Annotated in this window: 52 protein-coding genes, 1 tRNA gene and 1 pseudogene (1 of these 54 only partly in view); 25 read left to right on the top strand and 29 right to left on the bottom strand. The window is 64.7% G+C overall.

Annotated elements, in window-relative coordinates; all coding sequences use genetic code 11:
• The 5 genes from ORS3428_RS01540 to ORS3428_RS01520 form a co-directional block, all read left to right on the top strand.
• Positions 1-937 (top strand): cobaltochelatase subunit CobN (locus tag ORS3428_RS01540; protein WP_172833636.1); only part of this gene is annotated, 937 nt, incomplete at its 5' end.
• On the top strand, positions 934-2412 hold the full coding sequence (gene cobG, locus ORS3428_RS01535) for a precorrin-3B synthase (protein ID WP_071094024.1): 1479 nt from the start codon (positions 934-936) through the stop codon (positions 2410-2412). The genes ORS3428_RS01540 and cobG, both read left to right, overlap by 4 nt.
• 2 nt (positions 2413-2414) lie before the next feature.
• Positions 2415-3047: a precorrin-8X methylmutase gene (locus ORS3428_RS01530; RefSeq protein ID WP_071094023.1), complete on the top strand. Its 633-nt coding sequence runs from the start codon at positions 2415-2417 to the stop codon at positions 3045-3047.
• Entirely contained in the window at positions 3044-3793 is a 750-nt protein-coding gene (locus ORS3428_RS01525; RefSeq protein WP_071094022.1) for a precorrin-2 C(20)-methyltransferase, read from the top strand. The genes ORS3428_RS01530 and ORS3428_RS01525 overlap by 4 nt, the downstream gene beginning before the upstream one ends.
• Complete coding sequence (locus tag ORS3428_RS01520; protein WP_071094021.1) at positions 3790-4554, top strand: precorrin-3B C(17)-methyltransferase; 765 nt, start codon at positions 3790-3792, stop codon at positions 4552-4554. The genes ORS3428_RS01525 and ORS3428_RS01520 overlap by 4 nt, the downstream gene beginning before the upstream one ends.
• Here the strand turns inward: ORS3428_RS01520 and ORS3428_RS01515 are convergent.
• The gene (locus tag ORS3428_RS01515; protein WP_071094020.1) at positions 4518-5282 is read right to left on the bottom strand and encodes a cobalt-precorrin-6A reductase; all 765 of its coding nucleotides are present in this window, start codon (positions 5280-5282) and stop codon (positions 4518-4520) included. The genes ORS3428_RS01520 and ORS3428_RS01515 overlap by 37 nt on opposite strands.
• Before the next feature lie 154 nt (positions 5283-5436).
• On the opposite strand from ORS3428_RS01515, the pseudogene cbiE reads away from it, so the two are divergent.
• The 7 genes and pseudogenes from cbiE to cobT all read left to right on the top strand — a co-directional run bounded on the left by cbiE (position 5437) and on the right by cobT (position 11737).
• Positions 5437-6666: pseudogene (gene cbiE / locus ORS3428_RS01510) on the top strand (precorrin-6y C5,15-methyltransferase (decarboxylating) subunit CbiE).
• Complete coding sequence (locus ORS3428_RS01505; protein WP_071094019.1) at positions 6663-7049, top strand: cobalamin biosynthesis protein; 387 nt, start codon at positions 6663-6665, stop codon at positions 7047-7049. Before cbiE ends, ORS3428_RS01505 begins: the two are co-directional and overlap by 4 nt.
• Positions 7046-7810: a precorrin-4 C(11)-methyltransferase gene (gene cobM, locus ORS3428_RS01500; protein ID WP_071094018.1), complete on the top strand. Its 765-nt coding sequence runs from the start codon at positions 7046-7048 to the stop codon at positions 7808-7810. The genes ORS3428_RS01505 and cobM overlap by 4 nt, the downstream gene beginning before the upstream one ends.
• Positions 7807-8622, top strand: a complete 816-nt coding sequence (gene cobA, locus ORS3428_RS01495) for a uroporphyrinogen-III C-methyltransferase (protein ID WP_071094017.1) — start codon at positions 7807-7809, stop codon at positions 8620-8622. Before cobM ends, cobA begins: the two co-directional genes overlap by 4 nt.
• Complete coding sequence (locus ORS3428_RS01490; protein ID WP_071094016.1) at positions 8619-9935, top strand: cobyrinate a,c-diamide synthase; 1317 nt, start codon at positions 8619-8621, stop codon at positions 9933-9935. Before cobA ends, ORS3428_RS01490 begins: the two co-directional genes overlap by 4 nt.
• Positions 9932-10702 (top strand): adenosylcobinamide-GDP ribazoletransferase, encoded by a 771-nt coding sequence (cobS, locus tag ORS3428_RS01485; RefSeq protein ID WP_071094015.1) that lies wholly within the window; start codon positions 9932-9934, stop codon positions 10700-10702. Before ORS3428_RS01490 ends, cobS begins: the two co-directional genes overlap by 4 nt.
• Before the next feature lie 24 nt (positions 10703-10726).
• Positions 10727-11737, top strand: a complete 1011-nt coding sequence (cobT, locus tag ORS3428_RS01480; RefSeq protein WP_071094014.1) for a nicotinate-nucleotide--dimethylbenzimidazole phosphoribosyltransferase — start codon at positions 10727-10729, stop codon at positions 11735-11737.
• A gap of 124 nt (positions 11738-11861) precedes the next feature.
• Here the strand turns inward: cobT and ORS3428_RS01475 are convergent.
• A tRNA-Lys gene (locus tag ORS3428_RS01475) sits at positions 11862-11937 on the bottom strand.
• Between the two features lie 104 nt (positions 11938-12041).
• Positions 12042-12944 carry a PhzF family phenazine biosynthesis protein gene (locus ORS3428_RS01470; protein ID WP_071094013.1) on the bottom strand — a complete coding sequence of 301 codons (903 nt, stop codon included), beginning with the start codon at positions 12942-12944 and terminating at the stop codon, positions 12042-12044.
• A gap of 134 nt (positions 12945-13078) precedes the next feature.
• Between ORS3428_RS01470 and ORS3428_RS01465 the strand changes: the two genes are divergently transcribed.
• From ORS3428_RS01465 to ORS3428_RS01455, 3 genes are read left to right on the top strand one after another with little or no spacing between them, the layout of a single operon-like run.
• Positions 13079-14365 carry an efflux RND transporter periplasmic adaptor subunit gene (locus ORS3428_RS01465; RefSeq protein WP_071094012.1) on the top strand — a complete coding sequence of 429 codons (1287 nt, stop codon included), beginning with the start codon at positions 13079-13081 and terminating at the stop codon, positions 14363-14365.
• 4 nt (positions 14366-14369) lie between these two features.
• Positions 14370-15074, top strand: coding sequence for an ABC transporter ATP-binding protein (locus ORS3428_RS01460; protein ID WP_071094011.1), 705 nt, complete (start codon positions 14370-14372; stop codon positions 15072-15074).
• Positions 15071-16288 carry an ABC transporter permease gene (locus ORS3428_RS01455; protein WP_071094010.1) on the top strand — a complete coding sequence of 406 codons (1218 nt, stop codon included), beginning with the start codon at positions 15071-15073 and terminating at the stop codon, positions 16286-16288. The genes ORS3428_RS01460 and ORS3428_RS01455 overlap by 4 nt, the downstream gene beginning before the upstream one ends.
• Positions 16289-16323: 35 nt before the next feature.
• Here the strand turns inward: ORS3428_RS01455 and ORS3428_RS01450 are convergent, their stop codons facing one another.
• Both ORS3428_RS01450 and ORS3428_RS01445 read right to left on the bottom strand, forming a co-directional pair.
• Positions 16324-17043 (bottom strand): hypothetical protein, encoded by a 720-nt coding sequence (locus tag ORS3428_RS01450; RefSeq protein ID WP_071094009.1) that lies wholly within the window; start codon positions 17041-17043, stop codon positions 16324-16326.
• 4 nt (positions 17044-17047) lie between these two features.
• Positions 17048-18160 carry an endonuclease/exonuclease/phosphatase family protein gene (locus ORS3428_RS01445; RefSeq protein ID WP_071094008.1) on the bottom strand — a complete coding sequence of 371 codons (1113 nt, stop codon included), beginning with the start codon at positions 18158-18160 and terminating at the stop codon, positions 17048-17050.
• Positions 18161-18326: 166 nt separating this feature from the next.
• Here ORS3428_RS01445 and ORS3428_RS01440 point away from each other — a divergent pair, with 166 nt between their 5' ends.
• Complete coding sequence (locus tag ORS3428_RS01440; protein WP_071094007.1) at positions 18327-18884, top strand: BA14K family protein; 558 nt, start codon at positions 18327-18329, stop codon at positions 18882-18884.
• Between the two features lie 144 nt (positions 18885-19028).
• On the opposite strand, the gene ORS3428_RS01435 is transcribed toward ORS3428_RS01440, so the two are convergent.
• From ORS3428_RS01435 to ORS3428_RS01425, 3 genes are all read right to left on the bottom strand, one after another.
• On the bottom strand, positions 19029-19301 hold the full coding sequence (locus ORS3428_RS01435; RefSeq protein ID WP_083354951.1) for a hypothetical protein: 273 nt from the start codon (positions 19299-19301) through the stop codon (positions 19029-19031).
• Positions 19302-19647: 346 nt separating this feature from the next.
• On the bottom strand, positions 19648-20667 hold the full coding sequence (gene ilvC / locus ORS3428_RS01430) for a ketol-acid reductoisomerase (RefSeq protein WP_071094006.1): 1020 nt from the start codon (positions 20665-20667) through the stop codon (positions 19648-19650).
• Between the two features lie 25 nt (positions 20668-20692).
• Positions 20693-21361: a TetR/AcrR family transcriptional regulator gene (locus ORS3428_RS01425; RefSeq protein ID WP_071094005.1), complete on the bottom strand. Its 669-nt coding sequence runs from the start codon at positions 21359-21361 to the stop codon at positions 20693-20695.
• A gap of 126 nt (positions 21362-21487) precedes the next feature.
• On the opposite strand from ORS3428_RS01425, the gene ORS3428_RS01420 reads away from it, so the two are divergent.
• On the top strand, positions 21488-21919 hold the full coding sequence (locus tag ORS3428_RS01420) for a DUF1772 domain-containing protein (protein WP_071094055.1): 432 nt from the start codon (positions 21488-21490) through the stop codon (positions 21917-21919).
• Between the two features lie 20 nt (positions 21920-21939).
• On the opposite strand, the gene ORS3428_RS01415 is transcribed toward ORS3428_RS01420, so the two are convergent.
• Positions 21940-22395, bottom strand: coding sequence for a MarR family winged helix-turn-helix transcriptional regulator (locus ORS3428_RS01415; RefSeq protein WP_071094004.1), 456 nt, complete (start codon positions 22393-22395; stop codon positions 21940-21942).
• A gap of 98 nt (positions 22396-22493) precedes the next feature.
• On the opposite strand from ORS3428_RS01415, the gene ORS3428_RS01410 reads away from it, so the two are divergent.
• Together ORS3428_RS01410 and ORS3428_RS01405 are read left to right on the top strand one after the other, a co-directional pair.
• A complete protein-coding gene (locus tag ORS3428_RS01410) occupies positions 22494-22799 on the top strand; it encodes a Rieske (2Fe-2S) protein (protein WP_071094003.1) in 306 nt (101 codons plus the stop codon).
• Between the two features lies 1 nt (position 22800).
• The gene (locus ORS3428_RS01405; protein ID WP_071094002.1) at positions 22801-23520 is read left to right on the top strand and encodes a glutathione S-transferase family protein; all 720 of its coding nucleotides are present in this window, start codon (positions 22801-22803) and stop codon (positions 23518-23520) included.
• A gap of 81 nt (positions 23521-23601) precedes the next feature.
• On the opposite strand, the gene ORS3428_RS01400 is transcribed toward ORS3428_RS01405, so the two are convergent.
• The 3 genes from ORS3428_RS01400 to ORS3428_RS01390 form a co-directional block, all read right to left on the bottom strand.
• Entirely contained in the window at positions 23602-25521 is a 1920-nt protein-coding gene (locus ORS3428_RS01400) for a potassium transporter Kup (RefSeq protein WP_071094001.1), read from the bottom strand.
• 148 nt (positions 25522-25669) lie between these two features.
• Positions 25670-27583, bottom strand: a complete 1914-nt coding sequence (locus ORS3428_RS01395) for a potassium transporter Kup (protein ID WP_071094000.1) — start codon at positions 27581-27583, stop codon at positions 25670-25672.
• A gap of 93 nt (positions 27584-27676) precedes the next feature.
• A complete protein-coding gene (locus tag ORS3428_RS01390) occupies positions 27677-28417 on the bottom strand; it encodes a pyridoxine 5'-phosphate synthase (protein WP_071093999.1) in 741 nt (246 codons plus the stop codon).
• A 230-nt stretch (positions 28418-28647) separates the two neighbouring features.
• On the opposite strand from ORS3428_RS01390, the gene ORS3428_RS01385 reads away from it, so the two are divergent.
• Positions 28648-29025 carry an STAS/SEC14 domain-containing protein gene (locus ORS3428_RS01385; protein WP_338011904.1) on the top strand — a complete coding sequence of 126 codons (378 nt, stop codon included), beginning with the start codon at positions 28648-28650 and terminating at the stop codon, positions 29023-29025.
• A gap of 1 nt (position 29026) precedes the next feature.
• Here ORS3428_RS01385 and ORS3428_RS01380 read toward each other — a convergent pair whose 3' ends face one another.
• From ORS3428_RS01380 to ORS3428_RS01340, 9 genes are all read right to left on the bottom strand, one after another.
• The gene (locus ORS3428_RS01380) at positions 29027-30154 is read right to left on the bottom strand and encodes an ATP-dependent DNA helicase (RefSeq protein WP_071093997.1); all 1128 of its coding nucleotides are present in this window, start codon (positions 30152-30154) and stop codon (positions 29027-29029) included.
• 140 nt (positions 30155-30294) lie between these two features.
• Entirely contained in the window at positions 30295-30645 is a 351-nt protein-coding gene (locus ORS3428_RS01375) for a nitrile hydratase accessory protein (RefSeq protein ID WP_071093996.1), read from the bottom strand.
• Positions 30632-31291 (bottom strand): nitrile hydratase subunit beta, encoded by a 660-nt coding sequence (gene nthB, locus ORS3428_RS01370; RefSeq protein WP_071093995.1) that lies wholly within the window; start codon positions 31289-31291, stop codon positions 30632-30634. Before nthB ends, ORS3428_RS01375 begins: the two co-directional genes overlap by 14 nt.
• 30 nt (positions 31292-31321) lie before the next feature.
• On the bottom strand, positions 31322-31927 hold the full coding sequence (nthA, locus tag ORS3428_RS01365; protein ID WP_071093994.1) for a nitrile hydratase subunit alpha: 606 nt from the start codon (positions 31925-31927) through the stop codon (positions 31322-31324).
• 64 nt (positions 31928-31991) lie between these two features.
• Positions 31992-35150 carry an efflux RND transporter permease subunit gene (locus tag ORS3428_RS01360; protein ID WP_071093993.1) on the bottom strand — a complete coding sequence of 1053 codons (3159 nt, stop codon included), beginning with the start codon at positions 35148-35150 and terminating at the stop codon, positions 31992-31994.
• Positions 35147-36421 (bottom strand): efflux RND transporter periplasmic adaptor subunit, encoded by a 1275-nt coding sequence (locus ORS3428_RS01355; protein ID WP_071093992.1) that lies wholly within the window; start codon positions 36419-36421, stop codon positions 35147-35149. The genes ORS3428_RS01360 and ORS3428_RS01355 overlap by 4 nt, the downstream gene beginning before the upstream one ends.
• 326 nt (positions 36422-36747) lie before the next feature.
• A complete protein-coding gene (locus tag ORS3428_RS01350) occupies positions 36748-37344 on the bottom strand; it encodes a LysE family translocator (protein WP_071094054.1) in 597 nt (198 codons plus the stop codon).
• 119 nt (positions 37345-37463) lie between these two features.
• On the bottom strand, positions 37464-38036 hold the full coding sequence (gene ilvN / locus ORS3428_RS01345) for an acetolactate synthase small subunit (protein ID WP_059185300.1): 573 nt from the start codon (positions 38034-38036) through the stop codon (positions 37464-37466).
• Positions 38037-38113: 77 nt separating this feature from the next.
• Positions 38114-39895, bottom strand: coding sequence for an acetolactate synthase 3 large subunit (locus ORS3428_RS01340; RefSeq protein WP_083354950.1), 1782 nt, complete (start codon positions 39893-39895; stop codon positions 38114-38116).
• Positions 39896-40423: 528 nt separating this feature from the next.
• On the opposite strand from ORS3428_RS01340, the gene ORS3428_RS01335 reads away from it, so the two are divergent.
• Positions 40424-42232 carry an NAD(P)/FAD-dependent oxidoreductase gene (locus tag ORS3428_RS01335; RefSeq protein ID WP_071093991.1) on the top strand — a complete coding sequence of 603 codons (1809 nt, stop codon included), beginning with the start codon at positions 40424-40426 and terminating at the stop codon, positions 42230-42232.
• 27 nt (positions 42233-42259) lie between these two features.
• On the opposite strand, the gene tmpB is transcribed toward ORS3428_RS01335, so the two are convergent.
• Together tmpB and tmpA are read right to left on the bottom strand one after the other, a co-directional pair.
• The gene (gene tmpB / locus ORS3428_RS01330) at positions 42260-42865 is read right to left on the bottom strand and encodes a (R)-1-hydroxy-2-trimethylaminoethylphosphonate oxygenase (RefSeq protein WP_071093990.1); all 606 of its coding nucleotides are present in this window, start codon (positions 42863-42865) and stop codon (positions 42260-42262) included.
• Positions 42862-44013, bottom strand: a complete 1152-nt coding sequence (tmpA, locus tag ORS3428_RS01325; RefSeq protein WP_071093989.1) for a 2-trimethylaminoethylphosphonate dioxygenase — start codon at positions 44011-44013, stop codon at positions 42862-42864. Before tmpA ends, tmpB begins: the two co-directional genes overlap by 4 nt.
• Positions 44014-44124: 111 nt before the next feature.
• Between tmpA and ORS3428_RS01320 the strand changes: the two genes are divergently transcribed.
• Positions 44125-45009, top strand: coding sequence for a LysR family transcriptional regulator (locus ORS3428_RS01320; protein WP_071093988.1), 885 nt, complete (start codon positions 44125-44127; stop codon positions 45007-45009).
• Here the strand turns inward: ORS3428_RS01320 and ORS3428_RS01315 are convergent.
• The 3 genes from ORS3428_RS01315 to ORS3428_RS01305 are packed head-to-tail and all read right to left on the bottom strand — an operon-like array spanning position 44935 to position 46458.
• Positions 44935-45540, bottom strand: a complete 606-nt coding sequence (locus ORS3428_RS01315; protein WP_083354956.1) for a GNAT family N-acetyltransferase — start codon at positions 45538-45540, stop codon at positions 44935-44937. The genes ORS3428_RS01320 and ORS3428_RS01315 overlap by 75 nt on opposite strands.
• A 38-nt stretch (positions 45541-45578) precedes the next feature.
• On the bottom strand, positions 45579-45887 hold the full coding sequence (locus ORS3428_RS01310; protein ID WP_071093987.1) for a hypothetical protein: 309 nt from the start codon (positions 45885-45887) through the stop codon (positions 45579-45581).
• 4 nt (positions 45888-45891) lie between these two features.
• A complete protein-coding gene (locus ORS3428_RS01305) occupies positions 45892-46458 on the bottom strand; it encodes an XRE family transcriptional regulator (RefSeq protein WP_071093986.1) in 567 nt (188 codons plus the stop codon).
• A 154-nt stretch (positions 46459-46612) separates the two neighbouring features.
• Between ORS3428_RS01305 and ORS3428_RS01300 the strand changes: the two genes are divergently transcribed.
• Positions 46613-48442, top strand: coding sequence for an ATP-binding protein (locus ORS3428_RS01300; RefSeq protein ID WP_071093985.1), 1830 nt, complete (start codon positions 46613-46615; stop codon positions 48440-48442).
• Positions 48443-48670: 228 nt separating this feature from the next.
• Here the strand turns inward: ORS3428_RS01300 and ORS3428_RS01295 are convergent, their stop codons facing one another.
• Complete coding sequence (locus tag ORS3428_RS01295; RefSeq protein ID WP_071093984.1) at positions 48671-49462, bottom strand: GGDEF domain-containing protein; 792 nt, start codon at positions 49460-49462, stop codon at positions 48671-48673.
• A gap of 120 nt (positions 49463-49582) precedes the next feature.
• Positions 49583-50527, bottom strand: coding sequence for a tRNA (adenosine(37)-N6)-dimethylallyltransferase MiaA (miaA, locus tag ORS3428_RS01290; protein ID WP_071094052.1), 945 nt, complete (start codon positions 50525-50527; stop codon positions 49583-49585).
• Between miaA and serB the strand changes: the two genes are divergently transcribed.
• Entirely contained in the window at positions 50517-51404 is an 888-nt protein-coding gene (serB, locus tag ORS3428_RS01285; protein ID WP_108722936.1) for a phosphoserine phosphatase SerB, read from the top strand. The two genes, miaA and serB, sit on opposite strands and share 11 nt — an antisense overlap.
• Complete coding sequence (locus tag ORS3428_RS01280; RefSeq protein WP_071093983.1) at positions 51401-51973, top strand: GNAT family N-acetyltransferase; 573 nt, start codon at positions 51401-51403, stop codon at positions 51971-51973. Before serB ends, ORS3428_RS01280 begins: the two co-directional genes overlap by 4 nt.
• A gap of 47 nt (positions 51974-52020) precedes the next feature.
• Here the strand turns inward: ORS3428_RS01280 and ORS3428_RS01275 are convergent, their stop codons facing one another.
• A protein-coding gene (locus ORS3428_RS01275; protein WP_071093982.1) for a DegQ family serine endoprotease crosses the window boundary here: on the bottom strand, positions 52021-53165 show its 3' portion. 370 nt of this gene lie beyond the right edge of the window; only the last 1145 of its 1515 coding nucleotides appear in the window; the start codon falls outside the window, past its right edge; it ends in the stop codon at positions 52021-52023.

Raw genomic sequence — 53165 nt, 5'->3', positions numbered from 1 at the left:
CGCGACCGGCCGCGTCACCGGCATCGAAGTACTGCCGCCGGCCGCGCTCGGCCGGCCCCGCGTCGACGTTACCTGGCGCATCTCCGGCCTGTTCCGCGACATGTTCCCCACTCAGATCGCGCTCATCGACGCCGCCGCCAACGCGGTCGCCGGCCGCGACGAGGACGATTCGGAAAATCCTCTTGCGGCTGCCACCCGAGCCTCAGGCAAGGTCGGCCCGCGCATTTTCGGCACCTCGCCCGGCACCTATGGCGCCGGCGTCGAGGATCTGCTGTCGCGCGGCGAATGGGGCGCACGCGAGGAGGTCGGCCGCGCCTATCTCGACGCTACCTCGCACGCCTATGGCGGCGCCGACGGCGAAGCGATCTCGGCTCCCGGTGCCTTCGAGGGCCGCATCGCCGAAGCCGATCTTCTCGTCCACACAGGCGACGACCCGGGCCGCGACATCCTCGAAGGTTCCGCCGACGTCGCCTTCATCGGCGGGTTTTCGGCGGCGCTTGCAGCACTTGGCCGCAATGCCGATGTCATCGTGCTCGACACTACCGATCCGAAGAAGCCGAAGCCGCGCTCGGTGGGCGAAGCGGTCGCCAGAGTGGTACGGGCCCGCGCGGTCAATCCGCGCTTCATCGCCGGCCAGATGCGCCACGGCCCGCGCGGCGCCTCGGAGTTCGCCGAGACGGTCGACCGTCTCGTCGGCTTCGCCGAGACCACGCATACCATATCGGGCGCGCTGATCGAAGCGGTGCACGATGCCTATCTCGGCGACGCCGACGTCCGCGCCTTCCTGCTGCGCGAGAACCCGGCCGCGGCGAAGGTGATCGCCGAGCGCTTCCTGTCGGCGCGCCGGCGCGGCCTCTGGCACCCGCTGCGCAACTCTGTCGACGACGATCTCGCGGCCTTGATCGCCGAGGCCCAGGCAAGCGGGGTGGCGGCATGAACGCCTTCTCGCGCCGCGGCGCCTGCCCTGCCCTCAGCGCGCCGATGCAGACCGGCGACGGACTGCTGGTGCGGCTCAACCCGGTTGCTGGAGGACTTTCGCCCAAGGTTCTGATCGGACTCGGCGAATCCGCCCTGCGCCACGGCAACGGCATCGTGGAGGTGACCGCCCGCGGCAGCCTGCAGATCCGGGGGCTGACACCGAAAAGCGCGCGGCTAATGGCGGCCGAGGTGGATGCGCTGGGGATTTCGGTGCGGACGGGCGTTCCGGTGGAGATTGGCCCGCTGGCGGGCATCGATCCGCATGAGATTGCCGACCCGCGCCCGGTGGCCGAGCAGATCAGAGCGGCAATCGAAGCAGCCGGGCTGACGCCGCGACTGGGGCCGAAGGTGTCGCTGGTTGTCGACGGCGGCGGGCAGTTGGCGATGGACGCGGTGACGGCCGATGTGAGGCTGAAGGCGCGGCGGACTGCCGCCGGCGTGTATTGGAGCATGTCGGTCGGCGGCGACGCGCGAAGTGCGAAGCCGCTTGCAATGGTCGATGCGGATGCGGGGCGTGACATCGCTGTGGCTGCGCTCAGGATGGTCTCCGAGAAAGGCCGCGAGGCGCACACGCGGGATTTGACCGAAAGGCAGCTCAATTCTCTCGCAAGCTGGCACTCCGTCCCACCCCCCTCTGTCCTGCCGGACATCTCCCCCGCAAGGGGGGAGATTGACCTGTCGCCACCGGCTTCGCCAATCTCCAACGGCGTGAGTGGAACGCCAGCGCCGAAGCTGCCAATCTCCCCCCTTGCGGGGGAGATGTCCGGCAGGACAGAGGGGGGTGCGAAGGAACGCCCACCTACAAGAAGCCCTATCGGCATGTTCGATCTTACAGTTAGCCGAGCCCTCGGCATCGGCCTGCCCTTCGGCAGCATGCCGGCCGAGCAACTCATCGACATTGCCAGACAAGCCTCCGAACTTGGCGCCACCGAAATCCGCCTCGCCCCAGGCCGCGCCCTGCTTCTCCTCGGCCTCACCGCATCCGCCGGCACTTTGCTCCAAGCTTCCGCCGCCACCCTCGGCTTCGTCACCTCCCCTACCGACCCGCGCACCCRCATCGCTGCTTGCCCGGGCACGCCGGCCTGCGCCTCCGGCCGTATCGCCACGCRCTCCCTCGCTGAGACGATCGCAACCGAAAGCGCCGATCTGCTCGATGCCTCGCTCACACTCCACATCTCCGGCTGCGCCAAGGGCTGCGCGCATCCGGGCCCGGTGGCGCTCACGATCGTCGGCGACGAAAACGGAGCCGGACTTGTCGTGGACGGGACGGCAAAGGCCCTTCCTGCCGCGTACAGGCCGGGCTATGACGCCGCGCGCGGGGTCGCCGGCATTGCGGCGGCGATCCGTGAACAACGACATGCCGGCGAAACCGCCGCTGCCAGCCTCGCAAGGCTTGGCGCCGCCGGCATCGCTGAACTCTATCGACGGAACTGAGAATGGCCGCCTACGACTATATCCATGACGGGATGGCGATTTACGAGCGCTCTTTCGCCATCATTCGCGCCGAGGCTGATCTCTCGCGCTTCTCCGAGGCCGAGGCCGACGTCGCGATCCGCATGATCCACGCCTGCGGCCAGGTCGAAGCCGCTGCCCATTTCGTCTTCTCCGGCGGTTTCGTAACGGCCGCGCGCACCGCGCTTGCCGCCGGCGCGCCGATCTTCTGCGACGCCGAGATGGTCGCCCATGGCGTCACGCGCGCCCGACTGCCGGCCGGCAACGAAGTGATCTGCACGCTGCGCGATCCGCGCACCGCCGWGATCGCCAAGGAGATCGGCAACACCCGCTCGGCCGCCGCGATCGACCTCTGGGGCGAGCGCATGGCCGGATCGGTTGTTGCCATCGGCAATGCGCCGACCGCGCTCTTCTACCTTCTGGAAAAACTGCGCGACGGCTTGCCGAAGCCGGCCGCGATCATCGGCATGCCGGTCGGCTTCGTCGGTGCAGCCGAATCCAAGGATGCGCTGGCGGAGAACTCCTACGGCGTGCCCCATGCCGTCGTGCGCGGCAGGCTGGGCGGCAGCGCCATGACGGCCGCCGCGCTCAACGCATTGGCGAGGCCGGGCCTGTGAACGCTCTTATCAAGGGACGCCTGGTCGGCGTCGGCACGGGCCCCGGCGATCCGGACCTTTTGACGCTGAAGGCGGCGCGCGCGCTGGCCGAAGCCGATGTCGTCGCCTATTTCGCCAAGCGCGGCAATAACAGCAATGCGCGCGCCATCGTCGAGGCGCGCTTTCGCCCGGACATGATCGAGCTGCCGCTGCTCTACCCGGTGACGACGGAGATCGACAAGGATCACGACGACTACCGTTCGCAGATCACCGATTTCTATGAGCAGTCTGCCGAACAGGTCGCCGAACATCTCGGCGCCGGCAAGATGGTTGCGGTGCTGTCGGAAGGCGATCCGCTCTTCTACGGCTCCTACATGCACCTGCATGTCCGGCTGGCGCACCGCTTCCCGACCGAGGTCATTCCCGGCATCACCGCCATGTCCGGCTGCTGGTCGGCCACCGGCTTGCCGATCGTCCAGGGCGACGACGTGCTCACCGTGCTGCCGGGCACGATGAGCGAGTTCGAATTGACGCGGCGCCTCGCCGACACCCATGCCGCCGTCATCATGAAGGTCGGCCGCAACCTGCCGAAAATCCGCCGCGCACTGGAAGCGGCCGGCAAGCTCGCAAAGGCGGTCTATGTCGAACGCGGCACGATGCCGGACAGCGTCTCGATGCGGCTCGCCGAAAAGCCGGACGACAAGGCGCCCTATTTCGCCATAGTGCTGGTCGCAGGCTGGTCCGCCCGCCCGGGAGCCAAGGCATGAGCGGCCGCCTCACCGTCATCGGTCTCGGTCCCGGCAATGCCGACCAGGTCACGCCGGAAGCAACCCGCGCCGTGGCGGAGGCTTCCTACTTCTATGGCTACAAGCCATATCTCGACCGGCTTGAGCTACGTTCAGACCAGACCCGCATCGCCTCCGACAATCGCGAGGAGCTTGCGCGCTCCAATGAAGCGCTGGCCAAGGCAGCCGAAGGCCACAATGTAGCCGTCGTCTCCGGCGGCGATCCCGGCGTCTTCGCCATGGCGGCGGCCGTCTGTGAGGCGATCGAAGCGGGACCGGCCGAATGGCGCGACATCGATCTGGCCGTTGTTCCCGGCGTTACCGCCATGCTCGCGGTTGCCGCCCGCATCGGCGCGCCGCTCGGGCACGATTTCTGCGCCATATCGCTCTCCGACAATCTGAAGCCGTGGGACCTGATCGAGCTGCGCCTGCTGGCGGCTGCGGGCGCCGGCTTCGTCATCGCGCTCTACAACCCGATCAGCAAGGCGCGGCCCTGGCAGCTCGGCCGTGCCTTCGAGTGCCTGAAAGCGATCCTGCCCGGCACCACGCCGGTGATCTTTGGCCGCGCCGCCGGCCGGCCCGACGAACGCATCGAGGTGTATCTGCTCGCGAACGCCGATGCGTCGAAGGCGGATATGGCCACCTGCATCATCATCGGCTCGCCCGAAACGCGCATCATTAAGCGTGGCGAACGGCCAGTGCTGGTCTACACGCCGCGTTCGGCTTCGGGGTCGAAAAAATGATCGACCGTGGCGGCCAGCTGATCGACCGTCTCGGCCGAGGGAACGTCCGGCAGAGGCGGCCGGCGGACCATGATCACTTCGATGCCGAGCGCCCGCGCGGCGGCGATCTTGCCGTAGGTCGCCTCGCCGCCACTGTTCTTCGACACAATGGCATCGATGCCGTGCTTTTTGAGCAACGCCCGTTCGTCCGCTTCCGGGAACGGCCCGCGCGCCAAGAGGTAGAGCGCATCGGGCACTGCGAGCTTCGGCTCGACCGGATCGACGCTGCGGATCAGATAGCGATGCTGCGGCACAGCCTCGAAGGCGCCGGCCTCCTGCCGGCCGATGGCGAGAAACACGCGGCGCGGTGCCGCGCCAAGCGCCTCAGCCGCGTCCGCGACACTCTCCACCAGAGTCCAGCGATCGCCCGCGACAGGCTCCCAGCCGGGACGCCGGAGCGCAAGGATCGGCACGCCGGTTTGCCTGGCCGCTTTAGCGGCATTGGCCGAAATGCGCGCCGCGTAGGGATGCGTGGCATCGATCAGCAGCCGGACATGTTCCTGGCCAAGATAAACCRCCAAACCCTCCGCGCCGCCGAAGCCGCCGACGCGCACCGGCACCCCTTGCGCGACAGGGCTTTCGGTGCGGCCGGCGAGCGACAGCGTGACCGAGAAATCCTCCCGACGGGAAAGCCGCCCCGCCAACTGCCGGGCCTCCGTAGTTCCGCCGAGGATCAGAATGTTCGCCATAGGCACCATGATGCGCAGCAGCTGCGCTGCCCCCTACCCTTACCCTCTCCCCGTCAGGACGGGGAGAGGGGGTCGCCAGCGTTGCAGCTAGCTCCCTTCTCCCCGTCACTATACGGGGAGAAGGTGCCGGCAGGCGGATGAGGGGCGGCGCGGCATGTCAAAAAACAAGCTGCCAACGCGGAAATGGCTCACCATTGTCGGCATCGGCGAGGAGGGTGTAGCGGGTCTCGGCGACGAGGCCAAGCGCAGGATCGCCGAGGCGGAATTCGTCTTCGGCGGCAAGCGGCATCTCGCGCTCGTCGCATCCCTGGCCCAGGGCGAGCCCCGCCCATGACCGACGCCATTCGACACCGAGATGCGCGATGTGCTGGCGCTGAAAGGCCGGAATGTCTGCGTGCTTGCTTCTGGCGACCCCTTCTTCCACGGCGTCGGGGTCACTCTGGCGCGCAAGGTGAAGCCGGAGCATATGCTCGTCCTGCCGGTGCCTTCGTCGCTCTCGCTGGCTGCGTCCCGCCTGGGCTGGGCGCTGCAGGATGTCGAGACCATCTCGCTGCACGGCCACTCGATCGACCTGGTCCGGCCCCTGCTCCACCCTGGCGCGCGCATCCTGGCGCTGACATCCGACGGCGACGCGCCGGCAGCCGTCGCCGGACTGCTCGACGAGCTCGGCTTCGGCCCTTCGCGATTGACGGTCCTCGAGGCGCTCGGCGGTCCCGACGAAAGGCATCGCACCGCTCGCGCTGACGCCTTCGATCTCGAAGAAATCAATCCGCTCAACGTGCTGGCGCTCGAAATTGAGCAGACAGCGGATGCGCGCATCCTGCCTTTGACCACCGGCCTTGCCGACCATCTGTTCGAGCATGACGGCCAGATCACCAAGCGCGAGATCCGCGCCGTCACACTGTCGGCGCTGGCGCCCCGGCGCGGCGAGTTGCTGTGGGATATCGGCGCCGGGTCGGGCTCGATCGGCATCGAATGGCTGCTGGCGCACCCTTCGATGCGCGCGATTGCTATCGAGGCCAACAGGGAGCGCGCAGCGCGCATCCGCCGCAACGCCGCGCATTGCGGCGTGCCCGGCCTGGTGGTGGTCGAAGGCTCGGCGCCTAGGGCGCTCTCAAAACTGGAGACGCCGGATGCAATCTTCATCGGTGGCGGCGGCAGCGATGCCGGTGTGCTGGACAAGGCGATCAAGGCATTGCGCTCCGGCGGCCGGCTGGTCGCCAACGCGGTGACACTGGAGATGGAGGCGCTGCTGCTTGGCCAGCACACCAGGCGCGGCGGCGACCTCGCTCGCATCGCCCTCTCCCGCGCCGCCCCAGTGGGTTCCATGCAGGCCTGGCGCCCGGCGATGCCCGTCATGCAGTGGAGCTGGGTGAAGCCATGATGGTCGCAGGCATCGGCAGCCGGAAGGGCGTGACGGCGCGCGCCGTCCGCGCCGCGATCGAAACCGCGCTCGAAGCGCATGGATTGGCGATGACTGCGCTTTCGGCACTGGCCACCGGCGAAATGAAACGCAACGAAGAAGCGATCTTTCTTGCCGGGCGCGATCTCGACCTCCCGGTGATCGTCGTTACAGACGATGCGCTGCAAGCTGCCTCGTCAGGCACGATCAGCCGATCCGATGTTTCGCAGGCGCATGCCGGCACGCCGTCGCTTTCGGAAGCCTCGGCTCTGGCAGCAGCCGGAAAAGGTGCGAGACTGCTCGGGCCGCGCACTGTGCTCGKCCCGGTCACTTGCGCCATCGCCATCAGCGGAGACGCGCCATGACCATCCATTTCATCGGCGCCGGCCCGGGTGCCGCCGACCTCATCACCGTGCGCGGCAGCCGGCTGCTGGCGAGCTGTCCCGTATGCCTCTATGCCGGCTCGATCGTCGCACCGGAGCTGCTCAAACATTGCGCACGGGGCACCAAACTGATCGACACCGCGCCGATGTCGCTCGACGAGATCGAGGCCGAATATGTCGCCGCTCATAAGGCCGGCCAGGATGTCGCGCGCCTGCATTCCGGCGACCTTTCGGTGTGGAGCGCGGTGGCCGAGCAGATCCGGCGGCTGGAAAAGCATGATATCCCCTACACGCTGACGCCGGGCGTGCCGTCTTTCGCGGCGGCAGCGGCCGCGCTGCGGCGCGAGCTCACCATTCCCGAGCTCGCGCAAAGCCTGGTGCTGACCCGCGTCTCCGGCCGCGCCTCGAAGATGCCACCGGGCGAGACGCTTGCCGGCTTCGGCCGCACCGGCGCCACCCTTGCCATTCATCTCGCCATCCACGCCATCGATCGCATCGTGGCCGATTTGACGCCGCTCTACGGCGCCGAATGCCCGGTCGCGGTCGTCTTCCGCGCCTCCTGGCCAGACGAGCGGATCCTGACCGGCACGCTGGACACCATCGAGGCGATGCTCGCGGAAAACCCGATGGAACGCACGGCGATCATCTTCGTCGGCAGCGCCTTGGCCGCGCAGGATTTTGGCGAAAGCTCACTTTACGACGCCCACTACCAGCGGCGTTTTCGCGGACGGGACGGATTGTGAACGACAGCGCCAATAGAAACGGACGGGCAACGGTGGAGCAGGCGCTGGCGCGGCTGAACTTCAGGCCGCGCGCGCTCGAGCCCGGCCATGTCTGGCTCGCCGGCGCCGGTCCCGGCGATCCCGGCTGTCTGACGCTGGAGGTGCTGGCGGCGCTCGGACAATGCGATGCGCTTGTCTACGACGCGCTGGTTTCGCCCGATGTCGTCGCGGTCGCTGAAGGCGCCGAGCTTTTCTACGCAGGCAAGCGCGGCGGCCAACCGTCGATGAAGCAGGACGACATCAATGCCCTGCTCGTGCGGCTTGCGCGCGAGGGCCGCCGCATCGTGCGCCTGAAGGGCGGYGACCCCTATATTTTCGGCCGCGGCGGCGAGGAAGCGCTGGCCTTGGCAAACGAAAATATCCCGTTCCGGGTGCTCTCCGGCCTCACTTCCGGCCTCAGCGCGTTGGCAGCCACCGGCATCCCCGCCACCATGCGCGGCATCAACAAGGCCGTCATCCTCGCCACCGGCCACGCCGCCGGCACAGAGGACGACATCGACTGGGCCGCGATTGCCCGCACCGGCCAGCCTGTCGTCGTCTATATGGGCATGGCCAATCTGCCGGTCATTGCGGCAGCGCTGCTCGCGGGCGGCCTCGCACCCTCGACCCCAGCAGCGGTGATCGTCGCGGCGACCACGCCGCAGGAGCGCATCGTCGTCGCAACGCTGGCGACGATCGCCGAGGAGGCCGCAGCCGCCGGACTCGCCTCGCCGGCACTGATCGTCGTCGGCGATATCGTCAGCATGCGCGCGGCACTGGCGGGCGGAAAATGACGGCGCGCGCGATCATCATCGGGGCGCCGCGCTCCGGCTCGGGCAAAACCAGCGTCACCATCGGGCTGCTGCGCGCGCTTGCCCGGCGCGGGCTGAAGGTGCGCGGCGCGAAGTCCGGACCGGACTATATCGATCCCGGCTTCCACACGGCCGCCACTGGCCTCTCCGGCGTCAATCTGGACAGCTGGGCAATGTCGCCTTCCCTGCTCAACGCGCTGGCCGCGCAGGCGGCGGATGATGCCGAATACGTCATCCTCGAAAGCGCGATGGGTCTGTTCGACGGCATTCCCGCACCCGAAGGACGGTCGGGCTCGGCCGCGGACCTCGCGCGGCTCTACGGCCTGCCTGTGCTTCTGGTCCTCGACGTATCCGGCCAGTCGACCACGGCCGCCGCCGTCGCCAAGGGCTTTGCCACTTACGATCCGGATGTGCGCATGGCCGGCGTCGTGCTCAACCGCCTTGGCAGCGAGCGGCACAAGCGGCTGTCGGGCGACGCCATCGAGGCGATCGGCCTGCCGGTGGTCGGCGCCGTCATGCGCGACCCCACGCTCAACTTGCCAGAGCGGCATCTCGGCCTCGTCCAGGCCGGCGAATACGAAAACCTCATAGCGCATCTCGATCGGCTGGCCGACATGGTCGAGAAGTCGCTCGACGTCGACGCCGTTCTGGCGCTGGCGACGCCGCTGGAACCGGCGGCAGGCGGCTTCGGCGATGCATTGCCGCCGCCCGGACAGCGCATCGCGCTGGCCGAAGATGCCGCCTTCACCTTCCTCTATCCGCATGTCGCCGCGCATTGGCGCAAGGCCGGCGCCGAAATCGTCCCCTTCTCGCCCCTCGCCGACGAGGCGCCGGCCGAAGACTGCGATGTCTGCTGGTTGCCCGGCGGCTATCCCGAACTGCATGCCGGCAAGCTTGCGGCCGCTGCCAGCTTCCGTGCTGGAATGGCTCGTTTTGCCGCGACCAAGCCCGTTCATGGCGAGTGCGGTGGCTTCATGGTGCTGGGCGAGACGCTTGAGGACGCCGACGACCAAAGCCACAACATGCTCGGCCTGCTCGGACATTCGACCAGCTTCGCCAAACGCAAGATGAACCTCGGCTATCGCGAGGCGCGATTGCGCGCCGCATGCCCGCTTGGAAGCGAAGGCACGCTCATCCGCGGGCACGAGTTCCACTATGCGCAGATGACGGCCACCGGCAATGACGAGCCGCTGGCGGATCTTGCCGACGGCCAGGGCAATCCGCTTGGCCCCTCGGGCTACCGGCGCGGCCATGTCAGCGGCACCTTCTTCCATGCCATTGCGAGGAGCCAATGACCGGCGCCTCCTCGCCCCGGCAGTTGCTTGACGATATYGGCCTCAGCCTCGTCTTCTTCACACGGCTGAGGTTGCCGTCGAGCGATTTCGGCGGGCGCAGTCTTGCCGAYGCGATCTGGGCGGCACCCTTTGCCGGTTTGGCCGTCGCCATCATCGGCGCGCTCGCCTACGCTATTGCTTCCGGGCTRGACGTAGCCACCGGTCCGGCCGCGGCGCTCGCTCTCGCGGCGACGATGCTCGCCACCGGCTGCCTGCATGAGGATGGGCTTTCTGACATCGCGGATGGGTTCGGCGGCGGCCGGACGCGCGAGAGAAAGCTGGAGATCATGCGCGACAGCCGCATCGGCGCCTATGGCGCCGCGGCACTCGGCATCTCGCTGCTCATCCGCTGGAGCGCCCTGTCCGCACTGRCCGGCCCCAGCCATGTATTCCTAGCCCTGCTTGCGGCGCACGCCGCCTCGCGTGGCCTGTTCGGCGCCTTCATGCATTTTCTGCCGCCCGCTCGCTCCGACGGCCTCTCCGCCACTGTAGGCACGGTCAGCGCCGAGACCGCCGCTGTCGGCGCAGCCCTCGGTGCCGCGTCGCTGCTGGCGCTCGGCCTTGGCGGCGCGATTGTCGCGCTCATCCTGCTCGGCCTCTCGTTTGCCGCCTTACGCGCGCTTTGCCTGCGCCAGATCGGCGGCCAGACCGGCGACACGATCGGTGCGCTGCAGCAGCTCGGCGAGATCGCGGTCCTGCTTGTTGCCTCGGTTTCCCTATCCCCCTGACTCACAATTGGAGACATTGCCCCCATGTCGTTCAAATCGCTCGAAGACCTTCGTGCCGCCTGCCTCGATCTACCCGCCGGCAGCGATACCGCTGCCAGCGCGGTCGCGCGCCGGCAGGACACGCTGACCAAGCCGCAGGGCAGCCTTGGCCGCCTGGAAACGATCGCTGCCTGGCTGGGGCGCTGGCAAGGCCGCGAGATGCCGAAGCTCGACGCGGTGAAGGTCTTCGTCTTTGCCGGCAACCACGGCGTCACCGCGCAGGGCGTTTCGGCCTACCCGTCGGAAGTCACGGTGCAGATGGTGGCGAATTTCGCTGGCGGCGGCGCCGCCATCAACCAGCTTGCCCGCATTGCCGGCGCCAGGCTCGACGTCATCCCGCTCGATCTCGACCACCCGACCGGCGATTTCACGCAGGTGCCGGCAATGGACGAACAGGCCTTCCTCGCCGCCGTCTCGGCCGGCTATGACGCGGTGACCAAGGATCTCGACCTCGTCTGCTTCGGCGAGATGGGCATCGGCAACACCACGCCGGCTGCCGCAATCTCGGCCGCCCTGTTCGGCGGCGGCGCGGAAAAATGGACCGGCCGCGGTACCGGCGTCGACGACGCAGGGCTGATCCGCAAGATCACGGCGATCGAGGCCGGCCTCAAGCGCCATGCCGATGCGCTCTCCGATCCGCTGAAGATCGCCGCAGCCCTTGGCGGACGCGAGCTCGCCGCTATCTTCGGCGCCACGCTCGCCGCGCGCCGCAACAATGTCCCGGTGCTGCTCGACGGCTTCGTCTGCACCGCGGCCGTTGCGCCACTGGCTAGGCTGCATCCGACCGGGCTTGCCCACACGATCGCGGCCCATGTCTCGGCCGAATCGGGCCACCGCCGGCTGCTCGAGGCGCTCGGCCTGCCGCCGCTGCTCGATCTCGGCATGCGGCTCGGCGAAGGCTCCGGCGCCTGCCTTGCCGTCAACATCGTCCGCTCGGCGCTCGAATGCCACGCGAAGATGGCGAGTTTCGCCGAGGCCGGCGTTTCCGAGAAGTAATACGGCGAACGAAATGGCGGGCTGCCGCTCACCGGCGGCCCGCTGACTAACGCCGCCGCTCAAGCCGCGTCGCCTTAGGCGTGCAGCCAATCCAATCTAAGGGAATGTAATCTAAGGGAAATTTTGGTGGGTGTGCACAGGATCGAACTGTGGACCCGCTGATTAAGAGTCAGCTGCTCTACCAACTGAGCTACACACCCACGCGGCCGGGAAACCCAGCGTCGGCGGGCATATAGCCGCCGCTTTCAATGATGTCTAGCCCCGCCGGATCATTTCCCGACAAATCGCTGAATTGCCGCAGCCATCACACCAGAAGCTTACCTTCCGCGACCTTGATCGCATTGCCGCCGATGCGCGCGGAGGCGAGTTTTCCACCGTCTACGTTGAGTTCGAGCCGGATGCGCGACGGTCGGCCCATTTCCAGCCCCTGCTCGATCCAGAGCTGCGAGACTCCATCCGTCGCGGCGTCGAAATGCATGATGGCGCCGGCAAAGGCGGCCGCGGCCGAACCGGTCGCCGGGTCCTCGTAGGAGGGATTGCCGGGCACGATCATGCGCACATGGAAGGCGCTGTCGTGATGCACCGTCTCGCGGCAATAGACATATGGACTGGCGAAGGCCCAATCGCTCTTGCGCGGCGCCAATTCCGACCAGGCCTGGTTGTCCAGCCTGATTTTTTCCGCCGCTTCAAGGCCCGATACCGGAATCGTGACGTAGGGCACGCCGGCCGACCAGAAGGAGACGCGGTGATTCTCGAAGCCGATCTCGTGCGGGGTTAGGCCAAGCGCCGCGCCGATCATTTCCGGGTCGGCGGCGAGTTCCAGCCGTTCCGGCAGTTTCGCCAGGTCGAACTCGGCGAAGAAGGCGCCGTCATGCGTGCTCACCGCGCAGCGTACCGGGCCGATATTCTCCTCCAGTACGAAGACGCCCGCCGCCTCGCCTRCCAGCTCGGCAAGCGCGATCGCCGAGCCGACCGTCGGATGTCCGGCGAACGGCATCTCATAGTCGGGCGTGAAGATGCGGATACGGTTGCGGTGCTTGGCATTGTCGGGCGGCAGCACGAAAACCGTCTCGGACAGGTTGAATTCGCGCGCGATCGCCTGCATGGCGGCCGTGTCGAGCCCCTCGCTGTCGAGAACGACGGCCAGCGGATTCCCGGCCAGCCGCTCGGTCGTAAACACATCGTAAAGCAAGTAATTGCGCGCCATGGAGAAGAACCTTTCCGCCTCGCCCCGGATTTCCGCCTCAATCCCAACATGAGGGAAATTTAATTTGAAATTCGAACCTTAAGGCATGATTTGTGCACCGACAGGGACATCAATTTTCGCTATAGGGGTCCGGGGTGGATCAGCTTGTCAATCCGCCAAACGCAGAATCCGACGCCTCCATCGAGACAGCTCTGGGGCTCGACCGCAAAGGCCTGAGCCGCAAGCGCCGGCGCGGCTGGCTCTACGCGCTGCTGGCGCTGGCGGTCGTGGGGGCCGGCATCGGCGTCTATCGATGGAATGCAGCCGCGTCGCCGCGGATCGAATACACAACCGCCCCCGCAACCGTCGCCGACCTGACTGTCCAGGTATCGGCGACCGGCTCACTGCAGCCGCTGACCCAGGTCGACATCTCCAGCGAGCTTTCCGGCATCGTCCGCTCCGTCGCTGTCAATGAGAACCAGCAGGTCAAGAAGGGCGATGTGCTGGCGACGCTCGACACCGCCAAGCTCGAAGTCCAGATCGAGCGCGCAACCGCCTCGGCCAAGGCAGCGGCGGCGGCGGTCGAGGACGCCACGGTCACGCTCAAGGAGAACGAGAACGCGCTCGCCCGCGCGAGCGAACTGACCAAGCGCGGCATGGCGACGGATCAGTCGCTCGAAGCGGCGACCGCGACGCGCGACCGCTCCGAGGCTGCGCTCGACAGCGCGGAGGCCAATCTCGCCATCGCGCAGGCCGATCTCAAGGCGCAGAAGACCGATGTAGCCAAGAGCACCATCTACGCGCCGATCGACGGCATCGTGCTGACGCGCTCGGTCGATCCTGGGCAGACGGTCGCCTCCTCGCTGCAGGCGCCGGTCCTCTTCGTCATCGCCGCCGATTTGCGCAACATGGAATTGCGGGCGGCGGTCGACGAGGCCGATATCGGCCAGGTGAAGCCCGGCCAGCATGCGCGCTTTACCGTCGACGCTTTCCCGGACCGTCCCTTCGATGCCGAGATTCGCGACATCTCCTACGCCTCGGTCACCACCGACGGCGTCGTCACCTACAATGCGCGGCTCGAAGTGGACAATAGCGAGCTTCTGCTGAGGCCCGGCATGACCGCCACCGTTTCCGTGGTCACCAGGCAGGCCAAGGGCGTGCTCACCGTCCCGGCCACCGCCTTCCGCTACCGCCCGGCTGCACAGAGGGCCCGCGGCTGGAGCCTGCGCGACCTGTTCACCGGCCGCATGGGCCGCCCCAACCCGCCGCGTGAGGCGGCAAAGGCGCCGACAGACGGCTCGCGCACGCTCTATGTGCTGGAAAACGGCCGGCCGCATCCGGTCAACGTCAAGATCGGCTCGACCGACGGCGAACTGACCGAGATCACGTCGGGCCTCGACGAAGGTGCCGAGGTCATCACCGGCTCGCAGCAGCGAAGCTGACACCATGCCGGCTCCCCCGCTCATTACCTTCGACAAGGTCTGGAAGAGCTATGGCGATGGCGAGGCGCGCGTGAACGCGCTTGCCGGCGTCGATCTTGCGATCCGCCGCGGCGAGTTCGTCGCCATCATGGGGCCGTCCGGGTCGGGCAAGTCGACGGCGATGAACATCATCGGCTGCCTCGACACGCCGACGGCCGGGACCTACCGCTTCATGGGCGTCGACGCCGGCCGGCTCGACCGCAACCGCCGCGCTTTGCTGCGCAACCTCTATGTCGGCTTCGTCTTCCAGGGCTACAATCTGTTGCCGCGCACGACGGCGGCCGAGAATGTCGAGCTGCCGCTGATCTATCGCAACGTTTCCGCACGCGAGCGCCGCGATCTCGCCATGCAGGCGCTGGCTCAGGTCGGGCTTGTCGGGCGCGAGCATCACACGCCGGCCGAGCTCTCGGGCGGCCAGCAGCAGCGCGTTGCGATCGCGCGCGCTATCGTCACCAAGCCGACGCTGCTCGTCGCCGACGAGCCCACGGGAAATCTCGACACCGCGCGCACGCATGAGATCATGGAGCTGCTGACCCGGCTCAACGCCGCGCTCGGCCTCACCATCGTCATGGTCACGCATGATGCCGACGTAGCGGGATATGCCGGGCGCACGGTGCGCTTCCTCGACGGCCACGTCGCCTCCGACACCATCAATGCGGAGGCCGCATGATCTGGGAAACCGTCCGCCTTTCGCTGATTTCCATTCGCAGGAACGTGCTGCGCTCATTTCTGACCCTGCTCGGCATCGTCATCGGCGTGGCCGCCGTCATTGCCATGCTCACCATCGGGTCGGGCACCACCGAGAAGGTCAAGGCCGATATCTCGAAGCTCGGCAGCAATCTGCTCGTCGTCCGTTCGGGCCGCCCCGCCGGCCCCGGCGGACCGGGCGGCATCGAACAGGCTACCCGTCCGCTCGCCGCCAAGGATCTTGCTGCCCTTGTCGCCCATCTCAGYGGCGCCCGCGCCATCTCGCCGGCTTCGCAAAAGCAGGTGCGGGTGATCTTCGGCACGGAAAGCCTGACGTCGGGTGTGACCGGCACGGACAGCGCCTATCTCGAGGCGCGCGACTGGAAGCTTGTGTCCGGTCGGCCGTTCAGTGACTCCGAGACCCGGGCCGGCGCCGGCGTGTGCCTGATCGGCGAGACGGTGCGCCAGCAATTCTTCGGCGCGGGCGATCCCGAGGGCGAGACGATCCGCGTCAACCGCACCTCCTGCAGGATCATCGGCCTCCTGGAGCCGAAGGGCTATACCGGCTTCGGCCAGGATCAGGACAATGTCGTGCTGATGCCGCTTGCCGCCTATCAGCGGCGCATCGCCGGCAACCGCGATATCGATTCGATCTACATCGCCGCCGACGATCGCACGCCGACCGCCGAACTGCAGCCGCGCGTCGAGGACATCCTGCGCGACACGCGCCGCATCACGCCGGACCGTGATCCCGATTTCTCGATCCGCGACATGACCCAGATTGCCGACGCGATGGCCAGCGCCACCACGACCATGACCGGCATGCTGGGCGCGGTAGCCGGCGTCAGCCTCCTTGTCGGCGGCATCGGCATCATGAACATCATGCTCGTGTCGGTCACCGAGCGCACGCGCGAGATCGGCATCAGGCTGGCGATCGGCGCGCATGAGAAGCACATCCTCGTCCAGTTCCTGGTCGAGGCGACGGTGCTGTCGCTGCTCGGCGGCATCATCGGCATCCTAATCGGGCTCGCGCTCGCCGGCCTTGCCGCGGCGACGTTGACGATACCTTTCGCGCCGAGCCCGGCGGTCATCCTGCTCGCCGTCGGCTTCTCGGCGCTGATCGGCATGGTGTTCGGTTTCTTCCCGGCGCTGCGCGGCGCAAGGCTCGACCCGATCGACGCGCTGCGGCACGAATAAACGTCCATTTCGAGGCCGGCCTGCCCTCGATCGCGTCAGGCGGGCTCGTTTGCGAAATGCCATTCGATCAGMGGCTTCATGTGACCCATCAAGCCGTCCGGCAGATCGGCGGCGCTGCGGATGATCACCGGCCCCTCGATTTCCGGCTCCGTCTCGGCGGCAACGAAGGTTTTTATGCGCCGTGCGATCTCCTCGGCGCATTCGGCAACCCGGTAGCGGCGGAAGATCACCGTGCCGCTTGACGTCGACAGCGCGTAGCAGCGCGGTCCGCGCAAGGCAACCGACAGATCGATGCCAGTCTCCTCGCCCACTTCGCGGATCATGTTGAAGTCGACATCGACCAGACCGTCGCGGAAATCGATCGGCTCGAACGAGCCGGCGGCGAAATAGACGCGGCCGGCATTGACCGTGTGCGAGCCCATGCGGATCGCCACCAGCGCATTGTCGCCGGCGACTAGCACGGCATGCGCATAGGCGTGCTCGGCGCCGCTCCGCTCGCGGTTTTTGCGCCACAGCATGAAGGTTGAATACTTCACCGCGTGGCAGCGGCCGACGAGCCGGCTGTCGCGATAGGCGAGCGCCGAAAGCAGCACCACGGTACCGTCGTACAGCGCCGGCTTCGCCTCCATCTCGCGCCGCCAGTTTTCACCGATCGCAGTCTGGTTGTCGCGCTCGAAGGGATGAGGATTTGGGTCGAGCCGCACATCGACCTCGTCGACCGGCAAAATGACGTTGCGGGGCAGGTCGAAGCTCACGGGCTCAAGCCATATCCAGGGTGATCACCACCGGGCAGTGGTCGGAGGCCTTCGGCCTGTCCCAGCCGGCGCGCGGAAAACGCTCGACCTCCTGCCCAGGCGGAAAGATCGTGCGCCACGGCTGGCCGCTGCGGATGATCTCGGGAACGGCCGTCGCATTCTTCGCGGCGAATGCCTTCGACAGCAGGATGTAGTCGAGCTGGCACAAGTGCCGCTCCTCCGGCCCGCGCGTATGGTAGAAGCTCCAGCGATCCATCTCCGGCCGCCGCTCGACGACGTTCTCGCAGAAGCCGCCGGCGGTCAGAACATTGATCGAAGACTGGGCTTCGTCGAGCACCTCGAAGCGGTAGCCGTCGAAGCTGTCGCCTTCGATCTTCACGCGCTGCCGGTAGTCGTTCATATCGCCGCAAATCGCCCAACGCTTGCCGGCCGCATGGTCCTTGCCGAAACGCTCCTCGATGATGCGGCGCACCGCTTGTGCCTCGGCTATGCGCACCGGCATCGTCGCCTCGCGGCCATCGAGCCCGTTGCGCGGCGAACCCATCGACTTGAAATGCACCAGATAGAGCGTCAGCGGCACGCTGCCCACCGTCACGTCGACCTCCAGGCAGTCGCGCCGGAAGATGCGCTCATTGGCCAGATACCCAAGCGCCGCCAGTTCCGGCGTGAACAAGTCGAACTGCTCGAACGTGACATAGGCATGGCTGGTCATGCGCACGAATTCGATCGGCTGGCCCTGCGCGGTCTCGCTGCGCATCATCACGGCGACATCAATGCCGCGGGAGTCGTTACCGGCGGTTGTGTATTTCTGGCGGTAGCCCTGCCCGATCATCTTGAAGAGATAGCCATATTCGAAGGCCTTCAGCGCCTCGATATTGTCGACCTCTTGCATGCAGATGATGTCCGCGCGGGTTGCGGTGATGGCAAGCGCGGTCAGCTGGCGGGWATCGTCGGACTGGGCGATGGTGYGCGCCTGTTCGAGCAGCCTGTATTCAGCCTCGCTCCGGATGTCGAACAGCGCCAGCGTGCGGTCCTCGTTGAGCTGATTGCGGTAGCCGGAGAAATCGAACCTGTTCATCAGGTTCTCGACATTGAAGGTAGCGAGGCGCAGCGACATGGCCGAGACCTTTGCCCGCAAGCGAAAGCGAAAACAAGGGCCAGTTGTCTGCCTGCTATGGTTGACGGAACCTTTCCGTTCATCTTCCGTTCAGATGAAAAAGTTCATCAATGGGCCTCTTCCTGGGGGTATTTTGGGCGCGGGGCCTTGCTCCTTGGAGAGTCAAATGAAACCGCTTTTTTCTTCCCTCGGATCCGGGCTGGTGGCCCTGGGTCTTGCGGCGGGGGTGACGACGCCGTCGAGCGCCGGCCCGATCCAACCGCCCGATCTCTCGACTGTGACCAGCACGGCGGCACCGACGATCATTCCCGTCCGCGACAGCTGGGCCGGCGGCAACGACCGGCAGATGTATGATTGGCGCTGGCGCCGCGGCGACTTCAGATGGCGCGGCCGTCATTTCTCACGTGACTGGGACGGCGATTGGCGCTTCCGCCACCATCATCGTCATTTCTGCTGCGGCGGCGATTTCGACGGTGGCGATGCCCTGCTTGGGCTGGGCCTCGGCCTGGGTTTGGGCGCCTTGGCCTACAACTACTACAATCCGTATTATTATGCTCCTTATCCGCGCTACTACTATGCGCCGCGGCGCATCTACCGGACGGAGCGGCTTTCCGAGGCCCATGTGCGCTGGTGCTACGACCGCTACCGTTCTTATCGCGCCTGGGACAACACGTTCCAGCCCATTTACGGCCCGCGCCGGCAGTGCATTTCGCCCTATGGCTGAGCCGGCGGGTTGACGAATGAAGCGGGCCGCAGAGCGGCCCGCCTTGCTATGCGGAAGCTTTCCAGGCGGCCGGTGTAAACTCTGTTTATCGCCTGCAACCGCGCGAGGCGCTGGCATTACGGCCGAAGCGCGGATCGCCCCTCCTCAATCGACGAACTGAACGCCAACCGATGTCTGCGTGCGCCAGCGCACAAGCGCGCCACGCCTGGCGCCATTGACCATCAGTTCAAAACCGGGCGGCACGCCGACGGCATCGCCGAAGCTCAGTTGCGCCCCATGTTCGGATTCGTTGCGCACCAATCCTTCCACCGCGCCGAAGCCGCCGTTGAAACGCAGCGTCGCGCCCCTGAGCACACGTCTGCGCCGCTCGGTCCGACGTTCGCCGGCAAATGCAGCGCCGCTCTCCGTCATTTCCATTCACTGATCTCCCGCCGCTTCTGGCTCGATGCGAAGCGAATTGCGTGCCAGCATGGTCGTATCAGAATGATACAGGCAGGCGTGAAAAAGGCCGGCGGATCGCTCCGCCGGCTTTCATTCCACAAGGCAAACGAACGTGGATCACCTTAGTTCTTCGCCTTGTCGACCAGCTGGTTCTTTGCGATCACCCCGCGCGACCGCAGGGCAAAGCCCGAGGACGCGCAAGGCGAACGAACGTGGATCGCCTTAGTTCTTCGTCTTGTCGACCAGCTTGTTCTTGGCGATCACCCCGCGCGACCGCAGGGCAAAGCCCGAGGACGCGCAAGGCGAACGAACGTGGATCGACTTAGTTCTTCGCCTTGTCGACCAGCTTGTTCTTGGCGATCCACGGCATCATTGCGCGCAGCTTGGCGCCGACCTCTTCGATCTGGTGGCTGTCGTTCATGCGGCGGATGCCCTTGAAGCGCGACAGACCCGCGCGATACTCCTGCATCCATTCCGAGGTGAACTTGCCGGTCTGGATGTCCTTCAGGATACGCTTCATCTCGGCCTTGGTCTCGGCGGTGATGATGCGCGGACCCGAGACGTACTCGCCCCATTCGGCTGTGTTCGAGATCGAGTAGTTCATGTTGGCGATGCCGCCCTCATAGATCAGGTCGACGATCAGCTTGACCTCGTGCAGGCACTCGAAATAGGCCATTTCCGGCGCGTAGCCGGCTTCCACCAGCGTCTCGAAGCCGGCGCGGATCAGTTCGACCAGGCCGCCRCACAGCACCACCTGCTCGCCAAACAGGTCGGTCTCGCATTCCTCGCGGAAGTTGGTCTCGATTATGCCCGAGCGGCCGCCGCCGACGCCGCAGGCATAGGAGAGCGCGAGGTCGAGCGCATTGCCCGAAGCATCCTGGTTGACGGCGACCAGGCACGGCACACCGCCGCCCTTCTGGTATTCGCCGCGCACCGTGTGGCCGGGCCCCTTCGGCGCGATCATGACGACGTCGACTGTGGCCTTCGGCTCGATCAGGCCGAAATGCACGTTGAGGCCATGCGCGAAGGCGATCGCGGCGCCGTCGCGGATGTTCGGCGCGATTTCGTTCTTGTAGATGTCGGCCTGCAATTCGTCGGGCGTCGCCATCATCATCAGGTCGGCCCACTTGGCGGCGTCCGCCACGCTCATCACCTTGAGCCCGTCGGCTTCGACCTTCTTGGCGGTCGCCGAGCCGGCCTTCAGACCGATGGCGATCTCCTTGACGCCGGAATCCTTGAGGTTGAGCGCATGCGCCCGGCCCTGGCTGCCATAGCCGATGATGGCGACCTTCTTGCCCTTGATCAGATTGAGATCGGCGTCACGATCGTAATAGACACGCATTTCGTCTTCCTTCCCGTTTTGAAGATCAGAGGCCTTGCGGCCGGTTGTTTGCTCCCCCGGTCTTCGACCCGTACAGAGCGAGAAACTGCTGCGTCGCGCGGGCGGCATCGCCGCCGATCGTCGCCTCAGTCGATTGCAGCCGGTCACCGAGCAGAAGCCGGATCTGCACGTCGCGGGCGACCAGCCCGAAAAAGGTCCGGAACGCCGTCTCGGCGTCGTCGAAGTCGAGCAGCCCGGTCTCGCGTCCCGCTTCCAGCACCGGCTTCAGGCGCCTGGCCAGCGCGAAACGGCCATTCTGCAACACGATAGCGCCAAGATCATCCTTGCCGGAACCGGCATGGCCGACCGCCACACGATTCAGCGCAATGGATGTATCGCTGGAGATCACCCTCAGCCAGTCAGACGCGAAGCGTTCGAGGCTTGCCGTCAGCGAAGCAAGGTCGAGACCTTTGCGGTCGACCGGCGTCACGCGCACCTTCGAGGCCTGCCACTGCACTGTCGCCGTCAGCAGTCCGTCGCGGTCGCCGAACCATTTGTATAGCGTTTCTTTGGAGCAGCTTGCCCGCCGCGCCACCGCGGTCATGGTCAGGTTGTCGCCCTCCTCGACCAGCAGGCGCAGCGCCGCGTCCAGAACGGCCTGCTGCCGTTCGGTTAGCCCCTCGCTGCCATCGATGTCCGACATGCGGTGCAACACACTTCCCTCGGCCAACGCTCACCAGTCCCGATGGCGTACCGTACGTTACGGTTCTGCCTCTATGCCGTATTGTCGCTGGTCATGCAAGCTCTATTTCCGCTGCGTGCGCTGACGRAGGACAAGATGCTGGCCGGTCTGCTTGCCTTGGCTGTTGCCGCCGCCTTCACTGGCGCGGCCGTCTATGTCAGCGTCGCGGAGCAGCCGGCACGGCTTGGCCTGGACGATACCTCGTTGCTGCGGCAATGGCAGCCCGCCTACAAGCGCGGCACCCGCATGCAGGCCTCGATTGCCCTTGTCGCCTGCGCTCTCGGCTTGTTTGCCTGGTGGCAGACCGGGACGATTGGCTATCTGGTCGGCGCCATCGCGATCATCCTGCCCTGGCCATGGACGCTGCTGGTGATGATGCCGACGAACCGTCTGCTGGAAGCGATGGACGTCGGCGCCGACAATCCGCAGGCGAGGCCTTTGATCGTCAAATGGGGCAAAATGCATCTTATTCGTGTCGCGCTCGGCGTGCTGGCGACGATCGCGTTTCTTTGGGCTTCGCATCTGCCCTGAAGCCCGCAAGCCCGTGGATTTCATTCTGTGATTGGCGGATCGCGCAGCCGCCCGAGCAAACCGGCCAGCGCCTCCAACTCCTTGGCGGAAAGCTTGTCGCCAATCAGATCGGCGATCGACGCGCCGTAGACCGCCCAGATGCGCCTGCGCATTTCCCTGCCGGCTGGCGTGATGCGCACTGTCTGGCCACGGCCGTCGTCCGAGACAGGCAGCTTTTCCACCAGGCCGTCCGCCTCGAGCCGCGCCAGCAGCCGTGAGACGTTGTACTGCGCCAACAGGACCCGGTCGATCAGTTCGAATGGCCGCAAACCGCCCTCGCCCGCTTCGGCAAGCTCGTGCAGCACGTCGTACCAGGCGAGCGGCGGCAGGCCGCCGGCCTTCAAGGCGTCCTCGGCCTTCTCGACCAGTTGGCGCGAAACGCGCATCAGGCGGCCCCAGGCTTTGACGGCCTCGGGTGCAGGGGATTTTTTCATCATAGGCGAAAACCTATTCGATCGATGCATTTGCATCAAGCTTGACGATCAATGCAGATGCATCTATATAGATGCAATTGCATCGACAGGGAGTTTCTCCGATGAAACATGAAATCTGTAAAGTGGCCGACATCCCGCAGATAGGCAGCCTCGTCGCGCCTTTCTTCGGTCGCGAGGTCCATGTCTGGCGCAGCGGCGAGCGCATCCGCGCCGCCGCCAATGCCTGCCTGCATTTCGGCGGACCGCTGGATTGCAAGGACGGCGCCTTCGTCTGCCAATGGCACGGCGCCCGCTTCGACATGGAAAGCGGCGAGCGCCTCGAAGGGCCGGCGCCAAAGGGCTCGCGCCTGATGTTCCTGTCGACCCGCGTCGAGGACGGCGCGCTGAACTATGTCTGGGGCGAGTGAGATGACGGCCAGACTCACCCTCGTCAGCCATCACCTTTGCCCCTACGTCCAGCGGGCGGCGATCTCGCTTGCCGAGAAAGGCGTGCCGTTCGAGCGGGTCAATGTCGATCTCTCCAGCAAGCCTGACTGGTTCAAGGCCATCTCGCCGCTTGGCAAGGTGCCGTTGCTTCGGGTCCGACATGGCGGCGAAGAGGAAGTCATCTTCGAATCCGCCGTCATCCTCGAATTCCTCGAGGAGACTGAGGCCAATCCGCTRCATCCGGCCGATCCGCTCACGCGGGCCAGGCATCGCGCCTGGATCGAATTCGGCTCGGCCATCCTCAATGCCATCGGCCGCTTCTATTCCGCCGCTGATGAAGCCGCGTTCGTCCATGAACGCAAAGGTTTGTCGGAAATGTTCGCGCGTGTGGAGGCGGAACTCTCTGCAAGGCAAATCGGCCCGTGGTTCGCAGGCGATCGCTTCTCCCTGGTCGATGCCGTCTACGGGCCAATCTTCCGCTATTTCGACACTTTCGACCGTATCGGCGATTTCGGCATTCTGGATGGCAAGCCTCTCGTCCGGGCCTGGCGCGAAGCCTTGAGCAAGCGGCGATCGGTGAAGGGTGCTGTCGGCGCCGACTATCCGCAGCGCCTGCACGCCTTCCTGCGGGCGAAGGGATCTTATCTGTCCGAGATCATCCGGCTACAGGCCATTGCAGTTCCACAAGCCCGATCGGCCTGAGCGGGTCGATCACCGTTCCGGTGACCTCGTCGACGAAGAACTGCGGCTCCGGCGGGATTCCGCCAGGGCACGATTTCAATGTCAGATGGCGACCTGCGTACCGATCTCGACGACGCGCCCCGTGGGGATCTGGAAATACTCTGTCGCATCCGACGCCGTCTTCGCCAGGCCGATGAACAGCCTGTCCTGCCATATCGGCATGCCGGAATTGGGCGAGGCCTTGAGCGAACGCCGCGACAGGAAGAAGGACGTCGTCATGATGTCGAATTTCCAGCCCTGCTTGCGGCAGATGGCGAGCGCACGCGGGATGTTCGGCTGCTCCATGTAGCCGAAGGTCAGCGTCACCCGCATGAATAGCTCGTTGATCGTCTCCATCTTCACCCGCTCGCTGTCCGGAACCACCGGCTGCGGCGCGGTCACCACGGAAAGAACGACGTTCTGTTCGTGCAGCACCTTGTAGTGCTTCAAGCTGTGCATCAGCGCCGTCGGCGCGCTGAGCGGATCGCTGGTCAGGAACACGGCGGTTCCGGACACCACCTGCGGCTTCTTCTTCAGAAGGTTCGCCGCCAGGAAGTCGAGAGGGATCTCGTTGCGGCGGGTCTTGTCGAAGAGGTAGCGGCTGCCGCGCACCCAGGTCCACATGCCGAGGATGATGGCGAAGGCCACGGCCAGCGAAGCCCAGCCGCCCTCGAACACCTTGACGATGTTGGCGGCGAAGAAGCCGATATCTATGAGCGCGAACACCGCCGTCAGCGCAACCGCCGCCCAGGTGTTCCACTTCCAGATCCGCGTCATGACGACGAACAGCAGCGTCGTCGTGACCAGCATGTTGCCGGTCACCGAGATGCCGTAGGCAGAGGCCAGTCTGCTGGACGCCCCGAAGCCGACGACCAGCAGCATCACCACAAGCGCCAGCAGCATGTTGACGCGCGGCATGTAAACCTGGCCGGACTGTTTCTCCGACGTGTGCAGGATAGCTAGCCGCGGCAGCATGTTGAGCTGCACGGCCTGCCTCGTCAGCGAATAGGCGCCGGAGATCACCGCCTGGCTGGCGATCACGGTGGCCGCCGTCGCCAGCACCACCATGGGGATCAGGGCCCAGCCTTCGTTCATCTCGAAGAACGGATGCCCAACCGTGCCGTTCTGGGCAAGCACATAGGCGCCCTGCCCGGCATAGTTCAGAAGCAGGCAGGGGAACACGATCGCCAGCCACGCCAGCACGATCGGCTTGCGGCCGAAATGGCCAAGGTCGGCATAAAGCGCCTCGGCGCCGGTGACGGCCAGGAACACGGCGCCAACGGTGACGAAGGAAACGTCGGGCGAATTGACCAGGAAGGCGACGATGTAGTGCGGACTGATCGCCCACAGGATCTCGGGGTCGGCGATGATGTGCTTGAGCCCGGAAAGGCCGATGGCCAGGAACCATATCGCGRTGACCGGACCGAACACGAGGCCCACGCCGYCCGTGCCGAACCGCTGCACGGCAAACAGGATGGCGAGGATGAGCAGCGTCAGCGGCACCACATAAGGCTGGAAGGTAGGCGTCACGACATTCATGCCTTCCACCGCCGACAGCACCGAGATGGCCGGCGTGATCACCGCATCGCCGAAGAACAGCGACGCCCCGACGATGCCGATGCCGAGGACAATTGCCGAGCGCGTCGGAAAGCTGCCGCGTGCCAGCGCCATCAGCGACAGCACGCCGCCCTCGCCGCGGTTGTCGGCGCGCAGCACGAACATGATGTATTTTATGGTCACCGTGATGGTGAGCGACCAGATGATCAGCGACAGGACGCCGAGAATATCGGCCCGGTTGGCCACATCGCCGCCCGACGATGCATGCAACGCCTCGCGGAACGCGTAGATCGGGCTGGTTCCGATATCGCCATAGACCACACCGAGCGCGCCGAGCATCAGCACCTTGGTGCTGTGTTGCTCTATCTCCGCGTGGCTCGATTGGTCGACGGCATCTGCCTCAGCACCACCATTGGCAAGGGCCATGGACGACACTCCGATAAAACGCGCGGTGCTCTACGCTTGCTGCAGTGCAATATCAAGTGTCCTTGCGTTAGGGCTCCCATGCCGCCAACGCAGGGCTTGGCCTGCTGCTGCCCATTGAATCTATCGTGCAAGATGCCGGCTTAAAGGGTCAGATGGCGACCTGCGTGCCGATCTCGACGACGCGCCCCGTGGGGATCTGGAAATACTCTGTCGCGTCAGCCGCTGTCCGCGCCAGACCGATGAACAAGCGATCCTGCCAGACCGGCATGCCGGAATTGGGCGAGGCCTTGAGCGAGCGCCGCGACAGGAAGAAGGACGTCGTCATGATGTCGAACTTCCAGCCCTGCTTGCGGCAGATGGCGAGCGCACGCGGGATGTTCGGCTGCTCCATATAGCCGAAGGTCAGCGTCACCCGCATGAACAAGTCGTTGACGGTCTCCAGCTTCACCCGCTCGCTGTCCGGAACCACCGGCTGCGGCGCCGTCACCACCGAAAGAATGACGTTCTTTTCGTGCAGCACCTTGTAGTGCTTCAGGCTGTGCATCAGCGCCGTCGGTGCGCTGAGCGGATCGCTGGTCAGGAACACGGCGGTCCCCGACACCAGCTGCGGCTTCTTCTTCAAAAGGTTCGTCGCCAGGAAGTCGAGCGGGATCTCGTTGCGGCGGGTCTTGTCGAAGAGGTAGCGGCTGCCGCGTATCCAGGTCCACATGATCAGCCCCATGATGGAGGCGACCGTGATYGACACCCAGCCGCCTTCGACGATCTTGACGACATTCGCCGAGAAGAAGCCCATGTCGATCGTGYCGAAGAGCAGCGCCAGCGCCACGGCAACCGCCAGCTGCCACTTCCAGAGCGAGCGCATGACGACGAACAGCAGGATGGTCGTCATCAGCATTTCGCCCGTCACCGAGATGYCGTAGGCGGAGGCTAGCGCGCTCGAGCTGCCGAAGCCGACAACCAGAAGCATCACGCCGAGCGCAACCAGGAGATTGACCCTCGGCATATAGATCTGGCCGCTTTGCATTTCGGACGTATGCTGCACYTCGATGCGCGGCAGAAGGTTGAGTTGCACGGCCTGCCTGGTAAGCGAGAAGGCGCCGGAGATGACCGCCTGGCTGGCGATGACCGTCGCAGCCGTTGCCAGGCCCACCATCGGCATCAGCGCCCATTCGGGCAGCATCTGGAAGAACGGGTTGGCCGGCTTGCCTCCGTGGGAGAGCACGAAGGCGCCCTGCCCGAAATAGTTGAGCAGCAGGCAAGGGAAAACCACCGAAAACCAAGCCAGCACGATCGGCCTGCGGCCGAAATGGCCGAGGTCTACATAGAGGGCCTCGGCGCCGGTGACGGCCAGGAACACCGCGCCGACGGTAACAAAGGCTCCTGTCGGCGTGGTGGCCAGATAATAGAGTGCATAATAGGGGTTGATCGCCAGAAAGACCGACGGATCGTCCACGATGTGGTAGAGGCCGGCGACGCCGATCGCCAAAAACCACGTCCCGGTAACCGGCCCGAATACGGCCGCCACCTTGCCCGTGCCGAAACGCTGCACCGAAAAGAGCACCGCCAGGATAATCAGGGTGATCGGAACGACATAGGGATCGAGCGCAGGCGTGACGACCTCCAGGCCTTCGACCGCGGAAAGCACGGAAATCGCCGGGGTGATAATCGAATCGCCGAAGAACAGCGCCGCGCCGCACAGGCCGATCGCAAGGATGAGCCTTGATCCGCTGGGATAAGCGCTGCGCGCGAGCGACATCAAGGACAAGGTGCCGCCTTCGCCCTTGTTGTCCGCCCGCAGCACGAAGGCGACATATTTGATCGTGACGATGATCGTCAGCGCCCAGACGATCAGCGACAGCACGCCGAGCACGTCCTCACGCGCGACAGCCCTCGAAGACGCATGAAGCGCCTCTCTAAAGGCATAGATCGGGCTGGTGCCGATATCGCCGTAGACGACGCCGAGGGCCCCAAGCATGAGCACCCTTGTGCTGTGCTGCCGCTCGGCTTCGGCGTGGCTTGATTGTTCGAGGGTTTCCTCGCTGCTGGCGTTGGCTAACACCATCGACCCCACTCAATCAAAATTCGCTATGCTCCGATGTCGCCGCAACGCGCGGGACACGCCAAAGCAGCCGGAGCTACGCAAGACTTCCTCGCCCTACCATCCACAGGCCTTCAAGAACCGTCCAACCGTGCCGGCCATGCCATACTCCAGAGCATCGGCTGTCAACCCWTGGCCGATCGATACTTCGGCTAATGCCGGGATACGACGGGCGAGCGCCGGCAGGTTGTTCACGGTCAGATCATGCCCGGCATTGACCTGAAGACCCGCTGCGAGCGCAGCATCAGCGGTCTTTCCCAGTTTTTCCAATTCCTTCGCCGCCTTGGCGGTATCGGAATGGCAACTGCCATACGGGCCGGTATAAAGCTCGATGCGGTCGGCGCCGATATCGCGCGCGGCATTCACGCCGGCCGGATCGGCGTCGGAAAACAGCGACACGCGGAAGCCTCCCTTCTTCAGCCGCTTGACGATCGGTGTCAGAAGTACGGCCTGGGCGACGAAGTTCCAGCCATGGTCCGACGTCGCTTGCGCCGGGTCGTCGGGCACCAGCGTCACCTGTTCCGGCTGATTCTTCTCGACAAGCGCCAGGAAATCATCGGTGGGATAGCCTTCGATGTTGAATTCGGCGTCCGGAAATTCGTCATCGATCAGCGCCCTGATCTCCGGCAGGTCCGAATGCCTGGTATGCCGCTCGTCGGGGCGCGGATGGACCGTCAGCCCATGTGCGCCGGCGGCAAGCGCGATGCGGCCGAGCCCGGTGACGCTCGGCCACGGCAGGTCGCGGCGGTTGCGCAGCATGGCGACGGYGTTGAGGTTGACCGAAAGCTTTGCGGGCATGATCCAGCGTCCAGTTGGAGCAATTCCAGGAAAAGTGCGTGGCGATTTCCGTCCGGAATTGCGTAAGAACAAACACTCAGGGCAGCTCGGCGGTTCTGTCAAACGCTGAACCGCTCTGCGTTGGCGCGCATCTATAGCGCCTTTGGGGGGAACAGATAGAGGGTTYCCGGTGTTCCAGATGTCGAGATGATGGCCAGCGCAAGGATTTGCCAGTGAATCACCTCGATGCAGTGCCGGCGATTCGCCGCATTGAGACCAATCRCAACGCCCTTTTTGCCATCGACGTAGTCGGAAACGTCTCGCCGGCGGATGCGGAAAACCTGTTTGGCCTGCTCGAGGCAGCCTATGCCCTGCACCCGAGAATCGACGTGCTGGTGCGGCTGACCGACGAGGAAAGCGTGGATTGGGCCAACATCTCGGAAAAAACGCTCCGGCAGGGCGTGGCCGATGCGCTGGGACACGTCGTCCGCTGCGCGGCCATCGGCGAGCCGCGCTGGGCGTCTTTTGTCGTGGGCTTCTTTCCGAGGACGTTGCCGTTCGACTTCAGGCGTTTCGACAGCGATGACGAAGCCGCTGCCTGGCAATGGCTTGGCGCGAGGCCGCGCTGAATCAGCGCACGATCGTCAGCCGCTCGGCGGCGCGGGTGATTGCGGTGTAGAGCCAGCGCTGCCGGGTCTCCTTGAACGCCCAGCTCTCGTCGAACAGCACAACGTCGTTCCACTGCGAGCCCTGTGCCTTGTGCACCGTCAGCGCATAGCCGTAGTCGAAATCGTCGAAGCGCTTCTTCTGCTGCCATGGAATCTCGGCGTCCGGATCCTCGAACGCCGCCTTCAGCAGCTTGATCTTGGCGACGCCGCGGTCGGGATCGTCCTCTTCCGGCGAGACCAGCAGGTTGATGCCGGGCTTCACCGTTTCGCGCGACGAGGTCATCACCTTCCACAGCGAGCCGTTGAGCAGCCCCTTGGCCGGATCGTTGCGCAGGCAGACCAGCTTGTCGCCRGCTTGCGGATAGTCGGCGTTAAAGCCTTTCAATTCGCGCAGGCGCTGGTTGTAGCGCCGCCGCGTGCGATTGGTGCCGACCAGAACCTGATCCGCCTTCAGAACCAAATCCTGGGTGACGCCTTCCCTGCCAATCACCTGCGCCGTGCCGTAGTCGCCATGCATGAACTCGCGGCCTTCGCGCACGTCGAGCGCCAGCCGGATGATCGGATTGTCCTGCGCCTGCCGATGGATTTCGGTAAGCAGCACATCCGGGTCGTGTTCGGTGAAGAAGCCGCCGCCCGAGATCGGCGGCAGCTGGGCGGGGTCGCCCAGCACGAGGATCGGCGTGCCGAAGCTCATCAGGTCGCGGCCGAGCTGCTCGTCGACCATCGAGCATTCGTCGATGACGACCAGCTTGGCGCGCGCGATCGGGCTTTGCCGGTTGAGCGCGAAGGTCGGCGAGATCGAAGTCTTGCCGGTCACTTCGTCCTCGACCGACTCCTCGCCCCTCGGCCTGTAGATCAGCGAATGGATGGTGCGGGCATTGATCGCTCCCTTGGAGCGCAGCACCTGGGCTGCCTTGCMGGTGAAGGCCGCGAACTGCACCTGCCCGTCGACATGCTCGGCGAAGTAGCGGGCCAGCGTCGTCTTGCCGGTGCCGGCGTAGCCGAACAGACGAAAGACCTGCGGCCGGCCCGCCTTCAGCCAGCGGCCGACCGCCTTCAAAGCCTCATCCTGTTGGGGAGAGAATTCCATCGGAGCGACAGACCGGATTCTCGAGCGAAACACAAGATTTCCGTCACCGGCGTGCCGGCGACGATCTCATTTGCTACCCGCTCGGCAAGCTATCAGGCGCAAACCAGAACGTAAAGGGAACAAGCCTGTTTGAGTTCATGCTACCTGGGAGATCCGGGATCGTTCTCCAGCAGGATCGGCTTGCCGTGCGGGGTGGCGCGCGCGGCACGCTCCCAGGCGGCTGCAAGTGCATCGACCTCGCCCTTGCCGGCGACGCCCTTTGCCGAGAGCAGCTTTTCCAGCGCCGCCAGCCAGTGCTCGTAATAGTCGTGACCGTCGCTTGCCGCGTCCGGCTTCTTCACTTCGGCCGACAGCGCGTCTGCCCATTCGCTCCACAAAAACAGCCCCTCGTCGTGCAGCGCGACAGTCATGGCGAAAGCCTGCGCCTGCCATGGTTCGGCGAACACCGGATCGTCGAAGCCTTCCGGCAGTTTGGYCTCATGCCGGCTCAAGATAGCTCTCCCAGGCATCGATCGACACGCTCAACGTCGGGTCGGCGCCCTCGCCCCAGATTTCCGCCCCGTCGAAAACCACTGTATAGACCCATTGCGGGTTCTCGCCCTTGCCATGCGCATTGCTGTCCGGGAACACGAAGCCGTCGCGCACGRCCTCGATCCTGCCGTTCTTGCCACGCGCATAGCGCGGCAGGCGCGTATGGCCGGTGGGATTGAAATTCTGCGTCCGCACGCGATCGCCCGCCCGGAATCGCGCCGGTGCGGCAACCGGCCGGTCGCACGGGCCGCCCTTGGCAAGCACCGCAGGCACATCAGCTGCTTTCAACACCCTCTTGGGTGTGGTGGCCGGATCGATCGCCTCGCCGGCGGCGAGGTCGCGCTCGGTCACGAAGCCGTGGCGCTTCAAAAGCGTCTCAAGCGCCTTGATCCAGATCTGGTAGTAGCTCGAGGCATAATAGTCGGCCGGATGCAGCGATTCGCGCGCATGCCGGCTCTCGTCGATGTTCCAGGCTCCCATGGCACCGGCCGTCAGCGTCACGCCGAGCGCGCGCTTCTCCCATTCGGCATGGAAATAAGGCTCGTCCTTTTCCGGCGCGACCGGTCCGAAACCCATCTGCCCGCCRAGATCCTGCGGCCCGTTCATGCCGGTTCTCCGTTCATTCCGGCTCCCCCTTCATTCCGGCTCTTTGGCGAGTGCCGTGCCGATCATCGCATCGCGGCTGACCAGGCCGGCGAGTTGCTCCTCGCTCCAGCCTTCGGTGCCCTTCGGCCGCATCGGTACCACCAGGTAGCGAAGCTCCGCCGTCGAATCCCAGACGCGGATCTTCTTGTCAGCCGGCAGCGTCAGCCCGAACTCTTCGAGCACGCCGCGCGGATCGATCACCGCCCGCGAGCGGTAGGGCGGCGCCTTGTACCAGACTGGCGGCAGGCCCAGCACCGACCACGGATAGCAGGAGCAGAGCGTGCAGACGACGAGGTTATGCGTCTCCTCGGTGTTGAAGACGGCCTGCATGTGCTCGCCCTGGCGGCCGGTGAAGCCGAGCGAGGCGATCGCCGCGGTCGCGTCGCGCTTCAGCCATTCGGCATAGGCTGGATCGCTCCACGCCTTGGCCACCACCCTGGCGCCATTGCGGGGACCGATTTTCGTCTCGTAGGTGTCGACGATGACGTCGATGGCCGCCGGATCGATCAGCCCTTTTTCGGTGAGGATCGTCTCCAGCGCGCGCACGCGCGCCGCGAATGGATCGAGCTCGTTGTCGTGGTCGTGATCATGGGACATGGCACAAGGTTACGATCGCCTGCACGCCCTCGCAAGCGCGGCGCCTTGGGCCAGAGCCGTGCGCCTATTCGGCCGCCACCTTCTTCGGTTCGGCTTCTTCCTCGGAATCGAAGAGCGAGGGCTGTTCAGCAGGCTCGACCGCATGCAACTCCGGCCGGCGCTTCTTCGAGGAGAAGCTGAGCAGCCAGCCGGAGAAATGCTCGAAATAGACATAGATCACCGGCGTGACGAACAGGGTGAGCGCCTGCGAGGCGAGCAGGCCGCCGACCACGGCGACGCCGAGGGGCTGGCGCAATTCGGCGCTCGCCCCGGTGCCGAGGGCRATCGGGAACGTGCCCATCAGTGCGGCCAGCGTCGTCATCATGAYCGGCCGGAAGCGCATCAGGCAGGCCTTGTGGATGGAGTCCACCGCCGACATGCCCTGCCGCCTGAGTTCCAGCGCGACGTCGACCATCATGATGCCGTTCTTCTTGACGATGCCGATCAGCATCAGGACGCCGATCACCGCGATCACCGAGAGATCCATGTCGGCGAAGCGCAGCGCCACCACAGCGCCCAGCACCGCCGACGGCAGGCCGGTGAGGATGGTCAGCGGATGGATGAAGCTCTCATAGAGCATGCCGAGCACGATATAGATCGTCAGGATCGCGCCGCCGATCAGCAGACCCTGGTTGGCAAGCGAATCCTGGAAGGTCTTGGCCGTGCCGGCGAAGGTCGTGCCGATCGAGGTCGGCATGCCGATCTGCTCCTTCAGCTGGTTGATGCGGGCCACGCTGTCGCCGAGCGCCACGCCTTGCGGCAGGTTGTAGGAAATCGTCACCGCCGGGAGCTGGCCGAGCTGGTTGACGGTCAGCGCGCCGGCTGTGCGCTCGACGCGGGCGAAGGCGCCGAGCGGCACCAGGCTGCCGCTCGCCGTCCGCACCTGGATGGCCAGCATCCGCTCGGGCGACCACTCGATCTTCGGATCGAGCTCCATCACGACCTGGTAGCTGTCGGCCGAACCGAAGATGGTCGAGACCTGCTCGGTGCCGAACCCGCCGTAGAGACTGGACCGCAGCGTACCCGTATCGACGCCGAGTTGGGCGGCCTTGTCGCGGTCGACGACCAGCGTTGCCTGGAGCGAGTTGTTCTGCAGGTCGCTGGTGACGTCGGTGAACATCGTGTGGTCGGCAGCCATGGCGTCGTTGAGTTTCTGCGCCCAGATGTCGGTCTGGCCGGTGTCCAGGCCCTGCACGACCAGCTGATAGGCACTGGCGGAGGACCGCGAACCAAGTCTCAGGTTCTGCACCGGCTGCATATAGGCCTCGATGCCTGCGACTCCGGCCAGCTGCCGCCTCAAGTCTGAAAGYACCTTCTCGATGTTKGGGCGCTGGCTCTTGTCCTTCAGCTGTACGTAGAGCTGGCCCTGGTTCAGCGCATTGTTGCCGCTGCCGACCGACCAGGCCACGTGCGACACATAGGGCGAATGCGAGAAGACATTCGCCACCTGGCCTTGCAGCTTCGTCATGGCGTCGAAGGAAATGTCCTGCCGGGCGATGGTCGTCACCGAGATCTGGCCGATATCCTCTTGGGGGAAGAACCCCTTCGGCGAGGCCTGGATCAGCCAGACCGACAGGGCGGCGGTGCCGACGAAGACAAGGAACACCAGGAAGCTGTGCCGCAGGCAGAAGGTCAGCAGCCAGTCGTAGCCGCGCGTGAAGATGTCGTGCCTCTGGCCACCGGCATGCGCCTCGCGATCGGCCTTGGTCACCGACAACAGCCGCGAGCACAGCATCGGCGTCAGCGTCAGCGACACGAACATCGATGCCAGGATGGCGACCGTCACCACGACCGCGAACTCGTTGAAGATGCGGCCTATGACGCCGCCCATCAAAAGCACCGGTATGAACACCGCCACCAGCGATATCGAGATCGAGATGATGGTGAAGCCGATCTCGCGCGCGCCCTTCAGCGCGGCGTCGAAGGCCGGCAGCCCATCTTCCTCCATGTGCCGGAAGATGTTTTCCAGCATGACGATGGCGTCGTCGACGACGAGGCCGACCGCCAGCGTGAGGCCCATCAGCGAAATGTTGTCGATGGAGAAGCCGAACAGGAACATCGCGCCGAGCGTGGCGATCAGCGAGATCGGCACAGCCACGGCCGGAATGATCGTTGCGGTGGCCCGGCGCAGGAAGATGAAGATCACCATCACCACCAGGGCAATGGTCAAAAGCAGCGTGAACTGCACGTCATCGACGGCGGCGCGGATCGAGGTGGAGCGGTCGTTGAGAAGCTTGATGCTGGCCGCTCCCGGCATCTGGTCCTGGAAAGACGGCAGCATCGCCTTCACGTGGTCCACCACGTCGACCGTATTGGCATYGGGCTGGCGCTGCACAGCCATGATGATGGCGCGCGTGCCGTCATACCAGCTCGCGGTCGTCGTGGTCTGCACGGAATCGATGACGCGAGTGACATCGCCCAGGCGCACCGGACGACCATTCTTGGTGGCGATGATCAGGTTGGAAAAGCCGGCGGCATTGGTCAGCTGGGTGTTGGAGGTGATGGTGAGCTGCTGCTTGTTGTTCTGCAGCACGCCGAGCGGCGTGTTGCTGTTGGCCGAGGCGATCGCTGCCTGAAGTTGATCGATCGAGATGCCGCGCGCCGCAAGCGCCGTCGGGTCGATCTGGATCCGAACCGCGTATTTCTGCTGGCCGAAGATCAAAACCTGCGCCACGCCGTTGATCGTCGACAGCGACGGCGAGATGACGTTTTCGGCGAATGCGTCGAGATCGGTGAGCGGAACCGTGTCGCTGACCAGCGACATCAAGAGGATCGGCGCGTCGGCGGGATTGACCTTGCGGTAGCTCGGCGGCGAGGTCATCTGTGGCGGCAATTGCCGCTGCGTGCGCGCTATCGCCGCCTGGACGTCGGCCGCGGCGGCGTCGATGTCGCGATTGAGCACGAACTGGATGGCGATCGAGGTCTGGCCAAGCGAATTGGTGGTCGAGATCGAATCTATGCCGGCGATGGTGGAGAACTGTTTGATCAGCGGTGTCGCCACCGACGTCGCCATGGTTTCCGGCGAAGCGCCCGGCAGCTGAGCCGAGACGTTGACCACCGGGAATTCGGCGCTCGGCAGCGCCGCCACCGGCAGGAATTTGTAGGCAAAAATGCCGCCCAGAACGAGGGCGAACGACATCAAGAGCGTCGCAACCGGCCTACGTATGCAGAATTCGGAAATCATGGGCGCGCCTCGCCGGCCTTGTCGGCTTCCGCGACCTTGGGAGCAGCCTGATCGCCGTTGCTGGCCGTCTTGCCTTCGTGGATCGCRGCGCCGTCCTTCAGCCTCGTCTGGCCTTCCACGACGACCTTTTCACCGCTCTTCAGCCCCTGGCTGATGGCGGTGTTTTCGCCCTCCGTCAGCGCCACCTGCACCGGCCGCATCTGCACCGTGTTGTCAGGCTTGACGACATAGACGAACGGTCCCTTCTGGCTGGGCTGCACCGCGACCGTCGGGACCGACGTCATCTGCGGCATCGTGCCGGCGTCGAGCACGACATTCACATACTGGCCGGGCCATAGCGAAAGATCCGCATTCGGGATGCTTGCCCGCGTGGCGATGGTGCCGGAGGCGGTGTCGACGCTGGAATCGACGAAGTCGAGCGTACCCTTGCCGATCGGCGTCGGGTCGCCGTCCTTGGTCAGGGTCACAGCCCCTTGCTGCGGATTGGCAAGCGCCTTGTGGAGCAACGCCAGATTGCTTTCCGGCAGGGTGAAGTTGACCCGCAGCGGATCCATCTGGGTGATCGTCACCAGCGGGGTCGAGTTGCTGCTGTTGCCATTGCTCGTGGTGACGATATCGCCGACCGCCACATTGACGGCGCCGAGCCTGCCGGAAATCGGTGCCGTGATCGTTGCATAGCTGAGCTGGACCGTGTCGGAATCGATCATCGCCTTGTCGGCGTCTATGGTCGCGGCAGCGGACCTCTGCGCGGCGAGCGCCTGATCGTAGGTCTGCTGCGTGCCGGCCTGCTTGGCGACGAGGTCCTTGGCGCGCTGGAGATCGGCCGTCGCACTGACGAGCAGGGCCTGGTCCTTGGCGAGCGTCGCCTGGTCCTTGGCAAGCTGCGCCTTCAGCGCGCGGTCATCGAGTGTGAAGAGAAGGTCGCCGGCCTTGACCATCTGCCCGTCCTTGACGGTGATCGACACGATCTGGCTGGAGACGCGGGCATTTACGCTGACCACCGCCGGCGAGGAAACGAAGCCGATGGCGTAGCGGCGGATCGGAAAATCGGCCGTCGTCGCGGCTGCCGAAACGATCGAGACCGAGCGCGCCCCGCCACTGCCCGCTTTTGGATTGTCCGAAGCCTTGGCCGTGCTGTTCGTCCCATCCGCAGCTGCCGRCTGGCCCGAGATCAGCTGCTGGACCCTGCCCATCGCGGCGGGCGAAAGGTAAACGCCGGCACCCGCAAGGCAGGCCAGCGCAACGACTGCAAAGCTGATTTTTCCGCGCATCGACAAACCAACCCTCTACCCGACACGCCGATCCCGGTGGTCCATTTTAGCTCTATTCACGGGCTTTCGCCGTGATTTTCGTCGAGTAGATAGAACAAGCCTTTGGCGGAAAAGGGCCAAAACGCGGCATTACGAAGATTTAATGTGCACTGCACAATAACTGTGCAGCGGCCATGTCGCCAAACGTGCGCAGCGGTTTTGGGGGAACGACATGCATCAGTGCGTCGCGCTTTAAGATTGCCGGCCCCTTACATCGACCCGAAAATGAACCCGGGGATATATTGAGATCCAGGTGAGGCCAGCCTCACCTGGATCTCAATAGAGCCTCATCGCAGCATCGGCCAGAGCGTCGCGGCCAGCAGCACGCCCATGGCGATGTTGAAGCATTTCAGGCGCACCGGATCCGACAGGAAGCCGCGCAGCGCCGTGCCGAATCCGGCCCATACGGAAACGCTGGGCAGGTTGACAGTGGTGAAGGCGATCGAGATCAGCGCCACCGAGACGAACGGCTGATCCGGGTTGGTATAGACGGCCATTGCGGTGATCGCCATCACCCACGCCTTGGGATTGACCCACTGGAACGCGACGGCGTCGATGAAGCGCATCGGCCGCGCTTCCGCGCCATCCTTTTCGCTCATCGAGCGCGACATGGCGATCTTCCAGGCAAGGTAGAGCAGATAGGCGGCGCCCGCGATTTTCAGCGCCGTGTGCAGCGCCGGAAATGCCGTYAGCACCGCGCCGAGCCCGAAGCCGACGGCCAACAGCAGGACCAGAAAGCCCATGCTGATGCCCAGCATATGCGGAACGGTCCTGGCGATGCCGAAATTGACGCCGGAGGCCAGCAGCATGAGGTTGTTCGGCCCCGGCGTGATCGAAGTCACGAAGGCGTAGACCAACAGAGTAAGGAACGCGTTGACCGACATCATATCCTCCCGGATAGGTCAGTCATATTGTCCTTTTTTAGCAGACGCGCAAACGCCACGGACGGGCGGCTGCAGGGCCAGAAGGGAAGATTGAAGCAGCCGGAGCGCCGGTCCCGCGCCTACATGCCTTGCGGGCCGCGGTTCATGGCCGCCACGCCGGTGCGGCAGATCTCGACCAGGCCGAGCGGCTTCATGATGGCGATGAACTGATCGAGCTTCGAGCCCTTGCCGGTGATCTCGAAGATGAAATGCTCGGTGTTGGCGTCGATGACCGAGGCGCGGAAGGCGTCTGCAAGCCTCAGCGCCTCGACACGGGCATCGCCGGTGCCGGCAACCTTGACCAGCGCGAGCTCGCGCTCCAGCGGCCGCTCCTGGCCGAGCTCATGCGAGCGCACGGTGAGGTCGACCACGCGATGCACCGGCACAATGCGTTCGAGCTGATGCTTGATYTGTTCAAGCACATGCGGCGTGCCGCGCGTCACGATGGTGATGCGCGACAGGTGCTTCTCGTGCTCGGTCTCCGAGACCGTCAGGCTCTCGATGTTGTAGCCGCGTCCCGAGAACAGGCCGATGACGCGGGCAAGCACGCCCGGCTCGTTATCGACCAGAACGGAAAGCGTATGCGTTTCCGGCTTCTCGGTTTCCTTGGCGATGAAATAGGCGGAGCCGGTCGGCTGAAGCTGTGCGTTCATGACGTGAATCTCGATTTCAAACTTGTGCGCTAGTACTCTGTTTCCACACGGCTTCCGCCGAGGGCTCTTGCCCTCGCCTACACCAGTTCCCTGCCCTTGGCGTCGATGGCGTTGGCCACCGCCTCGTCGGTCGCCTCGTCAGGCAGAAGCATCTCGTTATGCGCCTTGCCCGACGGGATCATCGGGAAGCAGTTGGCGAGCGTCGCCACGCGGCAGTCGAACAGCACCGGCTTCTTCACCGAGATCATTTCGCGGATCGYRTCGTCCAGCTCGTCCGGCTTCTCGCAGCGTATGCCGTGTCCGCCATAGGCTTCCGCCAGCTTGACGAAATCCGGCATGGCCTCGGTGTAGGAATGCGACAGCCGGTTGCCGTGCAGCAGCTGCTGCCACTGCCGCACCATGCCCATATACTGGTTGTTAAGGATGAAGATCTTGATCGGCGCCTCGTACTGCACCGCGGTGCTCATCTCCTGCATCGTCATCTGCACCGAGGCGTCGCCGGCGATGTCGATAACCAGCGCATTGGGATGCGCGATCTGCACACCGAGTGCCGCCGGCAGGCCGTAGCCCATCGTTCCCRGTCCGCCGGAGGTCATCCACCGGTTCGGCTTGTCGAAGTGATAGTGCTGCGCCGCCCACATCTGGTGCTGGCCGACCTCGGTGGTGATATAGGTGTCGATATCCTTGGTCAGCGCATAAAGCCGCTGGATCGCATATTGCGGCATGATCACGTCGCTGTTCATCTTGTAGGCGAGCGAGTCCCGCGCCCGCCATTTCGCGATCTGCTCCCACCACGGATAGAGTGCCTTTTTGTCGGCCTTGGCAGTCGCCCGCCACAGCCRCACCAGATCCTCCAGCACCCRCCCGACATCGCCCAGGATCGGCACGTCCGCATGGACGTTCTTGTTGATCGAGGACGGGTCGATGTCGATGTGGATCTTCTTCGAGTTGGGCGAGAAAGCGTTGAGCCGCCCGGTGATGCGGTCGTMGAAACGCGCGCCGATGCAGACCATGACGTCGCAGTCATGCATGGCCATGTTGGCCTCGTAGGTGCCGTGYATGCCGAGCATGCCGACCCAGTTCTTGCCCGAAGCCGGATAGGCGCCGAGCCCCATCAGCGTCGAGGTGATCGGGAAGCCGGTGAGGTCGACCAGTTCGCGCAACAGGTGGCTTGCTTCCGGACCCGAATTGATCACGCCGCCGCCGGTGTAGATGATCGGCCTCTTGGCGCTGGCCATCAGCTCGACGGCAGCCTTCACCTTCTCCAGGTCGCCCTGGACCTTCGGCTGGTAGCTGGTGCGCGGCGCCGTCTGCGGCGGCACATAGATGCCCTTGGCGAACTGCACGTCCTTCGGAATGTCGACCACGACCGGACCGGGCCGCCCGGTGGTCGCCACATGGAAGGCCTCATGGATGGTGGCGGCGAGATCGTTGACGTCCTTCACCAGCCAGTTGTGCTTGGTGCAGGGCCGCGTGATGCCGACCGTGTCGCATTCCTGGAAGGCGTCGGAGCCGATCAGCGAGGTCGGCACCTGGCCGGTCAGACAGACCAGCGGAATGGAATCCATCAGCGCGTCCTGCAGCGGCGTCACCGCGTTCGTGGCGCCGGGACCGGACGTGACCAGCAGCACGCCGGCCTTGCCGGTCGAGCGGGCATAGCCCTCGGCCGCGTGGCCGGCGCCCTGCTCGTGCCTGACCAGAATGTGCTCGACCTCGTCCTGCTGGAAGATCTCGTCATAGATCGGAAGAACCGCGCCGCCCGGATAGCCGAAGACATGCTTGACGCCGTTGTCCTTCAACGCCTGCACCACCATTTCGGCACCCGTCATTTCGCGCCGCTCGTTCTGTCCGTTGCTCATCGGTCTGGTCCCGTACTGTTCGCCGTCTGGCGATTTGCTGGTCGTTTAGTTCGATTGGAGGCAATAAAAAAGGCCCCCGAGGGAGCCTGTGGGATGCGCATGGGAGGTTTTCGCCCGGCGGTTACACCGCCTTGCCCACGCGCCAGCCTACGAGAATGAGTGCCGTTTTCATGGGCGCGGACAATAAGGGCCAAAGCGCGGGCTCGTCAATGGGGTGCAGTGCGAATTCGCCCGCCCGCGAGCACGGCACTGCGACCCGCTACCATAGTACACGCGCTACCATAGTACAGTTGAGCCCCTGCCGCCGAGGCACCACTATGCCGCTGGTGTGCATGTCGCCCAAACGTCTGCAGCGGTTTTGGGAGCATGACATGCAGCAAAGGTGACGTTGCCTGCGAGGAGGACGCATGGCCGGCGACCCTCGTCGCGACGGCCAGCTTCGACGCCCGTTTGGGTCCTGCCGGAACCCAACTGAAAATCCTGATCGACCACGCTGATCGGACTCTAAGAACGCGGAGGAGAAAAAGAATGCTCGAGAGAACATCCACCACCAAGGCGCAGGCGCTGCTCGACAAGTTCGGCGAGGCGCTCGAAGCCGGCGATATCGAAGCCGCCGTCAACTGCTTCCAGGAAGACTGCTACTGGCGCGACCTCGTCTCGTTCACCTGGAACCTGAAGACGATGGAGGGCCGCGACCAGATCCGCGATATGTTGAAATCGACGCTCGACAACACCAAGCCGACCGGCTGGATGGTGGCCAAAGGCGAGGAAGCGACGGAGGACGGCGGCATCACCACCGCCTGGATCACCTTCGAGACCGGCCTGGCGCGAGGCTTCGGCCTGGTGCGGTTCAAGGGCGACTTGATCTGGACGCTGCTGACAACGATTGCGGAGCTGAAAGGGCACGAGGAGAAGGCAGGCTTTTCCCGCCCGCTCGGCGCCAAGCACGGCCATGGCAAGGGCCGCAAGACATGGCGCGAGGAGCGCGACGACGAGATCGCGGAACTCGGCCACTCCCGGCAGCCCTATGTCGTCATCATCGGCGGCGGCCAGGGTGGCATCGCGCTCGGTGCTAGGCTTAAACAGGTCGGCGTGCCGACCATCATCGTGGAGAAGAACGAGCGTCCAGGCGATTCCTGGCGCAAGCGCTACAAGTCGCTCTGCCTGCACGATCCGGTCTGGTACGATCACCTGCCCTATATCGACTTTCCGAAGAACTGGCCGGTCTTTTCGCCGAAGGACAAGATCGGCGACTGGCTGGAGATGTACACCAGGGTGATGGAGCTGAACTACTGGTCCTCCACCACAGCCAAATCCGCTAGATATGACGAGAAGGCCAAGCAATGGACCGTCGTCGTCGAACGCGACGGCAAGGAGATCGTGCTGAAGCCGAAGCAGCTGGTGCTGGCAACAGRCATGTCCGGCAAGGCGWACTGGCCGAAATACAAGGGCCGGGWCATCTTCAAGGGCGAGCAGCAGCATTCCTCGACGCATCCCGGTCCGGACAAATATGTCGGCAAGAAGGTGGTCGTCATCGGCTCCAACAACTCGGCCCACGACATCTGCGCGGCGCTTTGGGAAGCAGGCGCCGACGTGACCATGGTGCAGCGCTCCTCCACCCACATCGTCAAGTCCGACACGCTGATGGATATCGGCCTCGGCGCCCTCTATTCGGAGCAGGCGGTGGAGAACGGCATGACGACGCGCAAGGCGGACATGATCTTTGCCTCCCTGCCCTACCGCATCCTGCACGAGTTCCAGATTCCGCTTTACCAGCAGATGAAGGAGCGGGACGCCAAGTTCTATGAGGATCTGGAAAAGGCCGGCTTCATGCTCGACTGGGGCGATGACGACTCCGGCCTCTTCATGAAGTACCTGCGCCGCGGTTCCGGCTACTATATCGACGTCGGCGCCTGCGACCTCGTCATCGACGGCTCGATCAAGCTGAAGAGCGGTCCCGGCGCCGCGGTGCAGGAACTCACCGAAACCGGCGTCAAATTCGTCGACGGCACGGAATTGCCGGCCGATCTGGTGATCTATGCCACCGGCTATGGCTCTATGAACGGCTGGGCCGCGGACCTCATCTCACAGGAGGTCGCCGACAAGGTCGGCAAGGTCTGGGGCCTGGGCTCCAACACCACGAAGGATCCCGGCCCGTGGGAAGGCGAGCAGCGCAACATGTGGAAGCCGACGCAGCAGGAAGCGCTGTGGTTCCACGGCGGCAACCTCCACCAGTCGCGCCACTACTCGCAGTATCTGTCGCTGCAGCTGAAAGCCAGGCAGGTCGGCTTGCCGACGCCTGTCTATGGACTGCAGGAGGTCTACCACAAGAGCTGATGCAATGAACCCGCGGTGGAAGCTGGGTTATCGCCGAGCTTCCACCGCCGCCTTTTCCGCGGTGAAGTTGCGCACGACGCGCTCCAGCAAGGGCACATAGTCACGAAAGGCGCGCGTCTTCATGTTGGCGACCTTACCGCCTTCATCCCAGATGCGCACGCGCACCGCTTCCTTATGGAATGGATTGCTGCGGAACTCCGCCACTTCCCCGGCGCTCATCGGCCCGCCCTGCAGCGACAGCGTATGCACCGAAGCCGGCGAAAGCCTGCTGAAATAGGTCGGATCGGTGGCGCAGAGATAGCGCTTGGCCGCAACGTGCAGCCTGACGCACTCGACGATCACCGRCGGGAAGAACGGCGCCAGCACCTCGCCGCCTGCCTCGTCATGGTGCTTGTCCTCGACGTCGTCGGGCGAGTAGGTGCCGAACTCGCTGGTGTAGTGGCCGATGTCGTGCAGCAGCGCCGCCGCCACCAGTTCCTCGGGCGCGCCGTCCTGTTCGGCAAGCCACGCGCCCTGCAGCATATGCTCGGACATGGTGACGGGCTCGCCGAGATAAGACTCCGCGCCCCGACGCTCGAAGATATCGGCGATGAACTCGACGATATTGCCGGCGTTCAGCTCGTTCGGATTCATTCGGCCGCCTCCCTGAAATCGTGCTCGACCGCCGCCAGCGTCGAGAGCAGGCCGTCCTTGTCCGCGTAGCAGCCCTGCAGCCAGCGTTTTCCGCTGCCCGAAAACGCCTTGCGCGCATGCATGACGCGCGTGTTGTCGACGATGAACGACTGCCCGGCCTCGAGCTTGAAGGTCACCTCGAAGGCAGGATCCTCGATCAGCTCGGCGAACCGGCGGTGGGCGGCGTAGTATTTGTCCATGTCGGCGAAAGGCACATCGACGGTCGGCGCCAGCGAACGGTTGTTGAAGCGGATGCAGATCAACTCGCCATCCGGTCCGAGCTCGATCATCGGCCGCTTGGACTGAAGCCGCACGCCCGACGAGCCGGCATATTCGAAGCGCGCCGGATAGGAACTCAACAGCCGGAAGCCGTCGGGGCTTTCGGCCTGCAGCGCAGCCGCCACCGCGAACCCGTCGACGACGCTGGATTCGCCGCCTTCGACCGTGTTCTCGATGCAGGCCAGGATCTGCAGCGTCGGCACCGGATCGCGGTAGGGATTGTCGGTATGCGCCTGCAGACCGAGATTGGTATAGGCGAGATTGTTCGGGTTGACCTCGGCACGCACCTCGAACCAGCGCCCGTAATTGGTCTCCCTGATGTAGCCGAAGAGATCGGCCACCTTGCATAGCGCGCCGGACTCGGCCRGCAGGCCGTCCATCACGGCAAAGCCGTAGCTCCGCACCGCCGCCAACCATTGACGCAGCACATTGCTGTCGCGGCTGGCCTCGTCATAAGAAGCACGCGGCACCGAACTCTGCATCGTCGCCTTCGTCCAGCGTTGTATTCCGCTTCCCGTCCAGCCGGACTGGCGATGCTCCTGGCGATCGTAAGCATGAGCGCGAAGCCAGCTCGCGGAAAAGCCGACGGTCTTGCCCTCGGGAACGAAGGTCAACTCGAGCGTCTCACCCTTGATCGACGCTGCGCCGATCCGCGTCTCGGACGGAATGTCGAGAATGGTGATCAGCCGCTGACCGTTGCCGGCGCTGCGCGTCTTGTCGTCGAGCGCATTGTCGCGCAGCCAGATGGCGTGGAAGCGGCTAACTGTTCCGTCCTTCCAGCCAAGCTCGATCGTTCGTCCATCGCCGCTTGCCTTTGCTTTCGTCAGCATGTCCTAGAAGCTCCCGTCCTCCACCCCGCCAGTGCGGTACGGGTTGCATGCTGACCTCGCTGCAGGCATAACTCAAGTTATCGTTTTTTAGCCAATGACTCCGAAATCGTAATGGCTGGAAAAGCTTTCAGTGCGATGCCTCCGCTCGACTGGCTGCGCAGCTTCGAGGCCGCCGCGCGCCTGTCGAACTTTACCGCTGCGGCCGCCGAACTCGGCCTTACCCAAGCCGCCGTCAGCCAGCACATCCGCTTTCTGGAAGAGCGGCTCAAGACGCGGCTGTTCGCGCGCCTGCCGCGCGGCGTGGCTCTGTCGCCCGAGGGCGCCGCCTACCTGCCCCACATCCAGTCGGCATTCGCAACCATCGGCAACAGCACGAATGAGCTGTTCGRGCGGCGCGCGGTGCAAACCGTCAGCATCCGTGTTCCGATCTCCTTCGCCCTTCTCGTGCTGGTCCCGGCTCTTCCCGATCTGGCAAAGGCGTTGCCGCAGATCCGGCTCGATCTGATCACAATCCATCGGCCGACGGATTACGACCAGCCGGGCTCGGCGCTCGACATACGCTTCGGCAACGGATCCTTTCCCGGACGCGACGCCGACCGGCTGACTGCCGAGCGGCTTGTCCCCGTCGCGGCTCCGCTGCTTGCAGGCAACGATGATTGGACATCGTTGCCGCTACTGCTGGTGGCCGGCGCGCGTGAGATGTGGGCGGAATGGTTCGCGGCCTCCGGCCTTGCCGGGCACTCCCGGCGCTCGCATCGATTCGACAGCTTCGTCGCCGCGATGGAAGCAGCAAGGGCGGGCGCCGGAGCGCTGCTTGGATCGCGGCCGCTCATCGACACCGCGCTCAAGGACAATGTCCTTGTCAGGCTTTCGGACTTCGAGCTTTCGAGCCCATCGGGTCATTTCCTGACATGGCCGTCGTCATCGCGGCTCACCGGCGCCGAGCAGGAGTTTCGTCGCTGGTTCCTGTCGCGCATCGCCAGGTTCTCGGGATGACGCTCGAACGGCTACACCGATCCGCTTCCAGTAGATGAGCGTGCCGGTGAGCCCGCCATAAGGCTTCAGCGCATAGTCCGGGATCTCGCCGGTCAGCGTGAAGCCGAGTTTCTCGTAGAGACCGGAAGCCCCCTCCTCGCTGGCCGTGTCGAGCACGAGCAGCGTGCGTCCTTTCGTGACGGCCAGTTCCTCCGCGGCCCGCATCAGGCGGGTCGCGATGCCTTTGCCGCGATGGTCGGGACGGGTCATCAGTTTGGCGATCTCGCCACGGTGCGGCTGGTTGGGCGGGCAGTCGAGAAGCAGCGTGACGGTGCCAACAAGCGTCTCGCCATCCCATGCGCCGAGCACCGCCCTTTCTCCRCGCGCCGCGGCGGCGAGCGATTTGCGCCAGAACTCCTGCGCGGCATCGGGCGACAAYGGGTGCATGAAGCTCACCGAGCCGCCGGCGGCTACCGTCTCGATCAGCAGCTCGGCCAGCATCCCGCTGGTTTTCGCGTCATCGCTCAACGCTCTGATCTCGATCGAGTCCATGTCGGTGGTCTCCATGCAATTGGGCTGTCGTGCCGCGCTCATTCGAAATGACCTCTTCGCCTCAGCCTCCGCGCCCGGCGGATTTCCGCAATGCGCTCGGCGTCGTCTTCGACGAGATGGCGCCCCAGCTCCAGGATCTCGAGCGTGTATTCCTCGTAAGTCAGGCCAAGCCGCTCGGCCCTTTCCAGTCGCATCAGCATGACGCCGTGGCTCGGTGCCTTCCAGGCCTTGTCGTGGGCGGCGCGCCAGGCGAGGAAGATGTAGGCATCACCCTTGCCCCAGGGCGGTCCTTCGTAGTCGTCGAGAGGCGGYCCGCCATTATGCGAGCGCTTCGGCCGGCGCGCCATGCGTTCAACCTCTGACCAAAGCCACCAGATAATCGGCGGCTTGCGGTCCGGGAGCATGGARCGTGCAATCCGACGGGGCGCCGAGCGCCAGGCAATCGCCGGGTTCGAGCCTGTGCATGACATCGCCTTCGGTGAAGTCGAGGCGGCCGCCGATCAGCCAGATCTGCTGCTTGATGAAGGCATAGGAGGCCGCCGGAAAGCTGACGCTGGCGCCCGCCGGCAGACTGACCCGGATCAGTTCGAGCGGCATCTGCGAGGGCGGCGACAGATGCCGCCTGACATAGCCGGTCGCCGGATCCTGCCAGACCGGCTGCTCATCCTTGCGGGACACGCCGCCGCCCTGCATCTCGGCGCGGGCAATCAGAGTCGAGAGCGTCATACCGAAAGCGGAAGCAATGCGCACCAGAAGCGCCGCGGTCGGGCTCGTCATGCCGCGCTCCATAGCGCTCAGCATCGCCTTGGAGACATCGGAGCGCTCGGCCAGTTCGGCCAGCGACCATCCCCGCAAATCCCGCTCGGAGCGTATCCGCCTGCCTATGGTAGACGTAATGTCGTTCGATATATCAGCCATGCGTCCAATATATCGAAATCGCAGCACAGCGAAAGAGGCTGTTCGGTCGAATTTTCGCGACTGCCTTAACAGGCCCTACACCATCCGACCTCACCCGGCTTTAACCCCGACTGAATAGGTTCGAGACTCCAGGGGAATGGGACCGGAAGCACCTATGTTTGTTGAACGTGAAGCCTCCGTTGGGGAAATGATCTCGCAGGAGCGCCGCGACGCCCAACAGAGCGACAAACGCGTCCTTGGCAATGTCGTGCAATGCGACGGGGCACGCGCCACCATCAGCGCCTACGCCGAGGATGCCGACGGYACGGTCACCGGCCTGTGGACGGTCGGCAAGATGATTTCCATCAACCTTGGCTCGACGCGCACCGTCGGCCTTGTCTATGCGATCGGCAAGTCGGACCGCGCCTGGAGCAACGAAGGCCAGAACCCGATCGAGGTCAGCATCGAACTGATCGGCGAGGTGCGCGACGGTGCCGAGCCCGGCGCCAAGCCGGTCTTCGACCGTGGCATCACCACCTATCCGCATATCGGCGCCGTTGCCCACCGTATCCGCAGCCGTGACCTGCAGGCCGTTTACGATCTGGCCGGTCGCCATTCGATCACGATCGGAACGCTGTCCCAGGACGAGGCGATCTCCGCCAACATCSCCATCGACGACACGCTGGCGCGCCATTTCGCGATTGTCGGCACGACCGGCGTCGGCAAATCCACGGCCGTCTCCTTGCTTTTGCGCAAGTCGATCGAGGCGCGGCCAGACTTGCGCGTGCTCATCCTCGATCCGCACAACGAATTTGCCGCCTCGCTTCCCGAATACTGCGTGAAGGTCGATTCCAAGACGCTCGACCTGCCGTTCTGGATGTTCAGGCTRGAAGAATTCGCCGAGGTCCTGTTTCGCGGGCGCGAGACCGTGCCGGAGGAAGTCGACGTCCTGCGCGACCTCATCCCGGCCGCCAAGAACCTCTACCGCAATCCGCATTCCRGCACCTATCTCAGGCGCGGCAGCGATGCGCTGACGGCGGACACACCGGTGCCTTACCGCATCGCCGACCTCATCAAGCAGATCGACGAGCGCATGGGCTTGCTTGAAAGCAAGAATGACCGCCCGATCCTGAAGTCGCTGAAGACGCGCATCGAATCGGCGGCAGCCGACCCGCGCTATCGCTTCATGTTCAATTCCCGCCTGATCGAGGACACCATTCACGAGACGATCGGCAACATCTTCCGCGTGCCGAACCATGGGCGTCCGGTGACCTGCTTCGAGATGGCGGGCATGCCCTCCGAGGTTGTCAACTCCGTCTGCTCGGTGCTTGCGCGCCTTGCCTTCGACCTTGCGCTTTGGAGCGAAGGCCGGCTGCGGCTGCTCCTGCTCTGCGAGGAGGCACACCGCTACATGCCCRCCGATCCGCGCCTCGGCTTCGCGCCGACCAGGCATGCCCTGTCGCGCATCGCCAAGGAAGGCCGCAAATATGGCTGCTATCTCGGCGTCGTCACTCAGCGCCCGGGCGAACTCGACCCGACCATCCTGTCGCAATGCTCGACCTTCTTCGCCATGCGGCTGGCCAACGAGCAGGACCAGGCGATCATCCGCTCGGCGATCGCCGATTCCTCGGCTTCGACGCTGGCCTTCCTGTCTTCCATGGGCCAACGCGAGGCCATCGCCTTCGGTGAAGGCGTGGCGACGACCATGCGGCTCAAATTCGAGAAAATGTCCCCGCAATTCATACCCGGAACGGCGAAGAGTGAACAGACCCTGCCCGCGGAATCGGGCGACGACGTGGACCTCGCGGGAATTGTCGAGCGGCTGCGCAACGTGCCGAAACCGCAACAGTCGATAGCCTTCGCCGAGGCGGTCGACACCGGCCGCCAGGCCGGTGATCCCGATTACCGCAAGCCAGCGCCCCCGCGCATACAGCCGGACGACGATTTCGACACGCGTTACGGCCTGAAGCCCTCGACCTTCGGCATGCGCCAGCAGAACGACTAATCGTTTAACGGCTGAGGGACTGCCAAATTCCGACAGGGAATGCATCCGGCTGAGCCGGATGGTGCCGTTTGCGAGAACCGGAGCGGAGCGGACATGGAGTCCGTGAGCACCGGCCTACGCCGGCCGTAGCCTTAACTGCCACGACCACCATGAGTGCTTCGGCCGGCGAAGGCCGGAAGCGCAGAAAACGCCAGCATAGGGCCGGCCTCGTGATCCTTCTTCGGAATTTTAGGCGCAGACGCGGTTGCGGCCTTGCTTCTTTGCCTCATAGAGCTGGCGGTCCGCGCGGCGATAGAAATCCTCCGCACTCTCCCTGCGATCCCAGACGGCGAGCCCGACGCTCGTGGTGACTTTGAGCCGCACATTGMCCGACATGATCGACAGGTTGGCGATCGCCTTGCGGATGYGCTCGGCGAATCGGGCGAGCAGTTCAGCGTCCATGTTGGGCGTGACTACGGCAAACTCCTCGCCGCCCAGCCGCGCCACGACGTCGTGATAGYGCGTCATGCCCCGCACGCATTGTGCGACCGCCCTCAGCACTTCGTCGCCGACATCGTGGCCATGCGTGTCGTTGACCTGCTTGAAATGATCGAGATCGAGGATCATCAGCCCCACCGGCTTGTTGATGCGGCCGAACTCTTCGAGATATTCCCGCAGCRCATCGTCGAAATAGCGGCGGTTCTGCATGCCCGTCAGGCCGTCGGTGAGAGCCGCCTGCTCAAGCGTCTGCGAACGGGCGCTGAGCGAAACCGTCATGGCGCGCAGTTTGCCCTCTTCTCTCACCTGGCTTCGGATCAGCGGGTAGATAAAGAAGGTTCCGAAAAACAATGCGGCGGCCAGCAGCGCGCCGGTCACGAACAGCAATTTGTTGAGGTAGATGATTCTTTGGAGGCGCGACGTGGTGTCGAGGTCGCTCGCAATATCCTGCAATTGGCCATAGGCGTGGAAGGTCACCAGGCCGGCAGCCAGGATCACGAAAATAAATACGAAGAAAGCGGATTCCGCCTTGTGAAAACGCATCAACTCCCCGCGGGACCAAAACCCCCCGTTGTTATGGCATGCACCGCCTTACGGACGGTTAATCCATGCAACCTTGAAAGAGCATCGCGGTTGAAGATTTAAACCCCTGATTGTCGCGCCTCAGTCTGGGGCTGCCGATCCGTCGCCTGGGCGGAGCCTCTGCCAATCGGCCCCCAGTTGATGCCTGAACCAGGTTGTCTGACGCTTGGCATACTGGCGCGTCGCGGTCTTGGCGCGCGCGATCGCTTCGGGAAAGCCCATCTGGCCGGCCAGTGCCGCCTGCAGTTCACGAACCCCTATCGCCTTCATCGCCGGCAGGTCYGGATCGAGGTCAAGCGCCATCAATCGCCTGACCTCGTCGAGTGCCCCCTTGTCGAGCATCTGGTCGAACCGAGCCTCGATGCGCGCAACCAGCTCACCGCGATCCGGCTCGATCACCAGGAAGCGCGCGCTGTCGCGATCGATAAGCGGTTGGCCGCGCGCAGCCTGCCATTCAAGGATCGATCGTCCCGACGCGTCGAGCACCTCGAGCGCTCGCACGATGCGCTGGCCGTCGGTCGGCCTGAGCTGCATGGCGGCAGCCGAATCCTCGCGCATCAGAAGGCGGTGCAGCCGCTCGGCACCCTGTTCCTTGAGTTCGTAGCGCCAGCGCTCACGCACCGATGGCGGGATGTCTGGCATGTCCGAGATGCCTTCGGCAAGCGCGCGGAAATAGAGCCCTGTGCCGCCGACGAAGACGGCCGGGCGCCCGGACAAGACACCTTCGGTGATCAGCCCGGTGACGTCGCGCAGCCAGGCGCCGGTGGAGTAGGCTGTCGAAGGATGCACATGGCCATAGAGGAAATGCTGCACCCGCGCCATTTCGGCGGCGCTTGGGCGCGCCGTCAGCACGTCGAGCACCGAATAGCCCTGCATGGAATCGGTGTTGACGATGACGCCGCCATGGCGCTCGGCGATATCGAGCGCCAGCGCCGACTTGCCGCTGGCGGTCGGCCCCGCTATCAGGATCGCGTTCTTCACGCGGCCTGCGCCCGCCTGCCTGCCGGAATTTTCGATGCCGCTGATCGCCACGCTCATATCCCATCCAAAAGACCGCGCAGTGTCGGCCTCGCTTGCGAATATGACCTCGCACGCGGCTGGCGCAAGCGCCGTCCATTGGCTGGCTGAAGGTGTCGCCTGCGACCTGGTTTTGCCTGAGGCGGCCGACGTCGGCGAATTGACGGCCAATCTTCGCGCCGCGGTGGCGCGCGAGCCGGTCGACGTCATCGTCCAGCCGGCTGCAGGCAGAAGGAAGAAGATCCTCCTTGCCGATATGGATTCGACGATGATCGACCAGGAATGCATCGACGAGCTTGCCGACGAGATCGGCGTCAAGGAACACGTCGCCGCGATCACGGCACGGTCGATGAATGGCGAGATCGCATTCGAGCCGGCCTTGCGCGAGCGCGTCGCCTTGCTGAAGGGCCTCGATACGGCAGTGGTCGACCGCGTCATCGCCGACCGGCTGACGTTGGCAGCGGGCGGCCGCGCGCTGGTGCAGACCATGCGCGCCAACGGCGCCTGGACGGCGCTGGTCTCCGGCGGCTTCGACGTCTTCACAAGTCGCATCGCCGCAATGCTGGGCTTCCAGGAAAACCGCGCCAACCGGCTGATCGAGGAAGGCGGCAAATTCACCGGCACGGTCGCCGAACCGATCCTCGGTCGTGCCGCCAAGGCCGAAGCGCTGCTCGATATCGCGGCGAGGCTTGGTCTGACGACCGCGGACGCGGTTGCCGTCGGCGACGGCGCCAACGATCTCGACATGATCCGCCTTGCCGGCACAGGCGTCGCGCTACACGCCAAGCCGGTCGTGGCGGAGCAGGCACGGATCCGCATCGATCACGGCGATCTGACCGCGCTGCTCTATCTCCAGGGCTACCGCAGCGAGGAGTTCGTGCAATGACGCCGATCCGCACCGAGCGCCTCATCCTGCGCAACTGGGAAGATCGCGACCGTGAACTCTTCCATCGCATCAACTCCGACGAGCGCGTGATGGAGTTCTTTCCGTTCCGTCGAGACCGCGCAGCGGCTGACGCCAAGATGGACGAGGTCCGCGCCTRGATCGACGAAGACGGCTACGGCTTCGCCGCAGCCGAGATTGCCGCCACGGGCGAATGCATCGGCTTTGTCGGCTTGAGCGGCACAGAGGATATCGACGTGCTGCCGGCCGGCGTAATCGAGATCGGCTGGCGGCTGGCGCCCGAATTCTGGGGCGAGGGCTATGTCACCGAGGCGGCCGAAGCCTGGCTCGCCTACGGTTTCGAAACGCTTGGGCTGGACGAAATCGTCTCCTTTGCCGTCGCTGAAAACCATCGCTCCATCGCCGTCATGAAGCGGCTAGGCATGCGGGCCGATCCAGACGCCGAATTCGATCATCCCGCCGTTCCGGACAGCCATGCCCATCTGAAACGGCATGTCCTTTACAGGCTGTCGCGCGAGGACTGGCAGGGGCGAAAAAGGGCGGCAGATTAGCCGCCCTTTTTCAATTCAAACTCAAATGGTTCGGCGAATTTCCGGACTCAGTCCATCCGGATCGTCACGAACCGCAGCTCGCCGGTCTTTGACGCCAGCATCAGCAGCGCATTCTTGCGCCCCTGCTGCTTCAGCGCGCCGATCCGGTCCATGACCTCCTTTGGCGTGCCGACCGATTCCTGCGCGATCTCGGTGATCACCTCGCCGGGCTGGACGCCGCGCTCGGCGGCGGCCGAATCCTTGGCGACATCGGTAATGACCACGCCCGATACATCGGCCGCGATGCCGAACTTCTGCCGCGTCTGGTCATTGAGCTCGCCGACCGTCATGCCGAGGACCGAAGCCGTCGATACTGGCGGCGCCTTGTCGCCATTGCCCTGATCGGTAGTGCCGTTTTCACCCTTGGCCAGCTTTTCGCCGTCCTCGAGCCGGCCGAGCGTCACTTTCACCGTCTGTTCGACGCCCTTGCGTACGATCACGACGTCGACCGCCTTGCCGACCGGGCTTTCGGCGACGACGCGCGGCAGGTCGCGCATTTCGTGGATGTCCTTGCCGTCGAATTTGATGATGACGTCGCCGGCCTGCACCGAACCATTGTCGACCGGTCCGCCCTTGATGACGCCGGCCACCAGCGCGCCCTTGGCAGTAGCCATGCCGAGGCTTTCGGCGATGTCGTCCGTCACCGGCTGGATGCGCACGCCGAGCCAGCCGCGCCGCGTCTCGCCGAATTGGCGAAGCTGGTCGACCACGCCCGCGGCAAGCTGCGAGGGAATGGAGAAGCCGATGCCGATCGAGCCGCCCGAAGGCGAGATGATCGCGGTATTGATGCCGATAACCTCCCCGGCGGCGTTGAACAGCGGGCCGCCGGAATTGCCGCGGTTGATGGCGGCGTCGGTCTGGATGAAGTCGTCATAGGGACCGGAATTGATGTCGCGGTTGCGCGCCGAGACGATGCCGACCGTGACYGTGCCGCCGAGGCCGAACGGGTTGCCGATCGCCATCACCCAGTCGCCGACGCGCATCTTGGTGGAATCGCCGAACTTCACGGCCGTCAGTTTGTGGCCCTTGGGATCGACCTTCAGCACCGCGACGTCGGTCTTGGTGTCGGTACCGACAAGCGTCGCCTTCAGCGTCGCGCCGTCCGAGAAATTCACTTCGATATCGTCCGCATCGGCGATGACATGGTTGTTGG

The sequence above is a fragment of the Mesorhizobium sp. ORS 3428 genome, from assembly GCF_001854785.1.
GTDB lineage: Bacteria > Pseudomonadota > Alphaproteobacteria > Rhizobiales > Rhizobiaceae > Mesorhizobium.
The sequence above is the reverse complement of the archived record's forward strand: the minus strand, read 5'-3'. Positions and strand labels throughout refer to the sequence as shown.

Coding starts and splice junctions, on each gene's coding strand:
- ORS3428_RS01490 (WP_071094016.1), top strand. CDS start 8,619: ATGACGGCGCGCGCGATCATCATCGGGGCGCCGCGCTCCGGCTCGGGC.
- ORS3428_RS01415 (WP_071094004.1), bottom strand. CDS start 22,395: ATGATGAAAAAATCCCCTGCACCCGAGGCCGTCAAAGCCTGGGGCCGC.
- serB (WP_108722936.1), top strand. CDS start 50,517: ATGCCGCTGATCGCCACGCTCATATCCCATCCAAAAGACCGCGCAGTG.
- cobM (WP_071094018.1), top strand. CDS start 7,046: ATGACCATCCATTTCATCGGCGCCGGCCCGGGTGCCGCCGACCTCATC.
- ORS3428_RS01440 (WP_071094007.1), top strand. CDS start 18,327: ATGAAACCGCTTTTTTCTTCCCTCGGATCCGGGCTGGTGGCCCTGGGT.
- ORS3428_RS01460 (WP_071094011.1), top strand. CDS start 14,370: ATGCCGGCTCCCCCGCTCATTACCTTCGACAAGGTCTGGAAGAGCTAT.
- cobT (WP_071094014.1), top strand. CDS start 10,727: ATGTCGTTCAAATCGCTCGAAGACCTTCGTGCCGCCTGCCTCGATCTA.
- nthA (WP_071093994.1), bottom strand. CDS start 31,927: ATGTCCCATGATCACGACCACGACAACGAGCTCGATCCATTCGCGGCG.
- ORS3428_RS01410 (WP_071094003.1), top strand. CDS start 22,494: ATGAAACATGAAATCTGTAAAGTGGCCGACATCCCGCAGATAGGCAGC.
- ORS3428_RS01435 (WP_083354951.1), bottom strand. CDS start 19,301: ATGGAAATGACGGAGAGCGGCGCTGCATTTGCCGGCGAACGTCGGACC.
- ORS3428_RS01520 (WP_071094021.1), top strand. CDS start 3,790: ATGAGCGGCCGCCTCACCGTCATCGGTCTCGGTCCCGGCAATGCCGAC.